Origin of the sequence: Hymenobacter jeollabukensis, from assembly GCF_005771675.1 — a bacterium.
Classification (GTDB): Bacteria; Bacteroidota; Bacteroidia; order Cytophagales; family Hymenobacteraceae; genus Solirubrum; species Solirubrum jeollabukense.
In genome coordinates this window covers 747,127-804,523 of record NZ_VAJM01000002.1, presented here as the reverse complement: position 1 = coordinate 804,523, position 57,397 = coordinate 747,127, and the positions used below count along the sequence as shown (strand labels likewise).

Genomic DNA, 57,397 nt, shown 5'->3' with positions numbered 1-57,397 from the left:
TGGCGCTACTCAGCGCGGCGGCCACCCGGGCCCAGTCGCCCGATCGGCCCAAGACCTGCCCGTACGATTCGGCGCATTTCGACCTGTTTCATCCCGTGCCGCGCAACCAGCTGCGGGAGCTGCGGCCCGACCGGCCGGGCGTGACGGAAAGCCCGTTTACCGTCGACGCGGGGCATTTTCAGCTGGAAGTCGACGGCTTCCGCCTCATCAACCGCCGAGAGGCGGACCAGCGCGAACGGGAGTGGCACGCCGCTTACCTCATGCCCAAGCTCGGCCTGAGCCGGCGCACCGACTTACAGCTGGAAGTGCCCGTATTCGCCACCCAGAAGCAGCGCCAAGCCACCGACCCGAACTGGGAGCGGCACCGCGGCTTCGGCGACGTGGCCGTGCGCCTCAAACATAATTTCCTCGGCGACGACGAGGACTGCCCCGTCGCTCTGGGCAGCGTAGCTTACGTGCGCCTGCCCACCGGAGGCCTGGCCGGCGACGGTGGCGCAGAATACGGCCTGATCGTGCCCGTCGACGTGAACCTGGGCCACCACTGGGACGCGGAAGGCCAGGTAGAAACCAAGCTTAGCTACGACCGGGAAACCGCCAGCCATTACCTCGGCGTGGTGCCTTCGGTGGCGCTGGAGCACGATTTCAACGACCTGTTTTCCTTTATGGTCGAAGGTGTGGCGCGCTGGGATGCCCAGCACAGCGGCTGGCGCAACTCGGTGAACGTGGCCCCGATGTTTAACCTGAACGACAACCTGCAAGTCGACTTCGGCGCCCACCTGGCCCTGAACCGCGAAACCGACCGGGAATTCTTCGTGGGCTTCACCTACCGGCGCTAGGCCGCAGGAAAACGCGAACAACCGGCCGGGCTGCGCAGCCCGGCCGGTTGTTCGCGTTTCTGCTCCTTACACCAGGCCCGTCAGCGGCAGTACGTCGCGGCTGATAATGAGCTGGTTGTCGGCGCCCAGCCAGTCGTGCAGGATGCTGGCGTAGATGCTGCGGAAGTCGACCTGGTAGCGCAGGTCGCCCGCGTCGAGGTTGGCCAGGTCGGGGGCGGCGTTGGCTACGCCGGGCTGGCGCAGCTTGCCGCCGAGCAGCAGCACGTTGTTGGCCGTGCCGTGGTCGGTGCCGTTGCTGGCGTTCTGGCCCACGCGGCGCCCGAACTCCGAGAAAACCAGGATGAGCGTCGAGTCGAGGTTGCCACCCTGCTGCAGGTCGTCGACGAAGGCGCCGAGGCCGTCGGAGAGGTCCTTGAGCAGCTTGCCCTGCTGCTCCTGCTGCCGCACGTGGGTATCGAAGCCCGACAGGGCGGTGTAGTACACGCGGGTATCGAGGCCAGAGTTGATCAGCTCGGCGGTGGTTTTTAGGCTCTTGGCGAAGTCCGTTTGCGGGTACGTTGCCTTCGACTGGTACACCTTGCTCTTCTCGAAGAGGTAATCGGCCGAGGAGGCCGTTTCGGCCAGGGTCTTATAAAGGTAGTCCAGTTCGCCGAGGCCGGTGGCGGCCGTTTCGCGGCTGGCGGCGCTGAGCAGGCGGTTGCGAGTGACGTCGCGCAGCTTCTGCGGGTTCTTCAGCGCCAGGCCCTTGCGCCGGGCGCCCTTCATGGCCAGGCTCAGCGTGTCGTCGACTTCGATGCCGGTGTGGCCGGTGCTGCAGCTGGCGCAGGCCGCGTCGAGGTAGCGGCCGAGCCAGCCGGTGCTCAGGTACTCGTCGGCGGCCGAGCCGGTGTGCCAGATGTCCATGGAGCGGAAGTGCGAACGGTCGGGGTTGGGGTAGCCCACGCTGTTGAGCACGGTGAGGCGGCCCTGGTCGTAGAGACCTTTCAGCGCGGTCATATTGGGGTTCAGCGCGAGGTCCTTTTCCAGCGTCAGCAGGCCGCTTTGCTCGCGCAGAGCCAGCGTGGGCCGGGCCTGGTAGTACAGGTCGTTGCGGTAAGGCACCACCGTGTTCAGCCCGTCGTTGCCGCCCCCAAGCTGCACCACCACTAGGCGCCGGCCGCCGGCATCCTGCAGGGCGGGCAGGGCCTGGGCGTCGAGCTTGTGCAGAAAGCGGGGCACAAACAGCAGGGTGCTGGCCAGCGCGGAGGTTTTCAGGAAGTCGCGGCGGGAGGTCATGGCAGAGGCTGGGGGGATTATGGAACTGACGCCGGTTTAGCGCAACGAAGTGGAGCGTAACCGGTGCCGGCAATAAAGCAGGTTTTCAACCTGCGTCGAACGTTGCTTGGCCTGACGAGCCAGGCTGGTTGGGCGCTATCCGCAGGCTGAAAGCCTGTCTTATTAGGGGCACCGGTTACGCTCGCTTCGCTTGCTAAACCGGCGCCAGGGTTACATCAGCTGGTACTCGGGAAAGGACAGCAGCGAACCGACCTGCAGGCGCAAGCGCTGCTGCGGCCCGCCGCCTTCGGGCGCGGCTTGCTGGATCAGGGCCAGGTTTTCGGGGCGCAGCGGGGCCTGCAGCAGAAAGCCCGCCAGGGCAGCGGCCTGCTTATCGGCGGGCGTTTTCGCCACCAGGGCGGCCACGGTAGCCAGGTTCACGGGGGCGTCGCCGGCTTCCTTGCCGCGGCTGCGCAGGATCCGTTCACTACGCGGCAGCTGCGGGGCCAAGTCGTTTTCGTCGTCCTTCAGCGCGATGTTGACTTCGGCCTGCTTCAGCAGCACCTGGGGCAGCTGCAGGCGCAGCAAGAGCGAAGAGGAATCAATCCAGTTGCGGCCGCCGGGCCAGCCGGCCACGTTCGGGGGCTGAAACAACGTCTGCCCCAGGGCTTTTTGCCAGAACACCAGCTTCTGCCCGTCGGCGGGCGCGAGGCCGGCCTGCCGCTGCAGGCCCACCAGCAGCTCCACCGGCGACTTTATGCGGGTGCCCACGTTGGCCGCGTCGTAAAACCAATCGGCCGAAAACATGCGCTCCACCAGGTCCTGAATGTCGTAGCCCGACTGGTAAAACGCCTCGGCCAGCGGCCCGATGTGCTGGGCATTGGGCTGGTCGTTGACGAAGAAGCGGTAGAGTTTGGTGGTCAGAAACAGGGCCGTTTCGCGGCGCTCGGTGAGCAGGCGCAGCACGTCTTCGCCGCCGAAGCTGCCGGTCTGGCCCAGGAAGGTTTTGGGGCCGTCGTCGTGCTGCTTCGCCCGAAACTGGAACTGGCCCTGCCCGTCGAAGCCCCAGCCGGTGAAGGCGCGGGCGGCCTCCTTCACGTCCTGCTCCGAATAGTGGCCGCGGCCGATGGTAAACAGCTCCATCACCTCGCGGGCGAAGTTTTCGTTGGGCCGCTGCTTCTTGTTCTGCTGGTTGTTGAGGAATTGCAGCATGGCCGGCTCCTTCGATACGGCCAGCAGCAGGTCGGGAAACTTGCCCAGGGCCAGGCGCCGGATGGTGTTGTTGAGCTGCAAGGCCAGGTCGGGGCGGCGCACGCGGCAGGCGAAGTGGCCGTGCCAGAAGAAGGTGAGCTTTTCGCGCAGCTGGGCCGGCGAGGTAGCCATGCGCTGCAGCCAGCCGGTGTTCATGGCGTAGAACGCGTCGCGGATCTGGCGGTTCTGCTCCTTGCGCTGCTCGGCCGTCAGCTCGCCCTTCTTCAGCGCGGGCGCCTGCGGATCCTGTTTCATATCCATCGTGGGCGCGGGCGTCATGGCCAGCCCCTCGCGGTAGCGCATCTGCGGGCTGTCGAGGGGCTGGTAGCTGGCCGCGTCGTGGAGCAGCTGCCGCAGCACCTTGCGCGGCGCCAGGCCGGCGGCCACGTCGTGGGGGCGGGGCCCGAAGCCCGCGCGCCAGAGCAGGTGCTGCACCTGTTGTTGCGTCGTCATGCTGGGTTGGACGCAATCGGGCCCGCAGGGTTTAACCGCGACTTGGCAGTGCGGAACGTGGCCCGTTGGGAAACAACCCGCTCCCGCCGGCTGTTCTCGCAGCTACTCTCCGACTTCGATGCCCACGAACATACCCGAGCTGCCCCTGTCCCTGCTGGACCTGGCGCCCATTCTGGAGGGCCACACGCCCGCCGATACCTTCCACAACAGCCTCGACCTGGCCCGGCACGCCGAGCAGTGGGGCTACAAACGCTACTGGCTGGCCGAGCACCACAACATGGCCAGCATTGCCAGCTCGGCCACGGCGGTGCTCATCGGCCACATTGCCGGCGGCACCTCCACCATCCGGGTGGGTTCGGGCGGCATCATGCTGCCCAACCACGCCCCGCTCATCGTGGCCGAGCAGTTCGGCACGCTGGCCACCCTCTACCCCGGCCGCATCGACCTGGGCCTGGGCCGCGCCCCCGGCACCGACCCGCTCACCGCCCAGGCCCTGCGCCGCGACCTGCAGGGCTCCGTCAACGACTTTCCGCAGAACGTGCAGGAGCTGCTGACCTACCTCTCGGCCGAAAACCGCGGCTCCAAGGTGCGCGCCATTCCCGGCGAGGGGCTCGACGTGCCCGTCTGGCTGCTGGGTTCCAGCACCTACAGCGCCCAACTGGCGGCTTACCTGGGGCTGCCCTTCGCCTTTGCCAGCCACTTCGCGCCCAGTCAGCTTCAGGCCGCCCTGCACCTCTACCGCGAGAATTTCCGCCCCTCGCAATACCTCTCGGAGCCCTACGCCGCCGCCTGCGTCAACGTCATTGCCGCCGACTCGAACGAGGATGCCGAGCGGCTGGCCACCTCGTTCTACCAGCTGGCCACCAACATCGTGCGGGGCACCTCGCGGCCGATGCAGCCGCCCGTGGCGAGCATGCAGGGCCTGTGGAGCGAAATGGAAGAGGAATCGGTGCGCATGATGATGACTTACTCCTTTATCGGCAGCGCGGCCAAGGTGGGCAAGCAGGTGGAGCAATTCGTGCAGGCCACCCAGGTCAACGAGCTGCTAGTCGTTTCGCACGTCTACGAGCACGCCGCCCGGCTCCGCTCCTACGAGCTGCTGATGAGCACGCTACGGCAGCAAGCGGCAGTGTAACTATCAGGCGGTAGCGCAGTTATCAGAACGTCATCCTGAGGCGCAGCCGAAGGACCTTCCTCAAACCCTGCACCAACTGAGAAGCGCAGCCACCAACGCCCAATCGTAAGGGCTCGGTGGCTGCGCTTTCAGTTGGTGCAGTCATTAAAAAACGTTTGCTCGTTGTTGTTAGCGGCGGCGCAAGGTTCGAGGAAGGTCCTTCGGCTGCGCCTCAGGATGACGTTCTATTTCCCCGTTTCTACAGCCTCGCTCCGACCACCACCGTCTTCTTGTACTCCTTTTTCGCGCCACCGCCGGGCTTGTACAGCTCGATGTGCAGCACGTAATAACCGACGGCGGCCTTATGGCGGCTGTCGGTGAGGCCGTCCCACTGGATGAAGCCGGTGGTCGGCAGCGTTTCGTTGCGCACGAGGCGGCGGGTGAGGCGGCCCAGCGCGTCGTACACCGTCACGCTGGCGGCGTAGCCGGCCGCGTCGAGTCGGTAGCTGAGGGTGGTGAAGTCCTGCTGCCCGTCGTCGTCGGGGGTGAATACCTCGGGCTCCATGGTGAACTGCTGGCTGCTGGCCGACTCGGCCAGGAACTGCGAGTTGCGGCGGCCAGGCGTGGCGTAACCTACGCTGCCCGCGGCCGAGTGGAAGTTCGAGCCCCGGCTCGGGCCATCGGGCCGCAGGCGCTCCAGTGACACCCCGTCGCGGGTGTCGAGCAGGGCCAGGTGCATATACTGGGAGTAGTCGAACCGGTCGATGCGCGTGTTCTGGGCGTTCAGCAGGGTCACGATGCCCGCGTCGTCGGGGTACGAGGGCAGGGTGAGGGCGGGCAGGAAGGCGGCCGGCTCGCTACTGCTGGCGTACTGGGCCTGCACCACGTCGGGGCGCGAGGTGAGCACCGCCAGCTGCCCGGGCGCCAATACGTACGGCTCGCTGATGATGGTGCGGTTTTCGGCAATGCTGTCGGGGCGGACGCGGCCGAGCTGCCAGCCCTGCAGGTCGATGTACTTATTGGAACGGTTGAGCAGCTCCACGAAGTCGGCCCCGTCGGTGCGCGGGTTGAACAGCACCTCGTTGATAACGATGTCGTTGACTGCTGCTGGCGAAGGCAGCACCAGCGTAGCCGAGCTGAGGGCGCCCGAGGCGTTGCCCACGCAGTCGGTGGCGCGCGCGACGGTGAGCGTGTAGGGCTGATTGGCGGTGAGCGGCGCGGCCAGGGTCAGCTCCACGGCCCGGAAGTCGTAGGCCACGGGCGTCACGCGCTGCACGGCCGGGCCGCCGGCTAGGCTGTAGAGGGCCGGATTGGCGGTGAGGGCGCTGTCGAGCTTTTCGGCGAAGGTGAGGCGCAGCAGCGTGGGCGAGGCCGCCACGGCTCGTACCAAAGCCGGCGCGATACGGTCGGGGTTGGCGGCGCGCACGGCGTTGGCGCGGCCGGGCGTGCCCCCGCTCGGGTCGGTGCTGGCCAGCCAGTTGTCGGCGCCGCCGCAGGGGTTGCTGGTGTCAATCATTTCCAGCGTCCAGCCGCCATCCTTTTTGCTGTTGTCGCGGTACCAAGTATCGGCGTAGTTCACCTCGAAAATCTGCCGCCCGTCGCGGGCGCGCAGCAGCAGCTGGTCACCGGCGTTGCTCAGCGCAGGGAAGTTACTCAGCCCGAACACCTTGCCGTAGCTGGCAAACTGCGTGACGCGGGTGCTGGCGCACACTACCGCGTATTCGCCCGGCAGCAGGATGGCCCCGGTGGTGAATACGGCCAGGGCCGTATTGCCGGCCTTGGTCAGGCGCACACCGCCCAAATCCAGCGGGTTGGTGGTCGAGGGGTTGTGGATTTCGATGAACTCCGAGGCCGGCAGCCCGATCTGCGGGGTTTCGTCGGCCAGGATTTCGGTGATGAGCAGCTGGTTCGGCCCGGGCGGAATGGGCGTGCCGTTGTAGACGAACGAGGCCGTAAGCGGACCACTGGCCACGTTGCCGTAGAGGTCCACCACGTTGCGCACTTCCACGGTGCTGGTGCCCAGCGGGAAGGTATTGGCGAAGGTCAGGTGCACCAGGCCGGGGTCGGTGGCGTCGCGCACGGCGCCGGTGGGCACGGCCCCGCTGCCCAGGCGGAAGGCCGAAGCGGGCGTATTGGCCGCCACGGGCTCGTTGAAGAGCACGTCGAGCAGGGTGCCGGCCTGGGGCGTAGCGCTGATCAGGCCGGGTTCCGTCTGGTCCGACACGCGGAAGTCGTCGAAGAAAAAAGCGCGGTTGTTGGTCGACGAATACGTCAGCAGCACGCCCAGGTACTGGCTGCGCAGGTAGGTGTTGTCGGTGGCGGTGCCTTCGCTGGTGAAGGTGTTGCCGCCGGTCAGGTCGCGCTCCAGGTTCCACAGGCCGGCCGCGCTGCGCGTCACGCGCACCCGCACCACGTTGTTGGTAGTCGAGGCCAGCGTGGCGTCGGCGCCGTTGATGACGTAGGTGCCCGAGCCGGTGGCGTCCTTACGAAACAGGGCCACCTCGTCGGGCGTGCCGCCGAGGCGCACGAAGTAGCCGCGGTTGCCGGTGGCCTTCAGGTCGGCCTGCTCCGAGATGAGCCACACGTCGGCGAGGTTGCCGCCGGAGGTAGCCAGGCGCAGGTTGGCCCAGAACTCCCAGGTGGTACCCGTCACGGCCTGCCCCGGCGTCACCAGCTGAATCTGCGAGGGCGTCACGGCGGGACCGTTGCTTTGCAGCTGCTGGGCAGTCACCTGAAAGGACGTAGCGTCGCCGGTCCAGGCGGGGTTGGCGGTGAAGTCGCCGTCGGTAAACGTTTCGTTGAGCTGAGCGGCGGCGGGCGCGGCGGTTAGCAGCAGCAGGCTCAGGGCGCGGAGTAATCGTAGCAGCATAGGCAGCGGGCAGGAGCAGAAAAGGCTGGTGCTGAGGCCGGCGGCTGGGGCCGGGCCACGTCGCACCGGTACGCAAGCTAAGCCATTGGCTGTAATTCCGCGCGTTTTTCCCGATTTTTGCGGGCCGCCTCGGCTGAGGTGGTTTTTCGCTGATCCTGAAGATGAAAGTAGCCGTCGTTGGTGCCACCGGCCTCGTGGGGGGCCAGATGCTGAAAGTGCTCGAAGAGCGCAACTTCCCCGTTACGGAGCTGCTGCCCGTCGCCTCCGAGAAATCGGTGGGCCAGCTCATCGAGTTCAAGGGCAAGCAATACCCCGTCGTGAGCATGGACGACGCCATTGCGGCCCGTCCGGCCGTGGCCATTTTCTCAGCCGGCGGCTCGGTGAGCAAGGAGCAGGCCCCGCGCTTCGCCGCCGTGGGCACCGTGGTCATCGACAACTCCTCGGCCTGGCGCATGGACCCCACCAAGAAGCTGGTGGTGCCCGAGGTCAACGCCCGGGTGCTCACCGCGGAGGATAAAATCATTGCCAACCCCAACTGCTCCACCATTCAGATGGTGGTGGCCCTGAGCCGCCTGCACGAGGCCTACAAGGTGGAGCGCGTGGTCGTCAGCACCTACCAGAGCGTGACGGGCACCGGCAAAAAGGCCGTCGACCAGCTGATGCAGGAGCGCGCCGGCGAGGAGCCGACCAACCCTGCCTACCCCCACCGCATCGACCTGAACGTGCTGCCCCACATCGACGTGTTCGAGGACAACGGCTACACCAAGGAGGAAATGAAGATGGTGAAGGAGACCAAGAAAATCATGGGCGACGAGAGCATCCGCGTGACGGCCACTACGGTGCGCATCCCGGTGCTGGGCGGCCACTCCGAAGCCCTGAACGTGGAGTTTGCCCGCGACTTCGATCTGGCCGAAGTGCGCCGCCTGCTGGCTGAAACGCCCGGCGTGGAAGTCGTTGATGACCCGGCCAATAACCGCTACCCCATGCCCAAGGACGCCCACGGCAAGGACGCCGTGCTGGTGGGCCGCCTGCGCCGCGACGAGTCGCAGCCGAACACGCTCAACATGTGGGTGGTGGCCGACAACCTGCGCAAGGGAGCCGCCACCAACGCGGTGCAGATTGCCGAGTACCTGCTGGCGCAGGGGCTGCTGAAGTAATCAGTTGATTGTATCAAAGTCCAGGGGGCCAGGTGACGCGTCACCTGGCCCCCTGGACTTTGCCCCGGCGCCGTTTACTGGCTCAGGGCCGCGTCCAGCTCATCGATGGTGGCCTGACCGGCGCTGGGTTTAGGCGCTTTGCCCGGCAGCAGCCGTCCGTCGCGGCCGATAATAAAGTAGGCCGGAATGGCATTGACGGCGTAGGCCTTCGCTGCCGCCGCTTCGAAGCCCGGTACCCAGCCGTGGCGAGCGTTGGCCCCGTGCAGTACGGGCTTGGTCAGGGCACTTTGCCAGGCCTGCTCCTTGGCATCCACCGATACGTAGAGGAACACCACGTCCCGGCCTTCGTACTTTTTGCGCAGGGTGGCGCTGGCGGGCATTTCCATCAGGCAGGGGCCGCACCAGCTGGCCCAGAAATCCAGGTACACTACTTTGCCCCGGAAGTCGCTCAGGCGCACTTCCTGGCCCGTGGCGTCGCGCATGGTGAAGTCGGGGGCGGGAGTACCGTAGAAGCGCTGCTGCCGCTGGTACTGGCGCTGCACCGGCCCGAGCAGCAGCGTGTCGCGCGTCAGGCCCTGCAGGCACTCCACGAACGGCCGCGCTTCCACCGCGCCCTGCTCTTCCAGCAGTTTCATGCAGTAGCGGGCCAGCACTACATCCCGCGTCGCACTATTGCCGAAATGAGCTGTGAGCTGGGCCGGCAGGCTCTGCGCCGTGAAGGGCAGAATATTCCGGTGCAATACCGAAGTCACGTAGACCAGTACCAGGTAGTTCCAGGCCGGGCTGTTCTGCCGCATGGCCGAATCCAGCGCGGGCAGCCGCCGCAGAGAATCGAAGAAGCCGGCGGGCGCGGGCAAATCGGGCTGGCGTTCCATCACCCGACGCATGTAGGGGTACATCAGCGTCCACCCCACAATATCGTGCTCGATGTAGGCGCGGGCATAGCTCCGGAACTCGACCGGCAGTGGATGCGCGGCGGCGTACGTGCGCAGGAATGCTACGTGCAGCTGCCGTACCGAGTCGTCGCGGTGCAGCTGGTTCTCGGGGGTGCGCCAGGGCTTGGCGGGTTCGGTGGCGCGGGGCGTGCGGGCGGCCGGGGACGTAAGCGGCAGCGCGTCGCCAAAGTCCTCGAAGCGCAGAAAATACTGCGCCAGGTAGTTATTGGCGTTGGCGCCGGTACCGGCGAAGCGCAGCGACTCATCGAAATGTTCGGTATCCAGGGTCAGCTGCAACTGGTCGCCGGGCGTCAGGAACAGGTGCGTTGTTTCTTCGCCGTGGCTGAACACCGCCATCTGGCCGAAAGGCAGGTCAGGAATTTCGATCCGGAAGTCGTGAGCCGCGTTCAGCAAGGCGGGCAGCTTGCGCAGGCTCTGCTGCGTGACCGGGTGCGCACCGATGGTCAGGATTACTACCCGGTCCTTGGGATGCTCGATGTGGCCGCTGACGATGGTAAGGGGCGGGGCAGCTGCCACGGCGAAGCAGGCATGAAAAAGCAGCAGGCTGAACCAGCAAAAAAACCGGGCCGATAGTAGCCTTGCGCCTGGCTTATATCTGTTGGCAACTTGGGGTAGCGAGTAGTTGCGTATCACTTCAAATTAAGCGGGTTGATTTTCGGGGCCTTCTTAAAGACAGGTGCGCCGTATAAACAGCCGAGCGGTAAAAGGCGCGCAATGGCACCAAACCATCCCATCATTTGGCAATTGTTGGCTTGAAGCTACCGCACATATTGCTAAATAAAAACCGCTGCTCTGGTGTGGAACAGCGGTTTCTTTGTGCTTGCTTAACGCTGTTGTTCTAGCGTCTATTTCCGCTAATAACGCGAGTTCAGGCAGTAGATGTAATTATCCCAGCAAGCATCGCCGCATGGGCCGATGTTGCTGTCGCAGTACTTGCTCAAGCATCTCCAGTAAGCCTCGGTGCAGGTTCCTCCAGCAGCTTTTAGGCCATGTTCTTCATTGTAACCGGCAGTAACCATTCCGAATAGTTGGGCATCGAACGCAGATTGTTTGTCCGCCTCCATTTGCAGGTAGCCAGGAAAATCGTCAAACATCTTTGCCCGGTGCTCATTCTGGCTTTCGAAGAGCGCTGTCATTTGGGCCTGCGTCCGCACCAGATAGGGGTTGCCATGCGTACCATAAGTAGCAAAGTACGCGTTACGGGCGTCTGGGCTCATGGCGGCTAGGGCCTGATCGTATTCAACGGCTACAGCGTACGTGTCCAGGATAAACTCCTGCACGCCCGCATTCGCTGCCATAGCGTTGAGCAGCGCCTCGTCTATGCTGCTGGGGTTAGCTTCTAGGTTTGCGCCGCGGCTGGTAGCCGATTGCACCTGCGCCGGGACGACTGCTTTGTCCTTCTGACAGGCAACGAAAAAAGTGCCGCTAAGCAAGCAAGCGCCCAGCAGTAAAGGTTTAATGTTTTTGAAAATAAAATTGAAATGTTATTGAAAGCAATGCGCTTCCGCTGCAAACATAGCAATGCATTTCAAAGATTATAAATATTTATATTATCAGATTTCTATCTAATTTGCCGGTTGCTCCGCTCGCCCCGTTTGCGTGGCAGTTTCCGTTTAGGGCGTTGTGAAACGACTTTCCCAGGTCCTTAATCGGTAGTCCGCGTTGCCGAAGCCCGCCTGGCAGGGCTGTTCGCCGCTTAGGATTGTCGGTGCTGAAGCAGGGCTAGTGCTTACTCCTCGCGGCCAAACACGCGGCCGGCGAAATCGAGGACGGCGCGGCGCGTTACTTCGGGCTGCTCGAAGTAGCCGACGTGGCCCACGCCGTCGAGGATGAGCACGTGGCTTTCGGCGGGCAGGGTGAGCTGGGGCAGCAGGCTCTCGACGGTGACGGCCACGTCGTCTTTGCCGATGATGAACTGCACGGGAAAGCGGGCTTTGCGCAGCACCTCGGTGCGGTCGGGGCGCTGCTTCATGGCCTTGAGGGCGCCGATGATGCTGTCCGGGGGGGTGGCTTTGCCGATTTCTTCGAGGAAGCAGCGCTCATCGACCAGCTTTTCGCGGTTGGCGGGGGCGAAGAGGGGGCGCACGAACGAGTCCATGAACTTCTCGACGCCGTGGCGCTGGATGAAGTCGATGTTTTTGTCGCGGTTGGCTTTGCGCTCCTCGGTGTCGGGCAGGGCGGTGCTGTGGAAGAGGCTGAGGCCGGCCACCATGCTGGGGTAGCGCTCGGCGAAGGCCAGGGCCACGTAGCCGCCCATGCTGTGGCACACGAACACGGCCCGCTCGACGCCGCGCTGGCGCAGGTACTCGGCCAGGTAGCGGGCCTGGGCTTCCATGGAGAAGTCGCGCACGTCGTGCACGTTGGTGCCGAAGCCGAGCAGGTTGGGCGTGACGAGGCGGTAGTCGTCGGGGAAGTCGCGGGTGAAGGTGGTCCAGACTTCGCGGCTTTCGGCGAAACCGTGCAGCAGTACGATGGTCGGTTGGGCGGTGCTCATGGCAGCGGGCGAAAAGGGCAAGACGTGCGGGGTAGGCAAATCTACGCGGCGCAGGCGGGTTGGGCTGCTTCGGACGGGGCGGCGGCAGCAGCAGCCACGCTTCCCGCTCAGGCCAGACGTTGGTCGAAAGCAGTCAAAACGTTGTCGGAAGCGGTAGAAAATGGGTCGGAAGCGGCAGCAGCGCTGTCGAAAGCGGTAGAAAGCGTATCGAAAGCGGTTGGGGGCTTGTCGAAAGCGGTCGGAAGCGTATCGAAAGGAGTTGGGAGCTTGTCGAAGGCGGCAGGAAGCGTGTCGAAGGCGGCAGGAAGCGTGTCGAAGGCAGTCGGAAGCGTGTCGAAAATAGTTGAGCGCCTCTCGAAGCTGCGGGAATTTGGGCGGGCACGATGCGCAACCTATCAGATGTACTGCAAGCAGATCGGGCCGGGGCGGGGGCATTTCGGGGCGGGCCGGAGGTGTTTCGGGCGGGAAGTGTAGCTTCGCCGGGGCGGCTTGCGTATGCAGGCGGCCCATGTGCTGCTTTATGAAACGACTTTTTCCCCAGCTGGGCTTCGGCCTGCTGCTGACCGGCGCCGCCTCGCCCCTGCTGGCGCAGGTGACGGATACCACCCGCACGACTACCATTCAGCCCGCTACGCTGCCGGTGGCGGCGCCCACTCCGGCCCCGGTGCCGGCGCCCGTCGTCACGGTGCCGCCCGCGCCGGCTCCGGCCCGCATCGACGTGACGGATGCGAAAGCGCCGCTGCAGGCGCCGGTGTACGTGCCGCTGGACCAGGACGTGTACCGGCTGATTGACCGCTACGCCATCAAGTACGGGCCGGACTCGGTGGGCGACATTCACACCTCGACGCGGCCGTACAACCGGGCGGCGGTGGGGCGGCTGGGGCGGCGCCTGCTGCGCGCGGGAATGGTAGCGCCGGTGACCGATGACAACATCGTGCTGGGCCCGAATCGGGTGAACGTCACGACCCTCTCGGGGGTGGACGCGTTCAACGCCGAATACTTGCTGAGCGACAACTGGCAGACGCTGCCGGCCAACCTGCAGCCGATCAACCAGAGCCGGCGGCCTATCCTGAAGCATTTCTACCGCACCAGCACCGACCTCTACAGCGTCAATACGCCCGACTTTCAGTTGCGCGTGAACCCGGTACTGAACCTGCAGGTGGGCTCGGGCTCGGATGGCTTCCTCTACACCAACACCCGCGGGGCGCAGATTGAGGGCACGATTGATAAGCGGCTGGGCTTCTATACCTACTTCACCGACACGCAGATGCGGGTGCCGGAGTACGTGGCCGGGCGCGTGCGGCGCGACAACGCGGTGCCGCACGAGGGCTACTGGAAGCTGTTCAAGAACCAGCAGAACCAGTTTGACTTTCTGACGGCGCGGGGCTACGTCACCTACGCGGCCACGCGCCACATCAACGTGCAGCTGGGCCACGACCGGAACGTCATCGGCAACGGCTACCGCTCGCTGATTCTCTCGGACTACGCGGCGCCGTACTTCTTCCTGAAGCTGAACACGCGGGTGTGGAAGCTGAACTACCAGAACCTTTTCGCGGAGCTGACCACCGAGCGCACCCGCGACCGGGGCACGGGCGGCAACATCGACACGGTGTTTCAGAAGAAGTACATGGCCCTGCACCATTTGAGCTACGACATCACGCCGGGGCTGAACGTGGGGCTGTTCGAGTCGACCATGTTTGGGCGCGGCAAGGGGCGCTTTGAGCTGCAGTACCTGAACCCCATCATCTTCTACCGCAGCGTGGAGCAGGCCGTGGGCTCGAACGACAACGCCATCCTGGGGGCCGACTTCAAGTGGAACATCAAGCGCCGGGCCCAGCTCTACGGGCAGGTGGTGCTGGATGAGCTGGTGGTGAGCCAGGTGCGCTCGGGCCGGGGCTGGTGGGCCAACAAGCAGGCCTTCCAGGTGGGCGGCAAGTACCTCGACGTGTTCGGGCTGTCGAACCTGGACTTGCAGGTGGAATACAACTTCATCCGCCCCTACACCTACCAGCACCTGGACCTGTACCGCGCCTACGAGCACTACGGGCAGCCGCTGGCCCACCCCATTGGGGCCAATCTGTGGGAGCTGTTTGGGCAGCTCAGCTACCAGCCGCTGCCACGCCTGACGCTGGTGGGCAAGGGCTTCTACTCGGTGTACGGGCAGGATGTGCTGGTAACGGATACCAACGGCATTTCCACTTTGCTCAACTACGGCGGCAACGTGCTGCGGCCCTACGTGCCCCACCCCAACGACTACGGCAACACGGTGGCCCAGGGCCGGCGCGTGGAGCAGCTCTTCGCCGACTTCACCGCCACCTGGATGGCGCGCCCCAACCTCTGGCTCGACGCCAAGCTGGTGGCCCGCAGCGCCCTGGCCGACGGCACCCGCACCACGGGCGTGTACCCCTCACTGGCCCTGCGCTGGAACGCGGCCCAGCGGGTGCACGAGTTCTAGCCCACGGCTTAGCTAGCCGTCATTGCGAGCGGAGCGAAGCAACCGCAGGAAGGCGTAGCCAATCCTTCCTCTAGCAGCACCGCCGATACAATTCTTACTGCCCGAAAGTGGCCCCGCCCAAAACCAGCGTTTGTGGTTTCGGGCGGGGCTGTTTGCGAGTTGTGCCAGTTGGGCCGTTTGTGCCGCGAGAGGAAAGATTGCTTCGCTCCGCTCGCAATGACGGTCGGTGCGGCCGCTGTCCGGTTAAGGTATTCGCCGGGGTGCGGCGTCGAGTAGCGTAGCCCGACCAGGGGTTACCTTTGCCCTTTCGATGAAGACATACCTGCGCATCCTCAGCTTTGCCCGGCCCTACGCCGACTTCGTGCCGCTGTACTTCCTGTACACGGTGCTGGGCATTTTCTTCGGCCTGGCCAACTTCGGCCTGATCATCCCGCTGCTGAACGTGCTGTTCGATACCACGCACCAGGTAGCGGCGCCGGCGGCAGCGCCGGCCTTTGCTCCCACCCTGGACTTCGTTACGGGCACCTTCAACTTCTACTTCCAGCGGGTGCTCGTCACCGAGGGGCGCCTGGGGGTGCTGGGCTTCGTATGCGGCATCATCGTGGTGTCGGTGTTTTTCAGCAACCTGTTCCGCTACCTGAGCTTGCGCCTGGTGGCGCGGGTGCGGGCCCGGGTGATTCGCACCATGCGGGCGACGCTCTACCAGAACGTGACCCGCCTGCCGCTGGGCTACTTCTCCAGCACGCGCAAGGGCGACATCATGTCGCGCTTCACCAGCGACGTGCAGGAAGTGGAAACCTCGGTTATCAACACCCTGCAGTCGGTGGTGCGCGAGCCGCTGACCATTCTGGGCTACTTCATCGTGCTCTTCAGCATGTCGGTGAAGCTGACCTTGTTTACGCTGATTCTGCTGCCCATTTCGGGCGGGCTGATTGCGGGCGTGTCGAAGCGCCTGCGCCAGCACGCCAAAACCAGCCAGTCGACGCTGGGCACCATGCTCTCGGTTATCGAGGAAACGCTGGGCGGGATGCGCGTCATCAAGGCCTTCAACGCCGAGGCCTACGTGACGGAGAAGTTTCACGAGCAGAACGAGCAGTACACCAAAACCCAGCGCCGCATCGACAACACCCGGGACCTGGCTTCGCCTTTCTCGGAGTTTATGGGCGTGATGGTGGTGGCCGGTTTGCTCTACTTCGGCGGTACGCTGGTGCTGAGCGGCAACTCGGGCCTGACGGCGGCGGAATTCATTTCCTACATCATCTTCTTTTCGCAGATCCTGGTGCCGGCCAAGGCGCTGTCGTCCTCGTTCAGCAACATTCAGCGCGGCCTCGTTGCCGGCGAGCGGGTGCTGAGCATCATCGACACCGAGCCCAGCATTCAGGACAAGCCCGGCGCGGCTACGCTGCCGGCCTTCCGCCACGAAATCGAGTTCAGCGGCGTGGGCTTCGGCTACGGCGACGAGGACGGGCGGCAGGTGCTCAGCGACATCAACCTGACCGTGGCCAAGGGCAAGACGGTGGCGCTGGTGGGCCCCTCGGGCGGCGGCAAAAGCACCCTGGCCGACCTGCTCCCGCGCTTCTACGACCCCACCACGGGCAGCATCCGCATCGACGGGCGCGAGCTGCGCGACTGTACGGTGCATTCGGTGCGCGAGCAGATGGGCATCGTCACGCAGGAGAGCATTCTGTTCAACGACACCATCTTCAACAACATCCGCTTCAACAAGCAGGACGCCACCGAGGCCGAGGTCATCGAAGCGGCCAAAATTGCCAATGCCCACGAATTCATCGTGGCTTCCCCGGACGGATATCAGACCATGATTGGCGACCGGGGCGCCCGGCTCTCGGGCGGGCAGCGGCAGCGCCTGAGCATTGCCCGCGCCATTCTGCGCAACCCGCCCATCCTCATCCTCGACGAAGCCACCTCGGCCCTCGACACCGAAAGCGAAAAGCTGGTGCAGGAAGCCCTGACGCGCCTGATGGCCAACCGCACCTCCCTGGTCATTGCCCACCGCCTGAGCACCGTGCAGCACGCCGACGAAATCGTGGTGCTGCAGCACGGCCGCATCGTGGAGCGCGGCACCCACGACGAGCTGCTGCTGCGCCCCGATGGGCTGTATGCCCGCCTGAGCCGGATGCAGAATAACCCGGCGCTGGCGTAAGCGCCTTGCCCACTCCGAACCCCAGCATGCGTAAAAGGGTATATTTCGCCGCCGACGCGCGTTGGCGGCGGCTTCCACACCCTCACTCCTCCCCCTCCCCATGCTAGTTATCCGCCGTATTGCCACCGTCGCCGTGATGGTGTACCTGCTGCTCGCGCTGCTGTTTATCATCACCGCCGGCGCCCGCGACGCCATGATGGCCCTGACTGGCAACCAGGACCCGGCCTCGTTCTGGTACGTGATGACGCTCATCGGCGCGGCGCTGCTGCTCTTGCTGCTGCTCACCGAAAACGCCTACAACGTAGCCATGCGCCGTGACATCAGCCGCCACGAACTAAAGGTAAACGAGCTGAAGGCCAAGCTCTACGACCACCAGCTGGAGCAGCGCGACCGGGACGTGCGCCCCGTAGCGGCCACCACCGTGCCCCGCCCCGAGCCGGCCCCCGGCGCCATTGCGCGCGGCAGCATGACGCCGCCCGCGACGCCCTACTCCGGCGACGACCACCCCACCGACCACAACGCGTCGGCCCCGGAACGCCCGCTGATGTAACTTTGCCGCGTGGCAGACCATACCCTTTCCGATCTTATTCGGGCTGAGCTGACCGAGGCCCGCAGCGTGCTCGACCGGTTCCTGACCGAACCCCGGCACATCCAGTCCATCGAACAGGCCGCGCGCCTCGTGGCCGACAGCCTGCAGCAAGGCGGCAAAGTGCTGACCTGCGGCAACGGCGGCTCGCTGTGCGACGCGCAGCACTTCGCCGAGGAGCTAAGCGGCCGCTACCGCCAGGACCGCCCCGCCCTGGCCGCCATTGCCCTGACGGAAGCCTCGCACATGAGCTGCGTGGCCAATGACTACGGCTTCGAGTTTGTGTTCAGCCGCTTCGTGCAGGCCCTGGGCCGCCCCAATGACGTGCTGCTGGCCATCAGCACCAGCGGCAACTCGCCCAACATCCTGCGCGCCGCCGAAGCCGCCAAGCAGGGCGGCATGCAGGTCATTGCCCTCACCGGCAAGGACGGCGGGCAGCTGGCCGCCCTGGCCGACGTGGAAATCCGCGCCCCGCACCACGGCTACGCCGACCGGATTCAGGAAATCCACATCAAGGCCATTCACATCATGATTATGCTCATCGAGCAGCTGATGGCGGCTTGATTTACTTGGTCCGCGCCAAGAGCGGCGCGTGACAACGCCTTCGGCCCCACGACTTTCGAAATGGAAGTCGTGGGGCCGTTGCATTATCCTATCTTCGCCGTCTTTCCTCTCTTGCACATTATCTCTATGGTTACCAAAACCTACGGCTCGGCCGTGCAGGGCGTCAATGCCTGTACCATTACCATCGAAGTCGTTGTATCCCAGGGCACGCTGTTTTACGTGGTTGGCCTGCCCGACAGCGCCATCAAGGAAAGCCAGCAGCGCATTGAGGCCGCCATGCGGGTGCGGGGCTACAACATGCCGCGCACCAAGGTGGTGGTGAACATGGCCCCGGCCGACATTCCCAAGCAGGGCTCGGCCTACGATTTGCCCATCGCGCTGGGCATTCTGCACGCCTCCCAGCAAATCGTGAGCGAGCGGCTGGGCGAGTACATCATCATGGGCGAGCTGGCGCTGGACGGGGAGCTGCGGCCCATCAAAGGCGTGCTGCCCATTGCCATTCAGGCCCGCAAGGAAGGATTCAAGGGCTTTATTCTGCCCCGGCAGAACGCCCAGGAAGCGGCCATCGTCAACAACCTCGACGTAATTCCCGTGGGCACCATGCAGGAGGCCATCGACTTCGTGGAGGGCCGCACCGCCATCGAACCGCTGACGGTGGATACCCGCGACGTGTTTATGCACACGGCCAACCAGTACGCCGCCGACTTCGCCGACGTGCAGGGCCAGGAAAACATCAAGCGGGCGCTGGAAATAGCCGCGGCCGGCGGCCACAACGTCATCATGATCGGGCCGCCCGGCGCGGGCAAGACCATGCTGGCCAAGCGCCTGCCGAGCATTCTGCCGGCCCTGACCATGCTGGAGGCGCTGGAAGCCACCAAGATTCACTCGGTGGCGGGCAAGCTGGGCGCCAATGCCTCCTTGCTGAATACCCGACCGTTTCGGGCGCCGCACCACACGATTTCGGACGTGGCGCTGGTGGGCGGGGGCGGCAACCCGCAGCCCGGTGAAATCTCGCTGGCCCACAACGGGGTGCTGTTTCTCGACGAGCTGCCCGAGTTTAAGCGCACGGTATTGGAGGTGATGCGCCAGCCGCTGGAGGAGCGCCGCGTGACCATTTCGCGGGCCAAGGTCAGCATCGATTTCCCGGCCAACTTCATGCTCATTGCCAGCATGAACCCCTGCCCCTGCGGCTACTACAACCATCCCGACAAGGAGTGCGTGTGCGGCCCGGGCGTGGTGCAGAAGTACCTCAACAAAGTCTCGGGCCCGCTGCTCGACCGCATCGACCTGCACGTGGAAGTGACGCCGGTGACTTTCGACCAGATGACTGAAACGCGCCGCTCGGAGAACAGCGCTACCATTCAGGAGCGGGTGGAGCGGGCCCGGCAGGTGCAGGCCGAGCGGTTCAATGAATTCCCCGACATCCACTCCAACGCCATGATGCCCTCGCAGATGGTCAAGGACATCTGCCAGATCAACCCGGCGGGGCGCACCCTGCTCAAGACGGCCATGGAGCGCCTCGGCCTCTCGGCCCGCGCCTACGACCGGATTCTGAAAGTGGCCCGCACCATTGCCGACCTGGCCGGCACCGCGGAAATCCGGATCGAGCACCTGGCCGAAGCCATTCAGTACCGCTCCCTGGACCGGGAAGGCTGGGCGGGGTAATAGCAGCGACTGACCGACGCACCAGCACGTCATGTCGAGCGAAGCCGAGACATCTCGCGTGTTTAGTCCGATAGTAACCTTCTCGTTGAACGAGGAAATTACTCTTTAACGTCAGCAAGCGAGATGTCTCGACTTCGCTCGACATGACGTTCTTTTTCATTGCAGCTAAGCGCTAATTCAGCTTGATGCCCTCCTGGTTGAAGCGGCGGTTGATACCGGCCAGGATTTCGCTTTTCAGCGCCTGCTCTTGGCGGATGTTGTTGATCCAGAACAGCACCTTCAGCTCGTAGACCTGCCCGGTGACGCCGCTGAGCAGGATTTCGGGGGCCACTTTGTGCAGGGTGCTGGCGTTGCTCAGGATTTCGTCGGTGATGAGCTGCTTGGCCCGCTCCAAGTCGGTGCCGGGGGCCAGCTTCAGGTTCAGCTCGGTGCGGATGTGGTTGTTGCTCAGCGTCCAGTTGATGACGTGGCCGCTGAGCAAGTCGCCGTTGGGCACGATGATTTCGGAGCCCGACTGCGAAATGAGCTTGCTGGCGCGGATGCCGATGTCCTTCACGCGGCCGGTTTTGCCGGTCACCTCGATGTAGTCGCCCACCTGGAAGGGCCGCTCGAAGATGAGGATGATGCCCGAGACGAGGTTGTTGATGATGTTCTGCAGGCCCAGGCCCACGCCCACGCCCAAGGCCCCGACGACGATGGTAATCTTATCGAGCGGCAGGCCTGAGGCCATGACGGCCAGCAGGAAGCCCACGGCCAGCAGCACCAGCCGGATGGCCACCAGCCAGGAGCCGCGCCGGTCCTGGGGGTCGTTGTTGAAGTCCTCGTCCGTCTCCCCGAAAAAGTAGCCCACGTAGCGCTGCAGCAGCACCGAGAGGTAGATGATGAGGAAAAACAGCCCGAAGTTGGCCCAGCTGAAGGTGATGCTGCCCAGGCGGTGCGGCTGGGTCAGCAGCTCGTCGAGGAAGCGGTAAATAGGCCGAAACACGTTCAGGTTGGTGAGGAAGTTCGTCAGCCACAGCCCGCACACCAGCACCGACAGCACCGTGCGCAGCCCCTGCTCGATCTTCTGAAAGTGGAAGCGCACGGCCAATCCGCCGGCTAGGCGGCTGCGCTGCATCTGCAGGCGGAAGGCCTCGGTGAGCAGGCGCACAAAGGCCGAGAGGGAAATAATCTGCGTCACGCCCAGGATGCCGGCGCTGCTGCACACCTTGGCCAGGCTCAGGCGCCCGGTGAGGTTGCAGAGCGCGGCCAGCACGTTCAGGGCCACGAACAGCCAGAGGACCGGCGGCACGAAGGCGGCCAGGCGCGGCCCGCGCTTCAACTCGCGCAGCAACCCCAGCCCCACCAGCACGGCCGCCAGGTTCAGCCCCAGCATCACCCAGCGCAGGCCGGGGCCCGGCGCGCTGCTCGCGTACACGAAGGTCAGCCCGAAAAACAGCGCCACAATGGCCAGCCAGTAGCCAAACTGCCGCCGGGGCCACGAGCGGCCGAACAGTACGCTGAGCGACACCACCAGCAGCAGCTCCAGCAGGTCGGTGTAGGCGGCGGGCGGGTTCAGGTCGAAGAACGGGGCCACGCTGAACACCACCACCAGCGTAGCGGCCACGGGCACCGGGCGCAGGTAGCGGAAAGGCCGCTCGTCGGGCGCGGCGGCGGCGCCGACAGCCCGGAAGTTGCGAAACACCCAGGTGAAGAACGTAGCTCCGATGAGCACCATCCAGACGGCGAAGGGCCAGTTCTGGCCGAAGTAGTAGCGCAGCAGGCGCCGCTGGCTGGCGTACGACTCGCGCACGAGCTGGCCGGCCTGGGCCTGCTGGGCCTCGTCGGCGGTGGTGGCGCGCCAGAGGGCGGGGTTTTCGGGGGCCAGGGTGCGGCGGTTGAAGCGCCGCGACTGTTCGCGCACCTCGTCCTGCAGCTCCAGGGCCTGGATGTAGCTGTCGGACACGCGCGTTTGGAGCTGCGTGACGCGCTGCTGGTTGCGGGCCAGCAGCTGGGCGGCGCGCTGCTGCTTGCGGTGCAGGCGGGCGGTGCTGCGGCCCAGGGCCGTGGTGGTATCGGCCTGCACCGGGATGCCGTGCCGGTTCAGCGAATCGAGCTGGGTTTGCATGCGCTTGAGCCGCTGGCCCTGGGTGCTCAGCTCGGTGCGCCAGGCGCCCAGCTCGGCCTGCATTTCGGTGAGCAGCACCTGAAACATACGCACCTGCTTGAGGTTGATGACGCTGCTGTACTGGGTCAGGTTCTGCCGGATGGTCTTGAGGTTGGCCTCCACGTCGGGCAAATCCTCGGTCAGGTCCTCGGTATCGGCGCCGCGGCGGGCCCCGCCGCTGATGCGGCCGAGCACGATGTAGGCCTGCTCCACGCGCTGGGCTTCGTCCTGCTCGGTGGCGGTGGTAGCAGCGGCGGCCGGGGTGGTTTTGGTGGAATCCTGCGCCTCAGCGGGGGCGGCGAGTAGCAGCGGGAGCAGCCAGGCCAGGAGCCGCAGTAAGTCAGGAAAGCCAAACTGCCACGGCGGACGGTGGAAGGAGGTGTTTGCAGCGCGGGTCTGGGGCATCGGCGGGCCGGCCGGCGCCCCCGCAGTCGGAGACGAGGCAGCGCGCGGCGCGTAAGTTCATCGGAAGAAAAGGCGGCAACAGCCCGGCAATATCGGGCGGCGGCCCCGCGCCGGCAAGCCGGAGCCTTGCGCTGAACGGCCCGGCCGTAGCTTGCCGGCCGTCGTTGGCCGCTCCGGAGTGCTTAGCCGAAGAAGCCCAGGCTGAGGTTCCACCACGCGGCGGCGGTGCTTACTACGTGGCGCTCCAGGGTGTGGTACACGTCGCCGAGGGTGCGCCAGCCGCCGATTTCGGCGTCGGGCAGCTCCACTTCGAAGCGCTGCTCCAGGCGAATGACCAGCTCCACCACGTCGAGCGAGTCGAGGCCGAGGTCGTCCTGCAGGTGCAGGGCGGGCGAGGCGTCGGCGGAAAGCTGGGGCAGCATGGCTTGCAGCTGCTGGTACACGGTCAGGTGCAGGGTGTCGTTCATGGAGCGGCGTTGGGGCCCCGGCGGCCGGAGCGGTGGCAGGTAAAGCGGCCCGCTCATCGGCAGGCACCATCGAAAGTAGAGTAGACGGTCAGCGGCCCGAAATACTTTCTACCAACGCCCCGGAAAACCGGGCGAAGCCTTAGTTTCCCCTCTTCATTCTGCTTGGAGCCATGCCCGCTACTCCGCCTGCCCAACCCTACCTGGAAGTCATCGACAGCTTCGCCATTCGTCGCACGCAGCAGTTTTTCCTGATCGGCCGGCTGTACGGCACGGCCGAGCCCGGCATGTTTGCCCACATCCAGCTGAACCCGGGCCTTGCTCTGACGGTGCGCATCACGGCTGTGGAGGAAGTAGAATTTCCCACGGAAAACAAGCCCTACACGCTGCTCGAAACGCGCGGCGACGACCCCGATTACCTGAACCTCATGCTGGGGCTCAACCTCGGGCTGGAAACGGTCCAGATCAGCGTTGAAGGCGAAGACTAAGCTGCCCACCAACAAAGCCGCCCGCCGCTCCGGGCGGAACGGAGGGCGGGCAGAAAGTAGTGGCACGGTTAACTCAGTGCATGTTGCGCTGCTCGATGAGCTGGTGGAAGGCGTCGGCGTAAGCGTCGCCGATGGGAATGACCACCTCGCCCATGTAAATGCGGTTTTTGCGGATGGAGTCAATCCAGCTCAGCGCCACGATGTAGGAGCGGTGCACGCGCACGAACTCGGTGGCCGGCAGCCGCTCCTCGAAGGCCCGCAGGGAGTTGAGCGTCAGCAGCGGCTTGCCCGCGCCGGTGTGAATTTTGACGTAGTCCTTCAGTCCTTCCAGGTAGCGGATGTCGCGCAGCGTCACGCGCTGGGTGTGGTAGTCGGCCTTCACGAAGATGTACTCCTCGGCCGGCGCGGCGGGGGCTGGGGCGGGCGGCGCCGGAGCCGGCGGAGCGGCCGCGGCGGCCGGCTGCAGGCGCTCCTGCACCTTGGTGGCGGCTTTCAGAAACCGGTCGAACGGGATGGGCTTGATGAGGTAGTCCACCGCGTCGAGGTCGAAGCCTTCGACGGCGTACTGCTTGTAGGCGGTGGTGAAGACCACGGCCGCGTTGGGCCGCAGGGTGCGCACGAACTCCACGCCGGTCAGGTCGGGCATCTGCACGTCGAGGAAGAGCACGTCGACCGGCTCGCGCTGGAGCACCTGCATGGCCTCGATGGCGCTGCGGCAGGTGCCCACCAGTTCCAGAAACGGAATACGCTCGACGTAGCCGGCCAGTAGGCGCAGGGCCAGCGGCTCGTCATCAACTAACAGGCAACGAAGCATGCTGCAGGGCAAGGGTTAGGGTTACGATGTATTGGTCGCCGCCCTGGTCGATGTCCAGGTGGTGGCGGTGCGGGTAAAGCAGCCGCAGGCGCTGGGTCACGTTCTGCACGCCGATGCCCGAGTCGCGGGCGGCGGTGAGCGGGGTGGCCACCGGGAAGCGGCGGTTCTGCACCCGGAACAGCAGCTCGTCGCCCACCACGCGCAGCGCGATGCTGATGGCCGAGGGGTGCTGGTAGCTCACGCCGTGCTTGAAGGCGTTTTCGACGAAGGGAATCAGCAGCATGGGCTCGATGAGCTTGCCGCCTAGCTGGCCCTCCTGGCTGAACTCGATTTCCACGTCGTCGGCCAGGCGCAGGCGCTGCAAATCCATGTAGTTGCGCAAATACTCCACTTCCTGCTCCAGCGGCACGCGCGGGTCGTTGGCCTCGTAGAGCATGTAGCGCATCAGCTGCGAGAGCTTGAGGATGGCCTCGGGCGTATCGGCGGAGCCGAGCTGGGCCAGGGAGTAGATGTTGTTCAGGGTGTTGAACAGAAAGTGCGGGCTGACCTGCGACTTCAGAAAGGCCAGCTCGGCGGTGAGCTTGTCGCTGTGCATCTGCCGGCGCACCTGCTCGTTGGCAAACCACTCGCTGGTGATGCGCAGGCCGCTGCTCACCATCCACACCAGCACCGTTACCAGCACGATGATGGCCTGAAACTGCTGGCGGTCGGCCACGGTGGTGCCGGGCCGCGGCGGGGACATGGTGCCGATGCCCAGCCAGTGCAGGCTCATCGGAATGTGCAGCACCAGCATCAGCACCAGCACGGTGAGCAGGTAAAGCCCCACCCGGCGCCGGGCCAGCAGCTGCGGAATCAGCAGCCAGTAGTTCAGGTAGAAGAGCACGGCCATGCGCGCAATGGGCGTAGCCGTGCGCCAGAAGCTGAAGTGCGGGGGCTGCTGCTGTAGGATTGCCCAGGGCAAAAACGGCAGCGACACCCAGAACACCAGGTGAACGAGAATGTGCAGCAGGCGCTGCCGGGTGAAGAATCGGGCCATAGCAAGCAAAAACCGGCGGCCCCGTAGCGCCGCCGGTTCTGGGTAACAGGCAATACGCGGCTTCGCGTCCGCGGTGGACAAAAAAAGCTGTTGAGAAACCGAAGCCGCGCTCGATCATCCCGTCCGGCCAGGAGCATTCACTCTCCCTCACCTGCCCCCAACCGAACGGGTATCGGGGTTAGTTGGTAGCGGCGCCGGTAGCGTCTTTGGGCGGCCGGCCGCCTTTGCCGGCTTTGCCGTCCTTATCGCCCTTCCCGTTCCGGGGGCCGCCGTGCCGGGGTTTCTGGGCCTGGTACTGCTGGTACTGCGCGGGCGTGAGCACGGCTTGCAGCTTGGCGTCGGTGTCGGCATCGAGGCGGCGCATCTGCTCCATGCCTTTCTCCCGGTCGGCGGCGGGGCCCTCGCCGCGCTGGGCCGGCATCTGCTCGTGCTGGCTTTTGAAGATGGCCGCCACTTCGCCCTTCTGCTTGGCGTTGAGCTTGAGCTTTTTGGCCAGGTCATCGGCCTGCTGCTCGGGGTTGTGGCCCTGGCCTTTTCCTGGCCCCCGGCCGGCCGGCCGGCCCTGCGGGCGGGTGGCGGGCTCCTGGGCCCGGGCAGGCAGCGCCGTGCCGATGGCCGTGAGGTGAAGAACTCCGACGAGGGCCGCGCCAAGGGCGCCGCGTAACCAGCTGGTTTGCATGCTCAGAAAGGGTTTCGATACAGGTCCGCGACCAGCCTGGCCGCTTTGACGAAAGCAAAGGTGCGCCGGGTGCCGGGCGGCCGAAATTCGTTTCGCTCACCCCAGGGCTTTTCTCGACCAACGCCCGCATTCCGTCTATTGCGCCGCTGGCCTGGGCGCGGCGCGGCCCGGCGAAAGAATAAGCCCCACCCGCTTGCCCGCTGCGGCCCTGTTGACTTGCTTGCACCCGTTTCGACGGCGGCCGGGCTGCTTCTAGTATTATTCCAGCTGAATGCTAGAATTTTTCCCAGCCAACCCGTCGATTTTCAGTAAATTGCGCAAATGTTGTCGAGCCAGGTTCCCCACTGTGCCCTCTTCCAACAGGTTGGTTTTCGCCGCCGCAGCGTGGTTGGCAAACTGGCCTGCGGGGCGGTGTTGCCCCTGCTGTTGAGCTTCGGCAGCCCCGCGCACGCCCAGAGCACCAGCGCCCGCGCCGACAGCCTGCTGCACCTGCTGGCCCAGAGCCGCCCCGACACCAACCGCGTGGAGCTGCTGATTCAGTTGGCCTGGGACCGGACCGACGACAACCCCGTGGAGGCCATCCGCTACGGCCGGCGCAGCCTGCGCCTGGCCCGGCGGCTCAACTTCCCGCGCGGCGAGTGCCGCAGCCTGCTGATGCTGGGCTGGGCCTTCCTGCGCGCCGGCGACTACCCCACCGCCGTGCACACCCAGCTGCAGGCGCGGCAGGTGGCTGAGCGCGCGGGCTTCGTGGGCGGCCTCATCCACGCCGACAACGCCACCGGCTACGCCTACGCCGAGCAGGGCAACTACCACGCGGCCCTGCGCTACTACCTGCGGGCCAAGAAGCTGGCCGAGCAAAAGCAGGACTTCGTGCTGCTGACGCCGGTGCTCGGCAACATCGGGCAGGCCTACCAGTTCCTGGGCCAGCTCGACTCGGCGCTGCGCTACACCCGCCGGGGCTACGACTTCGACCGCCGCTTCCACGACTGGCACAGCGAAATCGGCGACCTGGCCCTGCTCGGCAGCATGGAAGCCCAGCGCGGCGACTCAGCCGCCGCCCGCCGTTACTACCAGCTCTGTATTCAGCGCGCCGAGGGCATGCCCGTGTCGTACGCGCTGTGCCGGGCCTACCTGGGCCTGGCCCGCCTGGCCGAAGCCGCCCACCAGCCCGACCGCGCCCTGGCCTACGCCCGGCAGGCGCTGCGGGCCGGGCAGCGCGGCTACTACCCCAAGGGCATCTTCGAGGCCAGCAACTACCTGGCCCAGGTGTACGCCGCCCGCGGCGACGCCGCCTCGGCCTACCGCTACCTGGCCAACGCCGTGGTGACCCGCGACAGTCTGTTCAGCCAACGCAAGCTGGCGCAGGTGCAGGCCCTGTCCTTCAGCGAGCAGCTGCGCCAGCAGGAACGCACCGAGCAACGCCTCAAGTCCGACGCCAGCCGGCGCCAGAACCTGCTGCTGGGCGCCCTGGGCCTCACGGCACTGGCTGGCGGCTTGCTGTACCTGCTGCTGAACCGCCGCCGCCTGCAGCGCGAAGTGGAGTTTGCGCGGGAGCGGGAGCGGCTGGAGCGCCAGCGCCACGCGGCCGTGCTCAAAGCCGAGGAAAACGAGCGGCGCCGCATCGGCTCCGACCTGCACGACGGCCTGGGCCAGCTGCTGACGGCCGCCAAGCTGAACCTGCACGCCCTCAACCAGCAGCTGCACCGCGAGCTGGACGGCCAGCTCAACGGCCACCAGGCGTTTATCGACAACGCGGTGGAAGTGGTCGATGAGTCGTTCCGGGAGGTGCGCAGCATCTCGCACAACCTGCTGCCCAACGCCCTCATCAAGCGCGGGCTGCCCCAGGCCGTGCGCGGGTTCCTGAACCGCCTGCCCGCCGACGGCCTGCAGGTGGAGGTGGAAACCCACGGCCTGGAAGAGCGCCTCGACCCTACCGTGGAGAGCATGCTGTTTCGCATGGTGCAGGAGTTGGTGCAGAACGTGGTGAAGCACGCCCGCGCCACCCACATGACCCTGCAACTGGTGCGCGACGAGCAGCAGCTCACCATCGTGGTGGCCGACAACGGCCGGGGCTTCGACGCGCAGGCGCTGGACCAGGACGCGGGCATCGGGCTGCGCAACGTGCAGACCCGCCTGGTCTACCTCGGCGGCCGCGCCCACTTCGATTCCGCCCCCGGCCACGGCACCACCATCACCCTCGAAATACCGCTGACGCCCCGGACGTAACGGGTCAGTCACCGTGTTGCAGGCCAGTACACTGCTTGTGATGACGCCCGGCTTCCTGACTTGCGAAGCCGGGCCTATTCTTCGCAGCGCGCTGCGCTTCGTCCGGCTGGTGTACTCTGCTTCGCGGTACCATCGGGCTACTCGTTCGGCTTGCGTTGGAGCTTCCGGCCAAATACGAGCGGAGCCTTTGGGCTGGAACGCCCGGCCGATATATCCAAGACCGCTCTGAAACAAGGCGTTGGCAGCAAGATGCGGCGTCGAAACCAACCCGTGTCTACTTTGTAGCGCGAGGGTCGGTAGCCCCTGACGTTCAGGTCAGCCTGGTTCTTTGCACGCTCATGCCTCGACAAGCGGGCGTCAGCGCTTCTGCGTGCTGTTCTTTTTCGCTTACTGTCCGCACATTTATAGCATGGAAACCCACTCCTTCGCTCCTGCTCCTTCCCGTACATGGCGCTGGCTGGCTGCTGCGGCCATCTTCGGCTGCATTCTGCTGAACTACTGGTGGAATACTCACCCGGCCAACGGACAGAACATGGGCGCCGTATCGGCCCGCTACCCGACGCTGCTCACGCCCGCGGGCTGGGCTTTCAGCATCTGGGGGCTGATATTCCTCGCGCTGGCTTTTTACGCGGTGTGGCAACTGCTGCCCGCCCAGCGCCGCAACCCCTTGCCCGATGCCGTGGCCGCGCCCTTGGCGGTAGCCAGCACCGCGGCGGCGCTGTGGGTAGTTGGCTTCAGCTACGAGGCCCTGGGCACCTGCACGGTGCTGATGCTGCTGACCTTGGGCGCCCTGGTGCTGGGCTACGGCCGGGCCCGGCGCCTGGTGTTCGGGGGCTTGTCGCCGCGGCCGTCGAGCTGGCCGCTGTCGTTGTTTCTGGGTTGGATTTCGGTGGCCACCGTCATCAACGTAACGCTGGGCCTGCAGCGCCTGGGCTGGACGACTCCCACCAACGTGAGCATCCTGCTCGCGGTGGTGCTGCTGGCCGTGGTGGTGCTGTTGGGGCTGCTGCTGGCCTTCGCCTTCCGCGACGCGGTGTACCCGCTGGTGCTGACCTGGGGGCTGCTGGGCATCTGGGCGGTGCAGCGCCTGGCGGTGCCGGAGCTGGGCTGGCTGGCCCTGGCCGGCGCCGGCCTGCTGGCGCTGGCGGCGCTGCTGGTGCTCGGCCGCAGCCTGCGCGGGCGTCACTCCGCCTAGCCAGCGCGCCGACTGAGGCGCCGCGTACGGGAGCAGGAGGAAGGCCGCTGGTGGGCGGGCCGGTGCGGTGCCGGGCAAATCCGTTTCTTTGCAGCCCCTACTTTTCCCTAATTCTCCCTTATGCGCAAGAACATCGTCGCCGGCAACTGGAAGATGAACACCACCCTCCAGGACGCGCAGGCCCTGGTATCGGAAATCGTGCCCATGGTGCAGGACGAAACCACCGGCTCGGCCGTGGAAGTCGTGATTTGCCCGCCCTTCCCGCTGCTGCCCGTGGTGGGCCGGCTGCTGCCCCAGGGCGGCCGCCTGCACCTGGGGGCCCAGAACTGCCACCAGAAGGAAAGCGGCGCCTTCACCGGCGAGGTATCGGCCAAGCTGCTCGCGTCCATCGGCACCGAGTACGTGATTCTGGGCCACTCCGAGCGCCGGCAGTACTTCGGCGAGGACGACGAGCTGCTGAGCCAGAAGCTGAAAGCCGCTCTCAGCGCCGGCCTGAAGCCCATCTTCTGCGTGGGCGAGTCGCTGGAAACCCGGGAAGCCAACGAAACCTTCGCCTTCATCGAAAAGCAGCTCAAGGACGGGCTGTTTCACCTCTCCAACGAGGAATTTGCGCAGGTCGTGGTAGCTTACGAGCCCGTCTGGGCCATCGGCACGGGCAAGACGGCCACCAGCCAGCAGGCGCAGGAGGTGCACGCCTTCATCCGCGAGCAGATTGCCCGCGCCTACGACGCCGAAGCGGCCCAGAACACCACCATCCTCTACGGCGGCTCGGCCAATGCCCAGAACGCCCGCGAGCTGTTCAGCCAGCCCGACGTGGACGGCGGCCTGATTGGCGGCGCCTCGCTGAAGTCGCGCGACTTCACGGAGATTATCAAGTCGTTTTAACGGCGCGGGGCCTTGACTGACAACGGTCAAGGCCCTTAGCTTGCAGCGGAAAGCGGAGCGAAGACAGCCATTGAGGGGAATAGAAAACCGGTTTACTACCTCCCTCGGATATTTGCACAGATCTTTCTTTTTGGTAATCTATCTTACCAAATAGCTCGTCTTGTCGGCAGGAACGCACTGCCCGAACCATTCCGGCCCGGTACTTGTCTCGGCGGTAATCGACGCTGACTTCCCGCTTATGCTCCTGACTACCTTCGTATCGGCTTTGCTCTGGTGGCAGCCCGCGGCTGCTGCGGTGCCGCTGGCGCCTTCGGTGACTCAAACCGGCGGTTACGCCGACCCCTGCAAGCTCTACGGCGCCATTTACCTGGAGCGCGACCCGCGCCGCCGCGGCTTTTGCTCGGCCACCGTGTACGTGGAGCAGCAGGAAGCCTTTGCCAATCTCGTGGTGTTTCAGGAAGCCAACAAGCTCTTCGCCGACAAGGCTGGGCTGTGGTATATCACCGACGCCCGCGACTTCGCCGACTTCACCGTGCTCGTTACCGACAACCGCTCCTTCGCCGATTTCGGCATCTACTACACCAAAGTCCGCTCCTTCGCCGGCTGCCGCAAGGACTGAGGCCGCCGATAGCGTATCGAAGCCGCTCCGCGCCACCCGGCCGGAGCGGCTTTTTTTGTGCGCCGCCCCGAAAACCGCCGCATCTTTGCGGCCCCGAACGGGTGCCTGGTGACGAGCCTTAGCCCATCAGCCCATTTCCCTCATTCGCACATCAAGACATGGATTTCATCGAACTGCGCGTCACCGCCCCGGCCGATCTGGCCGATATCCTCATTGCCGAGCTCGGCCAGCTCAGCTTCGACACCTTCGAGGAAAACGAGCAGGGCTTCTGCGCCTACACCACCGAGGACGCCTTCGATAAGGAAGCTACCCAGGCCATTATCGACAAGTACCAGCACTGGCCCGAGGGCATGCCCACGGCCGAAAGCCGGGTGATTACCCGCCAGAACTGGAATACGGAGTGGGAGAAAAACTTCGAGCCGCTGGTCATCGGAGAGAAAGTATCGGTGCGCGCCCCGTTCCACGAAGCCCGGCCCGATCTGCCCTACGACATCGTGATTATGCCGCGCATGTCCTTCGGCACCGGCCACCACAACACCACGGCGCTGATGATTGAAAACCAGCTCACCGTGGACCATCAGGGCAAGCGCGTGCTCGACATGGGCTGCGGCACCGGCATTCTGGCCATCATGGCCGTGCACCTGGGCGCCAGCCACGTGCTGGCCGTGGACGTGGAGCCCTGGACGGCCGAAAACGCCGCCGACAACGCCCAGGAAAACAACGTGCAGGACAAGGTGGAAGCCCGCCTCGGCGACATCACCGCCCTGGAAGGCGAAGCGCCCTTCGACCTGATCCTGGCCAATATCAACCGCAACGTGCTGCTCGACGACATGGCGGCCTACTACCGCTACCTGCAGCCCGGCGGCCCCATCATCTTCTCGGGCTTCTACGAAGAAGACCTGCACCTCATCCGCGAAGCGGCCGAGCGCGAAGGGTTCCGCTACCAGTCGCACCGCGTGCAGAACCACTGGGTATCGGCCATCTTCACCAAGCCCGAATAAGCTCGGCTTTTAGCTCAGCCGTAGGCCTGCGCCGCCCGGAGTCACCATGTGGATGATTCCGGGCGGTTTGATTTTGGGAATGGTAGCACGGAAGGAAGACGGATTGAACTATCAATCATTTTTTGAATTAAAACCGTATTTCCTATTGCTATATCTCTAATTTGGGTGTGTGATTCGGGGCAAGGCCAGAGAGATGGAGGCTTTTGCGCGGCGGCCCCACCGATGGGCGCCTAGTGGTTGACGGAAAAGAAGACAGTGTCATTTTCACGGCTTATTCGAATGAAACGAGTACTCCCACTACTCCTTACTGCTCTGTGCTATCTGCTGTGGCTGCTACCGGCCCGGGCCCAGGCGCCCCAGTGGCAATGGGCTAATGCGCAATCGTTTGTAGTAAATAGCGTCGCCACCGATGCCCAGGGCAATGCCTACGTCACCGGGCAATTCAGCGGCAGCATCACCGTCGGGCGGTTTTCGCTCACCAGCAGCAGCGCCATCGGCGACTTGCTGGTGGCCAAGTTCGGCCCCACCGGCCGCGCCGAGTGGGTGACGCCGCTGGCCGCGCAGCCGTTTGCCACCGGCAGCTCCACCGGCATCTTCGCCAGCGGCACCGATATCAGCGTGAACCCAGTTACGGGCGAATCGGTGGTGGTGGGGCGCATGAATGGCCTGTTTGCCAGTTCGGTGCCCGGCAGCAACCTCCCTCCCGACCAGTACATTACCGACAAGTTCGTGGTGCTGAAGCTGTCGGCGGCGGGCAGCATTCAGTGGGCCGTGCAGGGCGGCAGCAGCAACCTGCCCACCACCTGCAACGCCATTGCCACCGACGCGGCCGGCAACAGCTACCTGACCGGCATCAGCTACGGCTACCGGCTCAGCAGCGGCGGCAGCGTGGCCGCCGGGCCCCGGCAGCTGTTCGTGCTGTCGTTGAACGGCGCAGGCGCGTTCCGCTGGAACACCCTGGCCTCGGCCCCGCTTAGCTCCATGGGTATTGACATCGGCACCGATGCACTGCACGGGGTGTACATGCTCGGCACCTACTTCGGGCCGCTGACCATCGGCGGCAGCACGCTGCCCGGGCCGCCCTCGGGCACGGTGCTGGCCCGGCTCGATGGCACTACCGGCAACGTGGCCTGGGCCCGCGGCGACCAAAGCGGCGCCACGGCCCTGGCCGTGGATGCGGCGGGCCACAGCTACCTGGCGGGCGGCTTCAGCGGCACGTACGCCCTGGGCGCGGCCAGCCTCATGGCCTCGGCCGGCCGCGAGGGTTTCGTGGCCCACCTCGACCCGGCCGGCACGGTGGCGTGGCTGAAGTCAGTAGGCGCGGCCGAAGCCAACGGCGGCGCGGCCTTGTCCGACGGCGCGCCGGTGGTCTGGCTGAAGCGTTCGGCCAGCGGTGGCGCCGTCATTGGCCTGAAGCCCGGCGGAGCCATCAGCTGGGAGCTGGCCGCCAGTGGCATCGATGGGAGCAAATGCCTGGCCACGGCACCGGGCCTGACGCCCCTGCAGCGCCGCGTGGTGACGGGCGGGACCTTCACCGGGGCCGCTACCTTTGGCAGCTACCCCGTATCGGCGGCCGGCAGTGGCAACTTCCTCGCGTCCATGCGCTTCGTGCAGCCCATCGGCCCGGGCAATGTAGTGCCGCTGAGCGTGTACCCCAACCCCGCCCAGAACCTGCTGACGGTGCGGCTGCCCACGGCGCCCGGTACCAGTGTGCAACTGGTGAGCCTGCAGGGCCGGGTGGTACGTCAGCACCTCGGCTCCGACGGCCCCGGCGTGTCGGAGCTGGTCTGGAACGTGGCCGACCTGCCGCGGGGCCTCTACACCGTGCGGGCCGTGGGCAGCGGGCAGGTGCAAACCCTGCTGGTGGAGCTGAACTGAGTCCCGGCGCGGCCCTTCCTTACGACTACACAGCCGGCTAACCCAAATCGGGCCGGGCCCTGCAAGCGTGCTTGCGGCGCCCGGCCCGATGGGTTTCGGCAAAACGGGAAACCTGCTTCAGAGGCTGACGCGGGTGAAATACAGCCGCAGCTTCATGGGGGCGGCCGTACTCTGGCCGCTGCCGAGCACCACGCGCTCGGCCACGTCGCTGCTGCCGGGGCCGAGCAGGATGCCGTGGTTGGCGAGGCTGCCGGCCAGCACCTGCGCGCAGTAGTTGGTGAGCGGCACGGCGTAAGTGCCGCGCTCCAGGCCGGTGCGGGGTGAGACGCCCCGTTGGTAGCTGGCCGTGATGATACTGCTGCTGCCGTCGACGAAGTAGGCCCCGAGGTGGTTGCCGGCATCGGTGAGGCGGGGCGTGAGGACCGTGGGCGGCGGCAGAAAGCGGTTTTCGCTGTCGGTAGTCACTTCCGCGTCCAGCACGGCGGCGTTGACGACGAGGGTGCCGCCCAGTTGCTTCAGCTCCCGCAGGTACGGCAGCTCCACCTTAGTCTGCAGCCCCAGCCCGGCCTCGATGTAGGTTTCCTCGGCCGTGCGGGCACTGGGCAGCGCCTGGTGCATGCCCGTGAGCGGGCTGAGCAGGCTGCCGCGCCGGTCGGCTTCCAGCTGGTAGAAATGCTTCGGCCCATCGGATACGGCGAAACTGACTGCCCCGTAGGTATCGAGCGACCAGGGCAGGTGGTAGTAAAGCCGCAGCGCCGACGAGGCCACCGTGAAGCGCAGCAGCGCCGCGTCGTCGGTGGAGCCGGGCGCGAGCACCAGGCCGGGCAGCCGGGCCAGCAACTCGTCGGTGGTGCTCAGCGCGCCCTGCTGGGTGGCATCGAACAGGCTTTGGCCCAGGCTATGGTCGAGGCGCACCCGCAGGGTGGTCAGCGGCTTGCGGGCCCGGAACGTGGCTTCGCCCAGCGTAGCCGCGTCGTAAGGGCGCGCGTCGGCGGTGTAGTAGGTGGCGGTGCCGCGCAGGTCCGTCTGCAGACGGTGCACCCGCAAGTGCTGGGTACGGGTGGTGTCGCCGTAGCGGTAGCTGTCGGTGGCCAGCACCAGCACCACCGAGTCGAAGACGGCCTCGGTTTCGGGGGCTTCGGCGGAGCTGGGGGCCACCTGCAGGTAGCTGCGGGCCGTGATGGTGCCCAGGCGGCCGTCCTGGTAGCGCCCCAGCAGCAGGTAGCTCGACGAGGACGAGGCCACCGAATCGGTCAGCACCGTGGAGGTGCGCACCGTCAGCGTGTCGGTGAAGATGGTGCCGAGGGTGCCGGCGCTGGCGGGCAGCGTGTTTTCGAAGTCCGTGCCGGTGGCTTCGCAGCCCGCCAGCGTCCCCAGCAGGCTCAGCAAGCCCAGCAGCAGGGCCATGCCGGGCAGGGCCCGGGCGGCACGCGGCGGTAGCTTAGTCGGGCGACTCATTGGGCGCAATCTGCCAGAGGTCATCGAGGCGCAGGGCGCTGGCCAGGCCGAGGCCCACGTAGCCCCGGTTGCCCAGCCCGAAGCTGACGGGGTAAGTGCGGGCCACGCCGCCGAACGAGGTTTTCTGCGTCCAGGTATCGGCGTCGGGGTCGTACTCGTAGCACGAGGTGAGCGTACTGCCGTTGGTGCCCAGGGCCACGAAGCCGTGCGTGCCCACCACGAAAGCCGTGGCGTTGGACCGCGGCAGGGCGCTGTAATCGTAGTCGTAATCGGTGCTGTTGATCAGCTCCCGGTGCTGACTCCACAGCTCGTTGCCGGGGTCGTACGACCACACGTCGACCATGTACGAGCCGTTGTCGGCGCCGAGCAGCAGGTAGCCCTGGTTGTTCAGGGTGAAGGCCACCGCGCCCTGCCGCTTGTTGCCGCCGAACGAGGGTTTCTGCGTCCACTGGTCGGTGGCCGGGTCGTACTGCCAGAAGTCCTTCTTGGCGTTGCCGTCGAAGCCGGTGCCAATGTAGCCCTTGCCGGCAATGCTCAGGGCCACGGCGCCGTAGCGGGCCGTGCCGCCGAAGTCGGCCTTGCGCGTCCACTGGTTGGCGGCCGGGTCGTACTCGTAGAAGTCGCGCAGCTTGTTGGCCCCGTCGTAACCGGTGCCCACGTAGCCCTTGCCGTTGGCGCTGAAGCCCACGGCCAAATAGCGGCCCACGCCCGGGAAATCGGCTTTCTGAGTCCAGGTATTGGTGGCGGGATTGTACTCCCAGAAGTCCACAAACTTACTTGTGCCGTTGGTGCCCAGGCCCACGTAGGCCTTGTCGCCGATGGTGAAGCTCACGGCCGCGTTGCGGGCCAGGCCCTCGAATTGGGAGCGGCCCGACCACACGCCCAGAATGTCTTCGTCGGTGCTCGTATCGTCGTCGTTGCACCCGGCCAGGCATAGCACGGCCAGCACCAGCAGCCAGTGCGGGAGGTATCTTTTCATGAAAGCAGAAGGGGGTAAAGCGGAGATGTCAGCAGCGGCCGCCAAAGCGGGCAGTCGGGTGGCGCCCCCGAGCTCTGCCCTGCTGCTGTATCGAGTCAAAAGTAGCCCGGGCGGTTGCGCCCGGGGGGCTGATTTCTGCTACTGGGGCCGAATCATCGACCAATCCCCGCCTTTTGCCGGCCGTTCAGGATGGTAGATTTCGGCTGTAGCGGCGGCATTATACCGGGGGCGGATGGAATGCAACCAAGCCGGTAAAGTCTTGACAATCACTCGGGCGGGAAGTCCGCCAACTTTTTCGGAAATTGTAGGCGGATAATTCCGTCTGAAGGCATTTGTATGAAGCAATTCGCAGCGTGGGGGCTTAGTGCGTTGATGGCTTTGGGGGCTGCCGTGAATGGCCGCGCCCAAACGACCAAACCGCCGACGGCTCCCGCCGCCACTCCACCCGTATCGGCCGCCGCCCCCGCCACCCCTCGTCCGGGCAGCGGCCCGTTTAGCACCGACCCGACCACGTTCATCGGCGAGGTCGTGGCCGTGATGACGGCCACCAAGAACCCGGGCGCCATTGCCCAGGTCGAGCAGCTGCGCCAGCTGTGGGCTTCCAACAAGCTCACCGCCTCGCAGCAGGCCAAGGTCATCGAGCTGGCCCGCAAGATGCAGGAGCGGAAGCTGAAGCCGCGCCCGCACCTGGAGGCCTTCTGGGGCCTGCTCATTGCCAGCAAGCAGGGCGCGCAGCCGCTCACCGACGCGCAAACCGACCAGCTGCTGGCCGTGACGGAAAAAGCCCTGGCCCCACAGGACCTGAAGGAGCTGCAGCAGTTTATCAGCAGCACCACGCAGTTTCTGAAGACGCGCCAGCTCTACAGCTCGCGCTACAACCGCCTGCGCCTGACCAACAGCTCGGCCATCACCTTCGCCTACAACGAGCTGGACTCGCCCATGCCCGCCGGCGCCGCGGCCGGGGGCGGCGGCTGGGACGCGCCCAAGCCGGCCGCGCCCAAACCCGAACCGGCGAAGCCCGCCGCGCCCAAGCCAGCTGCCGCCAAACCGGCAGCTAAGCCCGCTGCGCCGAAGCCCAAGCCCGCGCCCGCCAAGAAAAAGAGCAGCGGCTGGGACGACTGGGACTCGGGTGACTGGGGCAGCAGCGGCTGGGGTAGCAGCTCCGACGACGGCTGGGGCGCTCCGGCCAAGAAAAAAGCCGCTCCCGCCAAGAAAACCGCCGCCAAGCCGGCCGCCAAGCCCGCGGAAAAAGCCGCTGAGCCCGCCAAACCCGCCGAGGTGTGGAAGGACGAGCCCACTCCGGTGGCCGACGCCACGCCCGTCTACATGGACACCTACATGGCGCCGAGCACCCGCGGCCCGGTTATCGAGCTGAAGGACGCGGATTTGGTCATTGCCACCAGCTACGACTCGGTGGTGATTCAGAAAACCAGCGGCACGCTCTCCACGCTCACCGGCAAGTTCGTGGGCAAGGGCGGCACTTTCGGCTGGCAGATCAACAACAACCCGCTCACGGCCGAGCTGGGCACCTACGACTTCGACGTAAACAAGCCGGAGTTCAAGGCCGAGCCCGTGACCCTGACCTACCCGGCCGTGCTGACGGCCCCCGTGAAGGGCGCCCTGGCCTACAAGGCCGTGCAGCGCAAGGGCGGCGGCGACACCGGCTACCCGCGCTTCGTGTCCTTGACCAACGACGCGCAGGTGAAAAACATCGGCGACAACATCACCTACCAGGGTGGCTTCTCGCTGAACGGCACGAAGATGTACTCGGCCACGCTCGACGGCACGCTCTCGCGCATCACGGTGAGCTACGAGGGCAAGCCGCGCTTCCGGGCGGCCTCGCGCAGCTACCAGCTCGGCGACACGCTCATCCAGGCCAACCGCGCCGCCATTACCATCTTCGAGGGCAAGTCCGACTCGGTGACGCACCCCGGGGCCCGCCTGAAGTACTCCAAGCCGCGGCAGGTGCTGCTGCTGGCCCGCGAGGAAGGCCTCTACAAAACCACGCCCTACTCCGACTCCTACCACCAGATGGAGCTGTCGGCCGAGCAGCTGACGTGGAACCTGAAGACGCCCAACATCGACTTCCAGACCCTGACGGCGAAAAACCAGGTGACGGCCGGCTTCGAGTCCAAAGAGTTTTTCACCAATACCCGCTTCCAGCAGATTCACTCCATCAACCGCCTGCACCCCTTGCAGATGGTGGTGGGCTACAGCCAGACGCACAACAACGTGAAGAAATTCATGGTGCAGGACCTGGTCGACGCCTTGCAGATCAAGGAGGCCAACGCCCGCTCGGCCATTTCGGGCCTGGCCCGCGACGGGTACGTGAGCATCAACCCGGTGACGGGCGAGGTGACCTTGCTGCCCAAGGCCCTGCACTACGTCAGCTCGGCCCGCGGCAAGAAGGACTACGACCACATTGCCATCAAGTCCCTGGCTGCCAACGGCAAAAACGCCTCGCTGAACCTGAACAGCAACACCCTGCTGGTGCGCGGCGTGGACCGCTTCAACTTCTCCGACGACTCCATCACGGTGTTCGTGAAGCCGGACTCCAGCTTGGTGCGCATCCAGAAAAACCGCAACATCGAGTTCAACGGCACGGTGGTGGCCTCGGCCTTTATCTTCAAGGGCAAGGAGTTTAAGTTTGACTACGATGGGTTCTACATCGACATGTTCAAGATTGACTCCATCATCGTGAAGGGCAAGGGCTCCAAGGGCTCGGCCCTGAAAGCGCGCAAGGAGAATGACTTCGCCCTGACCAACAAGGGCAACAAGGCTACCGGCCGCCTCTACATCAACGACCCGAAAAACAAATCGGGCCGCAAGAAGCTGGGCGCCTACCCGCAGTTCGACGCGACGACCGGCGCCTACGTGTTCTTCAACAAGCCCGAGGTGCTCGGCGGCGCCTACGACACGACCATCTACTTCGACATTCCGCCCTTCAAGCTCGACTCGCTCAACAACGCCAACCGCTCGGCGGTGGGCTTCAAGGGCACGTTCGTGTCGGGCGGCATCCTGCCGAACTTCAAGACCAAGCTCACCATGCAGGACGACGGCTCCCTGGGCTTCGTGTACGCGGCGCCCAAGGAGGGCTTCCCGGTGTACGGCGGCAAGGGGCGCCTCTTCAACCAGGTGAAGATGAGCAACCGCGGCATTCAGGGCGACGGGCAGATGACCTACCTCTCGGCCACCCTAAACAGCGACCAGTTCATCTTCTACAAGGACTCGGTGGTGACGGTGGGCAAAACGGCCACCATCAAGGAAGGCCCGCTGAACGGGGCCGAATACCCGAAAGTCTCGCTCTTGCCCGGCTACCAGATGAAGTGGGCCGTGAAAGCCGACTCGATGTACCTGAGCACCGCGGCCGGCGGCGAGGCCATGAAGTTTTACGACGGCAACTACAAGTACAAGGGCACGGCGGTGCTCACGCCCAAGGGCCTGGGTGGCATGGGCCGCATGGAAAACGACCAATCGATTATCCGCTCCAAGTCGTTCACCTTCCTGCCCACCCAGTACAAGGGCGAGAACGGCACGGTTAGCGTGAAGTCGTCGGAGGCGGGCAAAGCGGCCCTGACCGCACCCGACGTGGCCTTCACCTACGACATCAAGCGCGGCTACGCCGACTTTGCCCGCGCCGAGGGCGTGACCAAGTCGAGCATCGAGCTGCCCTACTCGCAGTACCGCACCTCGCTGAGCGGGGGGCGCTGGGACTTCAAGAAGAAGACCGTGCAGCTGCGCGTAGCCGCCGGGCAGGACTCCACCCGCGCCTACTTCTACTCGATGCGGCCCGAGCAGAAGGGCCTGAAGTTCCGCGCCGCCGCCGGTAAGTACGACCTGAACAAGTTCCGCCTCGTGGCCGACGGCGTGCCCTACATTGCCTCGGCCGACGCCTGGATCGAGCCCGACTCCAACCGCGTGTACGTGCTGCCCAACGCCGAAATGCGCGCCTTCCAGAACGCGGGCATCACCATGGACACCTTGGGCAAGTTCCACCACCTCTACAAGGGTGAAATCAAGGTGCTGAGCCGCGCCGCCTTCACCGGCAACGCGCTCTACAACTACAAGACGCCCACCGACTCCTTCGCCATCAAGTTTGCCAACTTCACCGTCGACTCCGCCTCGGTGGGGCTGATCAAGGGCGAAGGCAAGAAGAAGGCGCCCATGATCAAGAAGAAAAAGGATGGCGACGACGACACGCCGCCCTCGCCGCCCACCCTGGCCGTGGCCGACATCAAGGCCACCGACAAATTCCGCATCGCGCCCCGCATTCAGTACCGCGGCGGCGTGACGATGAACTCGCAGAGCAAGGGCTTCGCCTTCGACGGGCAGGCTCGCCTGGAATTCACCAAGACCCCGACCTCGGCCGACTGGTTCCCGGTGCAGGACAGCATCGACCCGCAGTTCGTGAAGATCCGGATGAAGGAAATCAAGGCCGAGGACGGCACGCCGATGGTGACGGGCATCTACCAGAACGAAGGCACCGGCCGGCCCTACCCGCTGTTCGTGGCCTCGAAGGGCAGCGTCACCGACGGCAACTTGTTTGAGGTGGACGGCACTTTGACCTACGACCCGAAGAAGCGCATCTACGCCATCAGCCGCCACGACCCGCTCGACGCGGAAATCTACGACGGCTCGGTGCTGCAGGTGAACGACTCGACCGGCGTGCTCAACTTCCGCGGCAAGGTCAACTTCATCGGCACCAACAAGGACTACACCCTGGTGTCGTCGGGCGTGGGCCGGGCCAACGCCGACTCGACCCGCTACCAGATCGACGCCATGATGGCCTTCGATTTGAACTTCCCCGACAAGGCCTTCGAAGCCATGGGCGAGGACTTGGCCAAGTACGCCAAAGGCCTGCCCGAAGCGCTGACGACCTCGCAGAACGAGCTCTACAAGATGGGCGAGTTTGCGGGCTCCAAGGCGGTGAGCGACTACGCCAACCGCAAGGGCGGCGGGGCGCCTTCGCTGCAGAAAGTGTCGTCGAAATTCCTGCACGATATCATGCTCAGCCAAGTGAACATGAAGTGGTCGAACAAGTACAACGCCTGGTACTCGGTGGGCAAGATCGGGCTGGTGAGCGTGGGCAAGAAGGACATCAACGCCATGATTGACGGCTACGTCGAAATCAAGAAGGAAAGCACCGGCGACGCCGTGGAGCTGTTTCTTGAGGCCGACCCCGAGACGTGGTACTACTTCAAGTTCGCGGAGAACAAGCTGCTGGCCAAGGCCCAGCACGGCGAGTTCGACGAAATCCTGGGCCGCGCCGCCAAGGGCGACTACAACACGGCCACCGACTACGGCTTCTTCCTCGGCGACGAGCAGGAGAAGGTGCTCTTCGTAAACCACTTCCGCAAGGACTACCTCGGCGAGGCCAAGCCGCAGAAGCAGGTGCTGAGCAGCCGCCCGACCGGCAACTTCGACAACATGGACTCGGACGCCGGCAAGAAAAACAAGAAGAAGAAAGCCGACGCGGCCGACGACCAGTTTGGGGCCACGGACCCGGCCGCTGGGGCCACGCCCGATGCTGAGCCGGCGAAAAAGGAGAAGAAAAAGAAGAAGGAAACTGCCGCCGACCCGAACGACCCCTTCGCCACCGACCAGACCCCGACGGCCGAGCCCGAGCCCAGCAAGAAGGACAAGAAGAAGAAGGAGGAAGTAGCCGCCGACGCCCCAGCCGAGCCGGCCGCCGAACCGGTTAAGGAGTCGAAGAAGGACAAGAAGAAAAAGGACGAGGCCACGGCCGACACCCCCACCGACACGCCGGCCGAACCGGCCGCCGACTCGGGCAAAAAGGACAAGAAGAAGAAAGACGAAGCCGCCCCGGCCGAGGAGAAACCCGCCGAGCCGGCCAAGGAGCCGAAGAAGGAAAAAGAGAAGAAAGCCAAGAAGAAGGACGAAAACGACCCCTTCGGCGACGAGTAATCTTCCGTCCTCCGCTAAGCAGCCCCGGCCCCGGCCGGGGCTGCTTTTTTTGTGCCGGGCGTAGTCGAGCCTGGCCGTTGCGTCGTAGCGTTACCGAGGCACGTTATCTTTGGCCGCCCCGACGTTTCCCTGCTTATGACCTACGCTTACCTCGCCCTGGCCCTCGGACTGGCTTACCTGCTCGGCTCCATTCCCACCGCCCTCTGGGTGGGCCGCCGCTTCTACGGCATCGACGTGCGGGAGCACGGCTCCGGCAACGCGGGCGCCACCAATACCTTCCGCGTGCTCGGCAAGAAGCCCGGCTCCTTCGTGCTGCTGGTCGACGCGCTCAAGGGCTTCGTGGCCGCCTACTTCCTGCCCATGTGGCTGGTGAATGTGGGCGCCATTCCGGCCGAGCACGAGGTGTTTTACCGCCTGGCTTGCGGGGTGCTGGCCGTGGTGGGCCACATCTACCCGGTCTTCGCGCAGTTTCGCGGGGGCAAGGGCGTGGCCACCATCCTGGGCATGATGCTGGGCGTGGCCCCGGCCACGGTGGGCGTGTGCCTGCTGGTATTCCTGGCGGTATTGCTCACCACCCGCTACGTGTCGCTCAGCTCCATGACGGCCGGTGTGGCCTTCGCCCTATTGCAGCTCACGCCCTGGTTTGCCCCGCCGCAGCCCTTCCTGATTTACGTGGGCTTCATCCTGGCGGCCCTGCTGATTTACACCCACCGCGCCAACATCGGGCGGCTGCGCAGCGGCACCGAAAGCCGCGTGCCGCTGCCCTGGGCGAAGTAGACCGGCTAGCTGACCGGGAACCGCTGCCGGAGTGGCGCCCGGCGTCCTACCCGCCCGCAACGGCGCAACACCTGCCCCGTTCTTTGCCGTACCTAACAGTCGAGCTACCTCCCCCGACACACCTATGAAGCACATCGTGTACCTGAGCCGGGCCGTGCGGCCGCTTTCCGACCAGGACCTGCAGGAACTGCTGGCCCAGTGCCGCCGCGACAACGCCCGCAACGGCATCACCGGCATCCTCTTCTACAGCCACGGCAACATCGCCCAGCTGTTTGAAGGCGAAGATGTCGTAGCCGAAACGCTGTTCGATAAAATTGCCCAGGACGGCCGCCACTCCCACGTGCAGAAGCTCATCGACCGGCCCATCAGCCACCGCAGCTTCGCCGACTGGCACATGGCCTTTCATCCCATCGAACCGGCTGGCTTCGAAGCCTTGCAGGGGTTTCTGCTGCCCCAGCACGTGCCCGCGCCCCCCGAAACGCTCAGCATTGCCGACGCCACGCTGGTGGAGTTGGTGCGCCTGGCCGTCTTTGGTCCCGCTGCCGCGGCGCCCGACACTGCGACGCCAGCGTAGGGCTGCCGTAAATTCGGTCGGGTACCCCGTCTCAGCCGACCTGATCTGCCGGCCCTACCGCTGGCCAACCACTGCGGACACGGGTTCGGCGCCGCGGTTTGCGCCCGCTAGTAAGCGGATAACATTCTGTTTTAGATATATTTCTGATTTTACCATACCATCGGGTTGTGCTGAAAGCTAATTAACTTGGACGCCGATTATCCGACGCCATCGGGGCGTGGCTTCTTCTATTGCGTATGCAAGAACAGCACCTTCAGGACATTCTGCGGCGTTTGCCGGCCGGCGTCGCCACCTTGGAGGGCCCCGAGTTGCGCTACAGCTTCGTGAACGAAGCCTTTGCTCGGCTGCTCAATGCCGGTGAGCTGCTGGGCCGCACCGTGGCCGAGGTGCCGGGCCCCTGGCCGGCCGACCTGCTGGGCGTGATGCAGCAGGTGTACCGCACCGGGCTGGGCCACGTGGCCAAGGCCTGCCCGCTCTGCGACGACCCTACCGCCCGCGACGAAGGCGTTTACTACGACGTCACCCTGGAACCCATCTGCGCCGCCGATGGCACGGTGAGCGGGCTGCTGCTCTTCGTGGTCGACGTGACGGTGCAGGAGCAGGCCCGGCAGCGCACCCACGAGCTGGCCATCGAAACGCGCCGCCTCGACGCGCGCCTGCGGGTGCTGTCCGAAACCGCCCCGCAAATCACCTTCACCATCGACGCCGCAGGCCGCTGCGAGTACGTGAGCCCGCAGTGGTACTTCTTCACCGGGCAGCCGCGCACCTCCGATCTGAACGCCATCTGGCCCCTGCTCATTCACCCCGACGACCGGCTGCGGGTGCTCTACCAGTCGGAGGCGGCCCGCAACTCCGGCACCGGCTGGAGCTACGAGTACCGCCTGCGCCGCCACGACGGGCAGTACCGCTGGATGCTCAGCCGCGCCCTGCCCGAGCTGCACACCGCCGCCACCCCGCCCCTGCACTGGCACGGCGCCCTCACCGAAATTCACGACCAGCGCGAGCTGGCCGAAGCCCTGCGCCGCGGCGAAGCCGAGTTGCGCTTCCTGGCCGACAGCATCCCCGAGCTGATCTGGACGGCCTCAGCCGAGGGCTTCGTGGAGTACTACAACCAGTACACCGGCGACTACTCCGGCCTGACCACCGCCGAGCTGGGCCCCACCGGCTGGATCAACCTGCTCCACCCCGACGAGCAGGCCGGCGCCGCCCGCCAGTGGGTGCACAGCGTGGCCACCGGCGAAGAGTACGAGGGCGTGTTCCGCATGCGCCGCCACGACGGCCGCTACCGCTGGCACATCATCCGAGCCCGGCAGCTCACCGACGGGCAGGGCCCGCGCTGGTTCGGGGCCTGCACCGACGTGGACGACCAGCACCGCCTGCGCCAGGTGCTCCAGACGCAGTACGACGAGCTGGCCCAGGCCAACCGCGACCTGGATACCTTCGTGTATACCGCCTCCCACGACCTGAAGCAGCCCGTGCTCAACCTGCGCGGCCTCTTCGACGAGCTGCGCCGCACCGCCACTTTCCACGACCCCGAGAAAACCCAGATGCTGGTGATGGTGGACGAGGCCCTGACCCAGCTGGACCTGACGCTGCAGGAACTGGCCGCCACCGTGCGCGACCAGCGCGGCCTCTCGGCCCCGGTGGAGGAGCTGGACGTGCGCCACGTGGCCGAGGAAGTGCTGCTGGGCCTGCGGGTGCAGGTGCAGCAGAGCGGCGCCGAAATCGAACTGGACACCGACGAGGCGCCGCTGCTCACCTACGGCCGCGCCAACCTCCGCTCGGTGCTCCACAACCTGATCAGCAACGCGCTGAAGTTTGCCCACCCCGACCGCACCCCGCACGTGCAGATCCGCAGCTTCCGCACCGCGGACGGCCACCCGGGGCTGCAGGTGCAGGACAACGGCCTGGGCATGGTGCTGCCTGACGAGCCGGCCGCCGTGTTTCAGCCCTTCACGCGGCAGCACCCGCACATCGGCGGCTCGGGCGTGGGGCTGTACCTGGTACAGCGCATCGTGAGCAGCCGCGGCGGGCGCCTGGAAGTTGAAAGCACCGTGGGCGAGGGCACTACGTTTACCATCTACTGGGAAGAGGGCACGGCCGCCGACCATGTCTGAGGCCGTGCTTTCGTCGCTGATTTGTTCTGTCGCAGTAGAGCGTCTCGAAGTAAAAACCCTCTTCCCTTTGGTGGAGTCAGCAAGATTATGCCCCAAGGTCGTCCCAGGTTCTGTGCTATTGCTGCAAGCGTAATGCTACTGGTTAGCATCTGCAGTCCTGCCTACGCGCTTGGTGACCAGATAATCCCTGGTACTGCTGCTCTTCTGGCCAGTCCGCTGCTGTTGGTCTTGTTTTGGGCAGTTGTTTTTGTGGCCAATCGAGGGGATGAAATCAATCCAATACGGCCTGAGATGCTGCTGATAGCGGGGTGGTTGGGCCTACTATTCAATAGTGGTTGGCTCACTTGGCTTGTCGTAATGGCGCCCTCTACTTGGAACGCAGGTACGGAAGTTGGCTGGGGCTTATTCGTGGCCTACCTGTTGCCGTCGGGAGGGCTTGCCGTGTTTCTGATGCTACGCAAGCGTTTACGTCCAGCACTACTTCTGGTAGGGGCCAGTTTGGTGATAGGGGTAATCTATTGGCTGAAATGGCAAATGTAAGCGCTGCCATTCCTGCCGCATAGCCTGCCACTGCTCCTGGGAAAGGCGCCATCCATTACCGATAACCTTGACACCCCGGCCGAACTGCCCACCAGCGCACCCGAAGAGGCAGAAGCATCTCCGGAAACGGCTTCGGTCGTGCCGGAAAGAGCTTCGGATGTGCCGGAAGTGTCTTCGGTCGTGGCGGGAGGACCTTCGGACGGGCCGGAAAGACCTTCGGTCGGGGCGGGGGCTGCTTCGGTTGGGCCGATAGAAGCTTCGGTTGCTGCTGACGGCGCTTCAGACGCCACGGCGGCGGTTTTGGTCGGGGCGACTGAAGCTTTGGGCGGTATTGCCGGGCGTTCGGTGCATCCGGGCCCGTCTGCTACCTTTACGGCCCTAGTCAACCCGACCACCTTTTCCCAACCCGATGACTTCTTTCCTGACCGAAAACCAGGACCGTTTCCTGAGCGAGCTGCTGGAGTGGCTGCGCATCCCGTCGGTTTCCGCCGACCCCAAGTTCCACGGCGACGTGCTCAAGGCCGCCGAGTACCTGAAGATGCGCCTCCAGGAGGTCGGCCTCGACAACGTGGAGCTGTGCCAGACGGCCGGCAACCCCATCGTCTACGGCGAGAAGCTCATCGACCCCAAGTTGCCCACCGTACTTGTGTACGGCCACTACGACGTGCAGCCCGCCGACCCCTACGAACTGTGGACCTCCGGCCCTTTCGACCCGGTCATCAAGGACGGCAAGATCTACGCCCGCGGCGCCTGCGACGACAAGGGCCAGGTGTACATGCACGTGAAGGCCTTCGAGGTGCTCAACCAGCAGGGCGGCGTGCCCTGCAACGTGAAGGTGATGATTGAGGGCGAAGAGGAAGTGGGCTCCGAAAACCTGGGCCTCTTCGTCAACGCCAACAAGGAGAAGCTCAAGGCCGACGTGGTGCTGCTCTCCGACACCGGCATCATTGCCAACGACACGCCCAGCATCGAGGTGGGCCTGCGCGGGCTGAGCTACCACGAGGTGGAGGTGACCGGCCCCAACCGCGACCTGCACTCCGGCCTCTACGGCGGCGCCGTGCACAACCCCATCAACGCGCTGTGCAAGATGATTGCCTCGCTGCACGACGAGAACGGCCACATCACCATCCCCGGCTTCTACGACAACGTGGACGTGCTGACCCCGGAGGAGCGCACCGAGCTGAACAAGGCGCCCTACAGCGAGGAAGAGTACAAGCAGAGCATCGGTCTGCCCGCCACCTACGGCGAGAAGGGCTACACCACCATCGAGCGCACCAGCATCCGCCCGACTTTGGACGTGAACGGCATCTGGGGCGGCTACACCGGCGAGGGCGCCAAGACGGTTATTGCCTCCAAGGCCTACGCCAAAATCTCGATGCGCCTGGTGCCGCACCAGACGTCGGAGGAAATCAGCCAGCTGTTCCAGAAGCACTTCACCAGCATTGCCCCCGAAGGCGTGACGGTGACGGTGAAGCCCCACCACGGCGGCGAGCCGGTGGTAACGCCCACCGACTCGGTGGCCTACAAAGCCGCCGCCCAGGCTTTGGAAGACACCTTCGGCAAAAAGCCCATTCCCACGCGCGGCGGCGGCTCTATCCCCATCGTGGCCATGTTCAAGTCGGAGCTGGGCGTGGATTCGGTGCTGCTCGGCTTCGGCCTCGATTCGGACGCCATTCACTCGCCCAACGAACACTACGGCGTGTTCAACTTCATGAAGGGCATCGAAACCATCCCGCTGTTCTATCAGCACTACACCCGTATGATGCAGCAGCCGGCTTAAGCAGCCCGGCCCACGCGCCACGACGCCCGGCTTCCGCGAGGAGGCCGGGCGTTTCCGTTGGCGGGCAGGCCGGGGCTTACAGGTCGTTGAAGCGGTAGCCCAGCTGCAGCTGAAAGGCCGAGTTGTAGATGCGGTTGGCCAGGCTCGATTCGGGCAGCAGCTTGACGAAGCCGGGGTTGTAGCGCAACCCCAGGCTCAGGCCGTTTTCGGCCTGGTAACCCAGGCCCAGCACCGCGCCCACGTCCACTTTCTGGTAGCCCAGGTCGAAGGCCGGGGCCCCGTCGGGCTTCGACACGGCGCGCGTCAGGAAGCCCACTTGCGGGCCCAGCTCGAAGAACGGCCCGTCGGCGTCGATGCGCAGCAGCAGCGGCACGTCGATGTAGCTGATCCGGTCGTGCCCGCCGTTGCTGACGGTGTAGGTGTGGCCCTTGGTGGAGTAGAGCACCTCGGGCTGCACTGAGAACATGTCGCTGAAGGCAATATTGGCCGTCACGCCGCCATTGATGCCCAGCAGGTACTTGGAGTTGCCCTTGTCCTCACCGTAGTAGTTGGAGAGGGTCGGCCCGATTTTGAGGCCGAACTTAACGTCCTGGGCCGAGGCGCCGTGCGCCACTGCGCCGAGCAGTGGCAGCGCCAACAGAAACTTTTTCATGCGTTGGAATAAAGGGATGCCCGCCACGCCAAGGCGCTGCGGGCGAGGAAAATGTGCTTATTTGCTACCGAGCAGGTAGCCCACGTACAACTGGAAAGCCGAGTTGCGGGCATTTTTGTAGCTACCGTTCTGGTAAGCATCCTTCGCGAAGTCGGTGAAGGCGCCGTTGTAGCGCAGCCCGATCATCGGGCCGCTGTCGGCCTGGTAGCCCAGCCCCACGGCGTAGCCAAGCTCGAAACGGTTGACGTTGTCCAGGTTTTGGGCGCTGCTGACGTCGTAGCTCGGAATGCCCGGGATGTTGCTTTCCTGCTTGGTCTTGTCCTTGATGTTGAGCAGGTAGCCGAATTGCGGCCCGGCTTCGAAGAACAGCCCGTCGGCGTTGATTTTGGCTAGAATCGGCAGCTCCAGGTAGTTGTAGTTGACCGAGCCGCTGCGCTTCACCTTGTACGAGCCGATGGCAAACTCCGAGTCGCTGTTCTTATAGCCCTTCTGCGAGTACAGCAACTCGGGCTGAATGGAGAGAAGAACCCGTCGCCGGTCAGATCGGCGTTGAGCAGCAGCCCGCCGTGAAAGCCGAACTTGTTCTCAAACCGGTCCTCGTCGGTGACGTCGCCGGCAATGTTGGAGTAGTTGGCCCCCGCCTTGAGGCCGACGCGGACGCCTTGGGCATGAGCGGCCGGAGCAGTAGCCAGCGCCGTGCCCGTCATCAGCGCAGCGGCGAGAAAAGCGTGTTTCATAGCCGTGGAAAAAGCAAAAAAGTGAATAATCCGCCGGCCCGAAATGGCCGTCGACGCTCCTAAAACGAGGAATCTCAGCAGATGTTGACCTTTGGAAAATACAACGCCCGGCCGCTGCATGCAGCGGCCGGGCGCGGTCGGCACTGCCGCCAGGCGGTTACCGGCTCGGAATCAGGTAGCTCAGCGGCAATTGCACTGCCGAGTGCCGGGCGTCTTTTAGGTCGCCGTTGAAGTACGTGTCGCCGCTTTCGGCCTTCACAAAGTCGCTGAAGGCCCCGTTGTAGCGCAATCCGATGCCCGGTGCGAAAAAAGCAAGGCCGCTCCCGAAACGGAAGCGGCCTTGGCAAGCGGAAAGCGGAAGCCGGCTTAGCGGCTGCCCACCGGCAACATGTAGCCCAGTTGCAGGGTGAAGGCGTTGTTGAAGGCCTTCGGCTCGTTGTCGGTGTCCTTGGTATCAATCAGCGAGTTGAAGCCGCGGGCGTAGCGCAGGCCAATGCTCAGGCCGCTTTGCGACTGGTAGCCCACGCCGGCCACCGCGCCGATATCAAACTGCGCCAGGTCCGATTTGTAGGCCTCGTCGCGCGACACGCCGGTGTAATCGAGGAAGGCGCTGCGCGACTCGTCCTTCACCTTGGTGCCGTCGGCGCGCTTCTCGGTGTACTGGGTTTTGGTGCGCGAGCCAAACAGGTAGCTCACCTGAGGGCCAGCCTCAAAGAACAGCCCACCCGCGTTGATGCGCGCCAGCACCGGCACGTCGATGTAGTGGAGCACGCGCTGCTGCTCCTGCTCAATCTTGGCGACGCCCGACGGCAATGCGGCCGTATTAGTGGTTTGCGACTGGATTTCGTAGCCCTTGCGGTTGTAAAGCACTTCCGGCGCAATGGCGAAGAACCCGTCGGAGCTGATGGGCAGCTGGAAGGCCAAGCCGGCGTTGTAGCCCAGCTTGTAGCTGCCCAAAGACGAGCTGTAGTTGGCCCCGGTGATGTTCTGCACGTTGTCGCCGGAGATGTTGGAGTAGGTGCCGCCGACCTTCACGCCGACGCGGAAGCCACCCGGGTCCTGGGCGTGGGCAAGGGTGGCGGTGGCCAACGAAGCAAGGGTAAAAAGGGCTGCCTTTTTCATGGGAAAGTTCGGAATAATGGGGTGGGAAGGAGCGCGGCGACCAGGGCTCTACACAGTTCCGGGGTTGGGGTAGGCCGCGCGATGTTGTGCCTGATACGGGCAGCCAGGGGGGCGGTGTTGCATCGGTGCTATTAATAAATCATGACACCCTGTAAAAAACCAGGGTCCCAACAGGCAATACGCGGCCCTTGAGGCGCCGGTGCGTACTTTTGCCGCCGTCTGCTTTGCCCCGTCTATGTCGCTCAGTACCCGTTTGTTTCTCTCCCTGGCGCTTGGGCTGGGGGCCGCTGCCGGGCTCCGTGCGCAGGACGTGACGCCGCCCGTTGCTGCCGCCACCCCCGAGCCGCTGGTACTGGGGCTGTACGCGCAGGGCGGCTTCATCATTGCCCACTCGCCGCGCGTCAAGCACCTCGTGACGGCCCACCCCACCGGCCTGGAGCTGAACCTGCAGCGGCAGCTGACGGGCCGGGCGCCCTGGCATGCCTGGTACCGCTACCCCAAGGCCGGCCTCGCGCTGGTCTATTACGACTACCACAACCCCGTGCTGCAGCACTCCTTCGCGGCCTCGGTGTATTTGAGCAAGACCTTCTGGCGCACCCAGCGGCAGGATCTGAGCTTCCGCCTCGGCACCGGCGTGGGCTACTTCCCGTTTCCCTTCGACCAGCAGACCAACCACAAGAACACCTTCGTCAGCTCGCACCTGAACGCCACCATTCAGGCCCGGCTGGAATACGACGTGGCCCTCACGCCCAAGCTGGGCCTGCTGCTGGGCGTGGCCCTGAACCACTACTCCAACGGCGCCACCGCCAAGCCCAACCTCGGCATCAACATCCCGACGGTGCTACTGGGCCTGAACTACCATCAGCAGCGCCACTTCACGCCCGCCCCCCTCGACCCGGTGGCCGACCAGCCCGCCGACCTCGGCCGCACCTTCTGGAACCTGAGCACCAGCGCCGGCCTGAAGCAGCGCAACGAGTCGGACCACACCAACTACTGGGTGAACTCGGTGACGGTGGCCGCGGGCCGGCGCGTCAACCGCAAGAGCAACCTGCTGGTGGGCCTGGAAGGCTTCTACGACCGCAGCCTGCTGGCCGAGCAGCGCGACACCGCCCGCGCCGGCGACAAGCTGCCCGACGTGAAAAAAGCCGGCGTGTTCATCGGCCACGAGCTGCTGTTCGGCCGCCTCGCCTTCGACACGCACCTGGGCTTCTATCTCTACAATCCCTACAAGTCCAACAAGTTCTACTACGAGCGCGTGGGCCTGAAATACCACTTCACCGAGCACCTCTTCGGCGCCATCGACCTGAAAGTGCACCGCGGCGCCGCCGACGTGCTGGAGTGGAAAGTGGGCGTGAAGCTGTAGCCCCGGCGCCGGTTCGGGCACGTCCGGCGGCAATTCGGGGGCTGAATCCGACGGTTGGGTAACTGCGCTTTGGCCAATCCGCCGCGGCGTGGCACCTTTCGACCGTTCATCCACCGCGCCCCGCCATGACCCTCGAAACGTTTCTCACCCTGAACCGCTGGCTGCACATCGGCTGCGGCATGATTGGCTTCTTCGTGGCCCCGGTGGCCCTGGCCACGCGCAAGGGCGGCCCGGCCCACCGCTTCTGGGGGCGCGTGTTTTTCTGGGCCATGCTCACGGCCGGCGTCACGGCCATCGTGGCGGCCACGTTCAAGGGCCTCACCTTCCTGCTGCTGACGGGCATCTTCTCGCTCTACCTATCCTGGCTCGGCTACCGCGCCCTCTACCAAAAGCGCCTGAACCGGGGCCAGAATCCGGCCTTCTACGACTGGCTGGGCGCGGGCGCGGCGCTGCTGGTGTTTCTGGGCACCATCGTCTACGCCGTGCTGACGCAGAACATCGTGTCGGGCGTGTTCGGGCTGGCCGGCACGCGCCTGGCGGTGGCCGAGCTGCAGAAGCTGCGCCGCCCGGCCGAAGTCGCTCCGAACCGTTGGTTTTTCGACCACATGCGCGGTTTCATTCTCTCCTACGTCGCCGCTGTGTCGGCCTTTTCAGCCACCTCCTTCACCTTTCTGCCTATGGCCGTGCGCTTCCTCTGGCCCACCGTGGTCGGCGTGCCGCTGATGATCTACTGGGTGCGCCGCTACCGCCGCCAGTTCGCCAAGGGCCAGCGCCCCGCCGACGTGGCCCCGGTGCGCATTCAGCCGGAGCTGGCCTGAGATGCGCCGCGCTGGCTTAACTGCCCCAAAACAGCGTCGCCGCTCCGGTTCAGGAGCGGCGACGCTGTTGTTAAGAGTTGCCCGGTGGTTAGGGCTGCGGAGCCACCGGCGGGGCGACGGTTTTCTTGACTATGCTGTGGGGTGGCTGCTGCCGAAGGTTCCCTTGGTAAGCTTGCCGAGGCGCGTTTTCTTGTCTCCCTTACCCGTGATGCAGGGTGTTATAGTGACTGAAGGCACACGCCAAGAGCCACAACAACGTTGCATTTAGCGTCCGCCTTCGTGGACGCTGCCCGCGGCCACAAGTCGGCGGCACATGCGCTGCACCACACCGGGTCCTTCGTAGATGAAGCCGGTGTAGAGCTGCACCAGCGTAGCCCCGGCCGCCAGCTTTTCCTGCACGTCGTCGGGGGTGAAGATGCCGCCCACGCCGATGATGGGGAAGCTGCCGCCCGACTGCTGGTGCAGGTAACGAATAACTTCGGTGGCGCGGGCCCGCAGCGGCGCCCCGCTCAGCCCGCCCGCGCCCAGCTGCTCCACCGCAGCGGCGGGCGTGCGCAGGCCGCCGCGGTCAATGGTCGTATTGGTGGCCACCACCCCGCTAAGGCCCGCCTCGCGCACGATGCCGATGATGTCGTCGAGCTGCTCGTTGGTGAGGTCGGGCGCAATCTTGAGCAGCAGCGGGCGAGGCGTGCGCCGGGCGTGGTTTTCGCGCTGCACCGTGCGCAGCAGCGCCAGCAGCGGCTCCCGCTCCTGCAGCTGCCGCAGCCCCGGCGTGTTCGGCGACGATACGTTCACCACGAAGTAGTCGACGACCTCGTGCAGGGCCTGCACGCCGGCCACGTAGTCCTGGGCGGCCTGCTCGTTGGGCGTGTCCTTGTTCTTGCCGATGTTGCCGCCGATGATGATATCGGTTGAGCGCCGCCGCAGCCGCTCGGCCGCCGCAGCCGCCCCGGCGTTGTTGAAGCCCATGCGGTTGATCAGCGCCCGGTCGGTGGGCAGGCGAAACAGGCGCGGCGCGGGGTTGCCCGGCTGCGCCCGCGGCGTCACCGTCCCGATTTCGATGTGCCCGAAGCCCAGCGCGGCCAGCTCATCCACCAGCCGCGCGTCCTTGTCGAAGCCGGCGGCCAGGCCGATGGGGTTGCGGAAGCGCAGCCCGAACACCTCACGCTCCAGACTGGGGTGCTGGTAACTGAACTGCTGCCGCAGCAGCGCCGTCAGGCCCGGCAGCCGGCTGCCGGCGGCCAGGGCGCCGAAGGTGAAATGGTGGGCTTGCTCGGCGCTGAGCTGAAACAGCAGCGGGCGAAGTAGAGCTTGGTACATGGCAGGCCGTGGCTAGTCCGGGCCACAAAGCTCCTAACTAAATCCGGGAGTACCGCAGTGACCCACACCCCGGCCGCGTTTTGCGCCGACATTTTTTTGCGTGATTTTATTTCGCTGTAAATAAATGAGGTAGGTGCCTGGAGCCCCCTCTTTACTATTCAAAGAGTAACCCCGGGTTTGAATATGTCGTCTCGCCTATTACTTTTGCCGTCCCTTTCGGTGAAAGCCGCGCTTTCCCCAAAGAGCCTGATTCTGTAGCTCAGCTGGTAGAGCAGTACACTTTTAATGTACGGGTCCTGGGTTCGAATCCCAGCGGAATCACTAAAAACCCTGTTTGCAAGCTGCAGACAGGGTTTTTTATTTAGTGGGTATGTAAGTGGGTATGGAAACGGCTGCTGAATTGCTGGTGGTAGGCACCTACTTGTTGGTTTTTGTAAAGTGGAAGTAACATATCGGCTGCTGGATCATAAGATGCAGCCGGATGAGGTAAAATAAGCCGTGCTGGCATCGTTTAACCAGTTGCTCAAGTAGCGCTAACTTGCCGCGCTGTCACCTGGCCGCTTTTTCTCGTCGTTTACACCTACCCGTTCTTCTTCATGGCAACCGCTGCTGGTCTTCCGGCTGATGAGGCTACAACCCGTCAGGCAGCATGGGATACTGCGTTACCTGATCTGGTCGACCGGACGTTGGCCCAGTGGTGCGCGCCGCTGGCGGGTGTACGCGGCGGCCCCAACAAAGCCACGGTCCTGGGCATCCTATACGCCGCATTGCACGAACAGCAGCAGCGCCGACCGGGCTACGCGGCCTTTGCCGCGCTGGATCCCGTGACCATCCAAGAGATTGCGGTGCACCTGCCCGATGAACAAGCGTTTCACCAGTACATCTACCTGGAAGCGGGGCGCCGCGTCCTTCACGAACTGCGGCAGTTGCAGCTACGCTCTCTGGGCTATAAGGAGCAACCCTCCTTGCTGGACACCATTGAGGAGACTTACGCGCGGCTGCAGCGCGAGGAGCACCACCGCGCCCTGCTGCAGGCCGCGCAAGACCGTACACGGCCGGTGGCCTCCAGTCTGGCCGCGCTATTCGTGTCGCAGGTGGACGTATCGGCGGTCGTGGCTGCGCTCCAAGCGAATGAGGTGCTCACCGACGCTGGGCGGTGGGATGGCAGCCGGGGCCGGGCCAACGACCTGATGGCGCTGGTGCTCGTCTGGCAGGAGGGAGGTTACCTCGTGCCGGCCAAGTGGATCCAGTTGATGCGCTCGTTTATGGAGCACTTTGGGTTAGTTATTCCCGAATCGTATGCACGCCGTCGAGACAAAGCCAACCCCGAGGTGGTGCAAGCGTTTGCGCGCCTGTTTCCCGGCCGCGGCAAAATTACGCGGGTACAGCTCCGCCTCGTCCGCTAGGACGCGTGGCGCACGGATGGGCACAGGTCACATGGTAGAGATTTCTGTGATTTTTAGAACTGATTATCAGGAGGTAACGCGGTGTATTAGGGCCATTTAGCCCGTTTGTGACCCTCCGCCCCTAGGGCGTGTACGCGACCCTCTTCCTTTGCCCTATCACTTTCGTTGTAGGTTATGGCCGATTACTTGTTTCAACTCTCGGTAGAGGAAGCCGAAGAATTCCTGGTGCAGTGTTTTATGCGGGCCCTGGCCCGGTCAGGCAGCAATGCGGTGGCGCGATCCGTTGAGACACCCGGGCAATTGTTGCAAATGAAGGAGGTGTGCGCCTTGCTGCGCATCTCGCGCCCCACCTGCTACGAGTGGATGAAAGCCGGCCGCTTGCCCCATTACCGCAAGGGCAGCCGGATCTATTTCAAGCAGGCGGAGGTGCTGGCGTCCCTGGAAAAACCGAAAACCAAGGGCAAATGAGCGCGTGGGGCTCGCAACCAACCGCGCAGCAGTACGTGCTGGGGCAGGTATTGCCCGCCCAACTGGCGCGCAAAAACGAACTCGCGCGGGAACTAAGGTTGAGCCGCGACCGATTTAGGCTCCTGCTGCGGTACATGGAGCGCCGCGTACCAGGCTTTTACACCGGCCGCAGCCGGTGCCTGACGCCCGACCAGCAAGTCGTGATTCGACAATTCTATCAACAGCAACTCAGCACCTGCGGGTGGTAGGGAAGGGTATCATCTGCCGGGCGTCAGTTTACGAGAGGTCGGCGAAGAACTCGGCTAACGTGAGCCCGTGGATGTCCAGTAGGCGCAGCAAGCTTTTCAACGTGAGGTTGCTGCCTTTTTCGTGGCGGCCGTAGCCGACGCGCGGCAAGTCGTGGTCGAAGGCAAACGCCTCGTAGGAGGTGTATCCGGCGGCCAGCCGCAGGTGCTTGAGCTTGTGGGCAATCTGAAGAATTCGGGGATCGGGGGTGTCCGTCACGGCCGCTTTTTGGGCGAAAAGTGGGCCTTTCCCCTCTTCTATGTAACCCTATAAATGACACATATTTTGATACCCATACTTTAGTATGTTAATTTGTGCTTAACGGCGTTCCCTGCGGCACCAGGGAACGCCGTGTTTTTCGTCTATACCCACGCCTGACCAGGACAGATGGGGCTCTACCGGGACTGTCCACCCCGTTGGGGCCCCGCGCTGGCTAGGCGCGACGCTTGTGTCATGTCCGCTTCTTCTGCTCCCCGCGCCGCATGCTTGTTGCCCTACCAGCAACCCGGTGCCCTTGATTGCTATAGCCTGCCGGCCGAAGTGGCGCTGGCCTACAAGGTGCGCGCATTGCGCGCCTTCCTCGATACGTACGCGCCGCTACCTACCCGCGTAGCCTGGGGGTGGGCGGCTGCGTCACCCGAGGGGCCGATACCTGCCTTGGTCGTGACGGGTACCGCTTTGGCGGGGCCGCCGCCCCACTTGACCATTGCCCTCTCCCAACGATCGGCCGCAGCCAACGCACGCGAGCACCGGGCCTTGGCGGCCGAGCGACAGCGGTGGGAGCAGGAACGCGCCCCGGCGCCCGCCCCGGTGGCGTGGCCGCCACTTGCGCACTTCGCCGTGCCGTCGCCGGACGGACTGGTCTGCTCCTACGTCGTACCCGACCCCTGCCCGCCGCACGTGGTGGACGCGTACGTGGCGGAGTTCCTGGGGGCCTACCCGGCGTGGCAGCGCCGCACCTTACACCTGGCCACGGACCGGTCCCGGTGGCCGTACGTGGACACAGCCACCGTCGGGCTAGGCACGGCCACAGGCCCGCAAGCGGCACTGGCGTTTGCCTGCGGCGGCCGAAACCTGGCTGCCCACGATGCGTTGCTGTGTGCCGTGTTTGCAGCGGTGTTCCGCGGCGCGGGCAACCCTGCCCCCGTGCTCAAGGGCTTAGACGAGTTTCCCGACGCCACGTGGGTGTTTAACTACCGCGTGCCGGCCGACGAGCCGCTGGTGGTCAAGGAAAACGTGGCGCGCGCGTTTTGGGAACGCTACCGGGCCGCGCGGCCCCGCGTGATCAGCGGCCGGCCGCAACACGGCCTCCGCGGGTATCTGCTGTTACAAACCGAGCAGCCGGTGGATACAGGCGGCGATTACGCTCCCGTGAGCTTGTGCGTGGTGCTGCCGCGCACGAATGCCGCCGATAACCACAAGGAG

Annotated in this window: 46 protein-coding genes and 1 tRNA gene (2 of these 47 running past the window's edge); 26 read left to right on the top strand and 21 right to left on the bottom strand. The window is 64.9% G+C overall.

The features are described 5' to 3' along the window. Nucleotides 1–836 carry the 3' portion of a transporter gene (locus FDY95_RS07440; protein ID WP_138076199.1) on the top strand. The gene continues 25 nt to the left of window position 1, outside the view, so 836 of the gene's 861 nt are visible here — the last part of the coding sequence; its start codon lies beyond the left edge, outside the window; it ends in the stop codon at nt 834–836. Nucleotides 837–902: 66 nt separating this feature from the next. Here FDY95_RS07440 and FDY95_RS07435 read toward each other — a convergent pair whose 3' ends face one another. Beyond that, a complete protein-coding gene (locus tag FDY95_RS07435) occupies nt 903–2,111 on the bottom strand; it encodes a DUF1501 domain-containing protein (RefSeq protein WP_138076197.1) in 1,209 nt (402 codons plus the stop codon). Nucleotides 2,112–2,321: 210 nt separating this feature from the next. Continuing rightward, complete coding sequence (locus FDY95_RS07430; RefSeq protein ID WP_138076195.1) at nt 2,322–3,794, bottom strand: DUF1800 domain-containing protein; 1,473 nt, start codon at nt 3,792–3,794, stop codon at nt 2,322–2,324. Between the two features lie 118 nt (nt 3,795–3,912). Here FDY95_RS07430 and FDY95_RS07425 point away from each other — a divergent pair, with 118 nt between their 5' ends. Further along, nucleotides 3,913–4,929: an LLM class flavin-dependent oxidoreductase gene (locus FDY95_RS07425; protein ID WP_138076193.1), complete on the top strand. Its 1,017-nt coding sequence runs from the start codon at nt 3,913–3,915 to the stop codon at nt 4,927–4,929. 238 nt (nt 4,930–5,167) lie between these two features. On the opposite strand, the gene FDY95_RS07420 is transcribed toward FDY95_RS07425, so the two are convergent. Next, entirely contained in the window at nt 5,168–7,777 is a 2,610-nt protein-coding gene (locus FDY95_RS07420; protein WP_138076191.1) for a lamin tail domain-containing protein, read from the bottom strand. Between the two features lie 161 nt (nt 7,778–7,938). Between FDY95_RS07420 and FDY95_RS07415 the strand changes: the two genes are divergently transcribed. After that, on the top strand, nt 7,939–8,934 hold the full coding sequence (locus FDY95_RS07415; RefSeq protein WP_138076189.1) for an aspartate-semialdehyde dehydrogenase: 996 nt from the start codon (nt 7,939–7,941) through the stop codon (nt 8,932–8,934). A gap of 74 nt (nt 8,935–9,008) precedes the next feature. Here the strand turns inward: FDY95_RS07415 and FDY95_RS27065 are convergent, their stop codons facing one another. From FDY95_RS27065 to FDY95_RS07400, 3 genes are all read right to left on the bottom strand, one after another. Continuing rightward, entirely contained in the window at nt 9,009–10,406 is a 1,398-nt protein-coding gene (locus tag FDY95_RS27065) for a TlpA family protein disulfide reductase (protein ID WP_138076187.1), read from the bottom strand. Nucleotides 10,407–10,744: 338 nt separating this feature from the next. Further along, nucleotides 10,745–11,323, bottom strand: coding sequence for a hypothetical protein (locus FDY95_RS07405; protein ID WP_138076185.1), 579 nt, complete (start codon nt 11,321–11,323; stop codon nt 10,745–10,747). A 296-nt stretch (nt 11,324–11,619) separates the two neighbouring features. After that, nucleotides 11,620–12,384: an alpha/beta fold hydrolase gene (locus tag FDY95_RS07400; RefSeq protein ID WP_138076183.1), complete on the bottom strand. Its 765-nt coding sequence runs from the start codon at nt 12,382–12,384 to the stop codon at nt 11,620–11,622. A gap of 520 nt (nt 12,385–12,904) precedes the next feature. Here FDY95_RS07400 and FDY95_RS07395 point away from each other — a divergent pair. From FDY95_RS07395 to FDY95_RS07375, 5 genes are all read left to right on the top strand, one after another. After that, nucleotides 12,905–14,839 carry a capsule assembly Wzi family protein gene (locus FDY95_RS07395; protein WP_138076181.1) on the top strand — a complete coding sequence of 645 codons (1,935 nt, stop codon included), beginning with the start codon at nt 12,905–12,907 and terminating at the stop codon, nt 14,837–14,839. A 310-nt stretch (nt 14,840–15,149) separates the two neighbouring features. Then, entirely contained in the window at nt 15,150–17,000 is a 1,851-nt protein-coding gene (locus FDY95_RS07390; protein ID WP_138076179.1) for an ABC transporter ATP-binding protein, read from the top strand. A gap of 100 nt (nt 17,001–17,100) precedes the next feature. Then, nucleotides 17,101–17,550 carry a hypothetical protein gene (locus FDY95_RS07385; RefSeq protein WP_138076178.1) on the top strand — a complete coding sequence of 150 codons (450 nt, stop codon included), beginning with the start codon at nt 17,101–17,103 and terminating at the stop codon, nt 17,548–17,550. A gap of 9 nt (nt 17,551–17,559) precedes the next feature. Next, complete coding sequence (gene lpcA / locus FDY95_RS07380) at nt 17,560–18,150, top strand: D-sedoheptulose 7-phosphate isomerase (RefSeq protein WP_138076176.1); 591 nt, start codon at nt 17,560–17,562, stop codon at nt 18,148–18,150. A gap of 126 nt (nt 18,151–18,276) precedes the next feature. After that, nucleotides 18,277–19,815 (top strand): YifB family Mg chelatase-like AAA ATPase, encoded by a 1,539-nt coding sequence (locus FDY95_RS07375; RefSeq protein WP_138076175.1) that lies wholly within the window; start codon nt 18,277–18,279, stop codon nt 19,813–19,815. A 172-nt stretch (nt 19,816–19,987) separates the two neighbouring features. Here the strand turns inward: FDY95_RS07375 and FDY95_RS07370 are convergent, their stop codons facing one another. Both FDY95_RS07370 and FDY95_RS07365 read right to left on the bottom strand, forming a co-directional pair. Then, on the bottom strand, nt 19,988–22,366 hold the full coding sequence (locus FDY95_RS07370) for a mechanosensitive ion channel family protein (protein ID WP_138076173.1): 2,379 nt from the start codon (nt 22,364–22,366) through the stop codon (nt 19,988–19,990). 182 nt (nt 22,367–22,548) lie between these two features. Then, nucleotides 22,549–22,833, bottom strand: coding sequence for an acyl carrier protein (locus FDY95_RS07365; RefSeq protein WP_171025571.1), 285 nt, complete (start codon nt 22,831–22,833; stop codon nt 22,549–22,551). 170 nt (nt 22,834–23,003) lie between these two features. On the opposite strand from FDY95_RS07365, the gene FDY95_RS07360 reads away from it, so the two are divergent. After that, the gene (locus tag FDY95_RS07360; protein WP_138076171.1) at nt 23,004–23,318 is read left to right on the top strand and encodes a hypothetical protein; all 315 of its coding nucleotides are present in this window, start codon (nt 23,004–23,006) and stop codon (nt 23,316–23,318) included. A 73-nt stretch (nt 23,319–23,391) separates the two neighbouring features. Here the strand turns inward: FDY95_RS07360 and FDY95_RS07355 are convergent, their stop codons facing one another. The 3 genes from FDY95_RS07355 to FDY95_RS07345 all read right to left on the bottom strand — a co-directional run bounded on the left by FDY95_RS07355 (nt 23,392) and on the right by FDY95_RS07345 (nt 25,847). Next, the gene (locus FDY95_RS07355; protein WP_138076169.1) at nt 23,392–24,132 is read right to left on the bottom strand and encodes a LytR/AlgR family response regulator transcription factor; all 741 of its coding nucleotides are present in this window, start codon (nt 24,130–24,132) and stop codon (nt 23,392–23,394) included. Then, a complete protein-coding gene (locus tag FDY95_RS07350) occupies nt 24,110–25,168 on the bottom strand; it encodes a sensor histidine kinase (RefSeq protein WP_138076167.1) in 1,059 nt (352 codons plus the stop codon). Before FDY95_RS07350 ends, FDY95_RS07355 begins: the two co-directional genes overlap by 23 nt. Before the next feature lie 178 nt (nt 25,169–25,346). After that, complete coding sequence (locus FDY95_RS07345; RefSeq protein ID WP_138076165.1) at nt 25,347–25,847, bottom strand: hypothetical protein; 501 nt, start codon at nt 25,845–25,847, stop codon at nt 25,347–25,349. 384 nt (nt 25,848–26,231) lie between these two features. On the opposite strand from FDY95_RS07345, the gene FDY95_RS07340 reads away from it, so the two are divergent. From FDY95_RS07340 to FDY95_RS07315, 6 genes are all read left to right on the top strand, one after another. After that, nucleotides 26,232–28,073: a tetratricopeptide repeat-containing sensor histidine kinase gene (locus tag FDY95_RS07340; RefSeq protein ID WP_171025570.1), complete on the top strand. Its 1,842-nt coding sequence runs from the start codon at nt 26,232–26,234 to the stop codon at nt 28,071–28,073. Nucleotides 28,074–28,482: 409 nt separating this feature from the next. After that, on the top strand, nt 28,483–29,268 hold the full coding sequence (locus FDY95_RS07335) for a hypothetical protein (protein WP_138076161.1): 786 nt from the start codon (nt 28,483–28,485) through the stop codon (nt 29,266–29,268). A gap of 120 nt (nt 29,269–29,388) precedes the next feature. Next, nucleotides 29,389–30,153 (top strand): triose-phosphate isomerase, encoded by a 765-nt coding sequence (gene tpiA, locus FDY95_RS07330; RefSeq protein WP_138076160.1) that lies wholly within the window; start codon nt 29,389–29,391, stop codon nt 30,151–30,153. Between the two features lie 238 nt (nt 30,154–30,391). After that, nucleotides 30,392–30,772, top strand: coding sequence for a DUF6150 family protein (locus tag FDY95_RS07325; protein ID WP_138076158.1), 381 nt, complete (start codon nt 30,392–30,394; stop codon nt 30,770–30,772). A 158-nt stretch (nt 30,773–30,930) separates the two neighbouring features. Next, nucleotides 30,931–31,773 (top strand): 50S ribosomal protein L11 methyltransferase, encoded by an 843-nt coding sequence (gene prmA, locus FDY95_RS07320; RefSeq protein WP_138076156.1) that lies wholly within the window; start codon nt 30,931–30,933, stop codon nt 31,771–31,773. Between the two features lie 279 nt (nt 31,774–32,052). Beyond that, nucleotides 32,053–33,651 (top strand): T9SS type A sorting domain-containing protein, encoded by a 1,599-nt coding sequence (locus FDY95_RS07315; protein WP_138076155.1) that lies wholly within the window; start codon nt 32,053–32,055, stop codon nt 33,649–33,651. Between the two features lie 117 nt (nt 33,652–33,768). Here the strand turns inward: FDY95_RS07315 and FDY95_RS07310 are convergent, their stop codons facing one another. Both FDY95_RS07310 and FDY95_RS07305 read right to left on the bottom strand, forming a co-directional pair. Further along, complete coding sequence (locus tag FDY95_RS07310; protein ID WP_171025569.1) at nt 33,769–35,109, bottom strand: DUF4270 family protein; 1,341 nt, start codon at nt 35,107–35,109, stop codon at nt 33,769–33,771. Beyond that, entirely contained in the window at nt 35,093–36,088 is a 996-nt protein-coding gene (locus tag FDY95_RS07305; RefSeq protein ID WP_138076151.1) for a Kelch repeat-containing protein, read from the bottom strand. Before FDY95_RS07305 ends, FDY95_RS07310 begins: the two co-directional genes overlap by 17 nt. 336 nt (nt 36,089–36,424) lie before the next feature. Between FDY95_RS07305 and FDY95_RS07300 the strand changes: the two genes are divergently transcribed. The 5 genes from FDY95_RS07300 to FDY95_RS07280 all read left to right on the top strand — a co-directional run bounded on the left by FDY95_RS07300 (nt 36,425) and on the right by FDY95_RS07280 (nt 47,801). Then, nucleotides 36,425–42,013: a hypothetical protein gene (locus FDY95_RS07300; protein WP_171025568.1), complete on the top strand. Its 5,589-nt coding sequence runs from the start codon at nt 36,425–36,427 to the stop codon at nt 42,011–42,013. 135 nt (nt 42,014–42,148) lie between these two features. Then, on the top strand, nt 42,149–42,790 hold the full coding sequence (gene plsY / locus FDY95_RS07295; RefSeq protein ID WP_138076148.1) for a glycerol-3-phosphate 1-O-acyltransferase PlsY: 642 nt from the start codon (nt 42,149–42,151) through the stop codon (nt 42,788–42,790). Nucleotides 42,791–42,914: 124 nt separating this feature from the next. Further along, the gene (locus FDY95_RS07290) at nt 42,915–43,364 is read left to right on the top strand and encodes a BLUF domain-containing protein (protein ID WP_138076146.1); all 450 of its coding nucleotides are present in this window, start codon (nt 42,915–42,917) and stop codon (nt 43,362–43,364) included. Nucleotides 43,365–43,600: 236 nt separating this feature from the next. Next, a complete protein-coding gene (locus FDY95_RS07285) occupies nt 43,601–45,481 on the top strand; it encodes a PAS domain-containing sensor histidine kinase (protein WP_138076144.1) in 1,881 nt (626 codons plus the stop codon). A 949-nt stretch (nt 45,482–46,430) separates the two neighbouring features. Next, on the top strand, nt 46,431–47,801 hold the full coding sequence (locus FDY95_RS07280) for a dipeptidase (RefSeq protein ID WP_138076142.1): 1,371 nt from the start codon (nt 46,431–46,433) through the stop codon (nt 47,799–47,801). A 76-nt stretch (nt 47,802–47,877) separates the two neighbouring features. On the opposite strand, the gene FDY95_RS07275 is transcribed toward FDY95_RS07280, so the two are convergent. The 5 genes from FDY95_RS07275 to FDY95_RS07260 all read right to left on the bottom strand — a co-directional run bounded on the left by FDY95_RS07275 (nt 47,878) and on the right by FDY95_RS07260 (nt 50,312). Further along, nucleotides 47,878–48,453 carry a porin family protein gene (locus FDY95_RS07275; RefSeq protein ID WP_138076140.1) on the bottom strand — a complete coding sequence of 192 codons (576 nt, stop codon included), beginning with the start codon at nt 48,451–48,453 and terminating at the stop codon, nt 47,878–47,880. Between the two features lie 57 nt (nt 48,454–48,510). Then, a complete protein-coding gene (locus FDY95_RS07270; RefSeq protein WP_171025567.1) occupies nt 48,511–48,957 on the bottom strand; it encodes an outer membrane beta-barrel protein in 447 nt (148 codons plus the stop codon). Continuing rightward, nucleotides 48,891–49,190 (bottom strand): hypothetical protein, encoded by a 300-nt coding sequence (locus FDY95_RS07265; RefSeq protein WP_138076136.1) that lies wholly within the window; start codon nt 49,188–49,190, stop codon nt 48,891–48,893. Before FDY95_RS07265 ends, FDY95_RS07270 begins: the two co-directional genes overlap by 67 nt. 157 nt (nt 49,191–49,347) lie before the next feature. Then, on the bottom strand, nt 49,348–49,479 hold the full coding sequence (locus FDY95_RS26910; protein ID WP_262710169.1) for a hypothetical protein: 132 nt from the start codon (nt 49,477–49,479) through the stop codon (nt 49,348–49,350). A gap of 77 nt (nt 49,480–49,556) precedes the next feature. Continuing rightward, nucleotides 49,557–50,312 carry a porin family protein gene (locus FDY95_RS07260; protein WP_138076134.1) on the bottom strand — a complete coding sequence of 252 codons (756 nt, stop codon included), beginning with the start codon at nt 50,310–50,312 and terminating at the stop codon, nt 49,557–49,559. Between the two features lie 235 nt (nt 50,313–50,547). Here FDY95_RS07260 and FDY95_RS07255 point away from each other — a divergent pair, with 235 nt between their 5' ends. Both FDY95_RS07255 and FDY95_RS07250 read left to right on the top strand, forming a co-directional pair. Further along, a complete protein-coding gene (locus FDY95_RS07255) occupies nt 50,548–51,675 on the top strand; it encodes an acyloxyacyl hydrolase (protein WP_138076132.1) in 1,128 nt (375 codons plus the stop codon). 125 nt (nt 51,676–51,800) lie between these two features. Continuing rightward, nucleotides 51,801–52,493 carry a DUF2306 domain-containing protein gene (locus tag FDY95_RS07250; protein ID WP_138076131.1) on the top strand — a complete coding sequence of 231 codons (693 nt, stop codon included), beginning with the start codon at nt 51,801–51,803 and terminating at the stop codon, nt 52,491–52,493. A gap of 129 nt (nt 52,494–52,622) precedes the next feature. Here the strand turns inward: FDY95_RS07250 and FDY95_RS27120 are convergent, their stop codons facing one another. Together FDY95_RS27120 and FDY95_RS07240 are read right to left on the bottom strand one after the other, a co-directional pair. Beyond that, the gene (locus tag FDY95_RS27120) at nt 52,623–52,757 is read right to left on the bottom strand and encodes a 30S ribosomal protein THX (RefSeq protein ID WP_138076129.1); all 135 of its coding nucleotides are present in this window, start codon (nt 52,755–52,757) and stop codon (nt 52,623–52,625) included. Further along, entirely contained in the window at nt 52,758–53,813 is a 1,056-nt protein-coding gene (locus tag FDY95_RS07240; protein WP_138076128.1) for a quinone-dependent dihydroorotate dehydrogenase, read from the bottom strand. Between the two features lie 248 nt (nt 53,814–54,061). Between FDY95_RS07240 and FDY95_RS07235 the strand changes: the two genes are divergently transcribed. The 3 genes from FDY95_RS07235 (at nt 54,062) to FDY95_RS07225 (ending at nt 55,687) form a co-directional block, all read left to right on the top strand. Beyond that, nucleotides 54,062–54,134, top strand: a tRNA-Lys gene (locus FDY95_RS07235). A 275-nt stretch (nt 54,135–54,409) separates the two neighbouring features. Continuing rightward, nucleotides 54,410–55,219, top strand: coding sequence for a hypothetical protein (locus tag FDY95_RS07230; protein ID WP_138076126.1), 810 nt, complete (start codon nt 54,410–54,412; stop codon nt 55,217–55,219). 174 nt (nt 55,220–55,393) lie between these two features. Next, nucleotides 55,394–55,687, top strand: coding sequence for a helix-turn-helix domain-containing protein (locus tag FDY95_RS07225; protein ID WP_138076124.1), 294 nt, complete (start codon nt 55,394–55,396; stop codon nt 55,685–55,687). A gap of 276 nt (nt 55,688–55,963) precedes the next feature. On the opposite strand, the gene FDY95_RS07220 is transcribed toward FDY95_RS07225, so the two are convergent. Next, the gene (locus FDY95_RS07220) at nt 55,964–56,191 is read right to left on the bottom strand and encodes an XRE family transcriptional regulator (RefSeq protein ID WP_138076122.1); all 228 of its coding nucleotides are present in this window, start codon (nt 56,189–56,191) and stop codon (nt 55,964–55,966) included. A gap of 480 nt (nt 56,192–56,671) precedes the next feature. Between FDY95_RS07220 and FDY95_RS07215 the strand changes: the two genes are divergently transcribed. Then, a protein-coding gene (locus FDY95_RS07215; protein ID WP_138076120.1) for a hypothetical protein crosses the window boundary here: on the top strand, nt 56,672–57,397 show its 5' portion. The gene runs 90 nt beyond the window's last position; the window shows 726 of its 816 coding nt (coding positions 1–726); it begins with the start codon at nt 56,672–56,674; the stop codon falls past the right edge of the window.

Excerpts from the sequence above, each read along its gene's own strand:
- FDY95_RS07435 (WP_138076197.1), bottom strand. The coding sequence starts at position 2,111 with ATGACCTCCCGCCGCGACTTCCTGAAAACCTCCGCGCTGGCCAGCACC.
- FDY95_RS07430 (WP_138076195.1), bottom strand. The coding sequence starts at position 3,794 with ATGACGACGCAACAACAGGTGCAGCACCTGCTCTGGCGCGCGGGCTTC.
- FDY95_RS07425 (WP_138076193.1), top strand. The coding sequence starts at position 3,913 with ATGCCCACGAACATACCCGAGCTGCCCCTGTCCCTGCTGGACCTGGCG.
- FDY95_RS07420 (WP_138076191.1), bottom strand. The coding sequence starts at position 7,777 with ATGCTGCTACGATTACTCCGCGCCCTGAGCCTGCTGCTGCTAACCGCC.
- FDY95_RS07415 (WP_138076189.1), top strand. The coding sequence starts at position 7,939 with ATGAAAGTAGCCGTCGTTGGTGCCACCGGCCTCGTGGGGGGCCAGATG.
- FDY95_RS07400 (WP_138076183.1), bottom strand. The coding sequence starts at position 12,384 with ATGAGCACCGCCCAACCGACCATCGTACTGCTGCACGGTTTCGCCGAA.
- FDY95_RS07395 (WP_138076181.1), top strand. The coding sequence starts at position 12,905 with ATGAAACGACTTTTTCCCCAGCTGGGCTTCGGCCTGCTGCTGACCGGC.
- FDY95_RS07390 (WP_138076179.1), top strand. The coding sequence starts at position 15,150 with ATGAAGACATACCTGCGCATCCTCAGCTTTGCCCGGCCCTACGCCGAC.
- FDY95_RS07385 (WP_138076178.1), top strand. The coding sequence starts at position 17,101 with ATGCTAGTTATCCGCCGTATTGCCACCGTCGCCGTGATGGTGTACCTG.
- FDY95_RS07375 (WP_138076175.1), top strand. The coding sequence starts at position 18,277 with ATGGTTACCAAAACCTACGGCTCGGCCGTGCAGGGCGTCAATGCCTGT.
- FDY95_RS07370 (WP_138076173.1), bottom strand. The coding sequence starts at position 22,366 with ATGCCCCAGACCCGCGCTGCAAACACCTCCTTCCACCGTCCGCCGTGG.
- FDY95_RS07365 (WP_171025571.1), bottom strand. The coding sequence starts at position 22,833 with ATGAACGACACCCTGCACCTGACCGTGTACCAGCAGCTGCAAGCCATG.
- FDY95_RS07360 (WP_138076171.1), top strand. The coding sequence starts at position 23,004 with ATGCCCGCTACTCCGCCTGCCCAACCCTACCTGGAAGTCATCGACAGC.
- FDY95_RS07355 (WP_138076169.1), bottom strand. The coding sequence starts at position 24,132 with ATGCTTCGTTGCCTGTTAGTTGATGACGAGCCGCTGGCCCTGCGCCTA.
- FDY95_RS07350 (WP_138076167.1), bottom strand. The coding sequence starts at position 25,168 with ATGGCCCGATTCTTCACCCGGCAGCGCCTGCTGCACATTCTCGTTCAC.
- FDY95_RS07345 (WP_138076165.1), bottom strand. The coding sequence starts at position 25,847 with ATGCAAACCAGCTGGTTACGCGGCGCCCTTGGCGCGGCCCTCGTCGGA.
- FDY95_RS07335 (WP_138076161.1), top strand. The coding sequence starts at position 28,483 with ATGGAAACCCACTCCTTCGCTCCTGCTCCTTCCCGTACATGGCGCTGG.
- tpiA (WP_138076160.1), top strand. The coding sequence starts at position 29,389 with ATGCGCAAGAACATCGTCGCCGGCAACTGGAAGATGAACACCACCCTC.
- FDY95_RS07325 (WP_138076158.1), top strand. The coding sequence starts at position 30,392 with ATGCTCCTGACTACCTTCGTATCGGCTTTGCTCTGGTGGCAGCCCGCG.
- prmA (WP_138076156.1), top strand. The coding sequence starts at position 30,931 with ATGGATTTCATCGAACTGCGCGTCACCGCCCCGGCCGATCTGGCCGAT.
- FDY95_RS07315 (WP_138076155.1), top strand. The coding sequence starts at position 32,053 with ATGAAACGAGTACTCCCACTACTCCTTACTGCTCTGTGCTATCTGCTG.
- FDY95_RS07310 (WP_171025569.1), bottom strand. The coding sequence starts at position 35,109 with ATGAGTCGCCCGACTAAGCTACCGCCGCGTGCCGCCCGGGCCCTGCCC.
- FDY95_RS07305 (WP_138076151.1), bottom strand. The coding sequence starts at position 36,088 with ATGAAAAGATACCTCCCGCACTGGCTGCTGGTGCTGGCCGTGCTATGC.
- FDY95_RS07300 (WP_171025568.1), top strand. The coding sequence starts at position 36,425 with ATGAAGCAATTCGCAGCGTGGGGGCTTAGTGCGTTGATGGCTTTGGGG.
- plsY (WP_138076148.1), top strand. The coding sequence starts at position 42,149 with ATGACCTACGCTTACCTCGCCCTGGCCCTCGGACTGGCTTACCTGCTC.
- FDY95_RS07290 (WP_138076146.1), top strand. The coding sequence starts at position 42,915 with ATGAAGCACATCGTGTACCTGAGCCGGGCCGTGCGGCCGCTTTCCGAC.
- FDY95_RS07285 (WP_138076144.1), top strand. The coding sequence starts at position 43,601 with ATGCAAGAACAGCACCTTCAGGACATTCTGCGGCGTTTGCCGGCCGGC.
- FDY95_RS07280 (WP_138076142.1), top strand. The coding sequence starts at position 46,431 with ATGACTTCTTTCCTGACCGAAAACCAGGACCGTTTCCTGAGCGAGCTG.
- FDY95_RS07275 (WP_138076140.1), bottom strand. The coding sequence starts at position 48,453 with ATGAAAAAGTTTCTGTTGGCGCTGCCACTGCTCGGCGCAGTGGCGCAC.
- FDY95_RS07265 (WP_138076136.1), bottom strand. The coding sequence starts at position 49,190 with ATGAAACACGCTTTTCTCGCCGCTGCGCTGATGACGGGCACGGCGCTG.
- FDY95_RS07260 (WP_138076134.1), bottom strand. The coding sequence starts at position 50,312 with ATGAAAAAGGCAGCCCTTTTTACCCTTGCTTCGTTGGCCACCGCCACC.
- FDY95_RS07255 (WP_138076132.1), top strand. The coding sequence starts at position 50,548 with ATGTCGCTCAGTACCCGTTTGTTTCTCTCCCTGGCGCTTGGGCTGGGG.
- FDY95_RS07250 (WP_138076131.1), top strand. The coding sequence starts at position 51,801 with ATGACCCTCGAAACGTTTCTCACCCTGAACCGCTGGCTGCACATCGGC.
- FDY95_RS27120 (WP_138076129.1), bottom strand. The coding sequence starts at position 52,757 with ATGCAACGTTGTTGTGGCTCTTGGCGTGTGCCTTCAGTCACTATAACA.
- FDY95_RS07240 (WP_138076128.1), bottom strand. The coding sequence starts at position 53,813 with ATGTACCAAGCTCTACTTCGCCCGCTGCTGTTTCAGCTCAGCGCCGAG.
- FDY95_RS07230 (WP_138076126.1), top strand. The coding sequence starts at position 54,410 with ATGGCAACCGCTGCTGGTCTTCCGGCTGATGAGGCTACAACCCGTCAG.
- FDY95_RS07225 (WP_138076124.1), top strand. The coding sequence starts at position 55,394 with ATGGCCGATTACTTGTTTCAACTCTCGGTAGAGGAAGCCGAAGAATTC.